Here is a 50,071-nt window from a genome sequence, read left to right on the forward strand (position 1 = left end):
GCCGTCCAGCATTTCGCCGGCGCGCAGATCGCGTTTTGCTACCGCAGCGACGTCGCCGCGAAAATCATGCGGCTGACCGGTCGGCTCGTTGCGTAGCGCGGCCGAGAGGATCGAGATATTCAGCTCAAGTCCGATCAGATGATACGGCTTGTACATCGCCGCATATCGGCCTGATGCATCGGTCTTCAGCCCATATTGCCTGAAGCAATCGGCAGCGTAATCGTTCGGCGCCTCCAGCACGACATAGACGCCCCAGCGCAGATCCCTGAATACAGGACGGCCGTCGCGCTCCAGCGAAGACACGACTTCCGCAAGACCAGCCTTCTCCAGCACGCCGCCCTTATCACTTGGCCGCATCACATGCGGCAGATCGTCGACGCCGCAAGGTGGAAACAGCAACCCATCCGACGGCACGTCCAGTCCGGTCGCGTTGGCGATCGCCGCCATTTCGATCGCGGATTTGGTGCCGTCCAGGAATGAGTTGAACATCTGCGGATTCATGCCGGCCGATTGTGCTTCGCCCGCCGTCAGCCCGTAATGCTGCCAGACGCCGTCCGGCGTCACGTCGTGATAGGCGGGGAGGTATTTGGTGCCCTTGCCGGCGGCGACGACGCGAAAGCCCGTCGCGCGCGCCCAATCCACCATCTCCGCCGTCAGCGCCGGCTGGTCGCCATAGGCCAGCGAATAGACCACGCCAGCCCTGCGCGCTTCCTGCGCCAGTAGCGGCCCGGCCAGCACGTCGGCCTCGACATTGACCATCACGACATGCTTGCCCGCCGCAATGGCCGCGCGGGCATGCCTAATGCCGACGGCCGGGTTACCGGTAGCTTCCACCACGACGTCCACTGCGCTGTCGGCGATCGCGCGCGCGCCGTCGTCGGTGAAGACCGTCCGCGCGATCCTCGCCTGATCCCAGCCGACGGTGCGGCAGGCTTCGCGGGCCCGATCACGATTGATGTCGATGATGACGGGCACTTCGAGTCCCGGCGTATGCGGCACCTGCGACAGGAACATCGAGCCGAATTTTCCGGCGCCGATCAGCGCGACGCGAACCGGCTTGCCGGCCGCCAGGCGGGCGTTGAGAAGGTGGTGGAGGTTCATGGAGAGTTTCCAGTTATCGTGTCCCGGACGCGGTGCAGCCTAGGCGATGCGAAGCATCGTCCGGAAGTGCTGCTCCGCAGAGCCGGGACCCATGAAGGAGATACGACGGGAGTGGGCCCCGGCTCAGCAGCGCACCGCTTCGCGCTGCGCTGCGTCCGGGGCACGAGAGCCTCACTCCGCGGCTTGCCGATGCGCACGCGCGAGCCGCAGCAGCGCGTCATCGTCGACGGTCTGGATCGGCGTGAAGTCGCGATGCGCGATGTAGTCGGGCCTCGTCGGCGTGCGAATGTAGTTCGAGACTGCATTCAGCGTCAGGTAGACGATCTTGCGCGGGTAGGGCGTGATGTTGCCGCTTGATCCGTGCACCAGATTGCCGTGGAACATCAGCATGCCGCCGGCCTTGCCGGTGGGGGCGACGATGCCGCCTTCCTTCACCAGCCGGGTGACAGTCTCCTCATCCAAGGTCCACAGCGGATAGGACGTCGTTTCCAGATCATGCGAGGCCTTGAGGTCGCCGGCGTGCTGGCTCTTCGGCACCAGCATCAACGGGCCGTTGATCGGCATGACCTCGTCCAGGAAGATCGCGATGTTCATCGCGCGCGGCTCCGGCATGCCGTCGTCGCGCTTCCAGGTGCCGTAATCCTGATGCCACTGCCAGACGTCACCGGTGAAGGCGGCTTTGGCGTTGATCTTGAATTGATGCATGTAGACCTTCTCGCCGAAGATCTGCTCGATCGGCTCGATCATGCGTGGATGCGCGCCGAGAGCGCCGAACGCCTCGTTATAGAGATGCGCGGCAAAGGCGGTGCGCGGCGCGCCGCTCTTCTCGCGCCACACCTCCGGGCGGTTGGTGTCGTAGATGCTGACGGCTTCGCGGGCGAGATAATCCACTTCCTCCTGGCTGAATAGCTCGGGCAGGAACAGCCAGCCTTCGCGGTTGAAGAATTCGATCTGCTGTGGCGTCAGTTTCATGGTGTTTCCTCCTTTGGTTTTTGTTTTCTCTCCCCTCATGGTGAGGAGCGCGTCTTCGCGCGTCTCGAACCATGAGGCCCGTGACCCATCCTTCGAGACGCCGCTTCGCGGCTCCTCAGGATGAGGACCTGCACTACGCCGCCCTATCCGTCGCCCTCAGTCTCTCCTCAGTCATCCGCCCGGCCGTCTGCGCATGCGCCAGCGCCGCGGCCTCCGCCGTCCTGGCATTGCCGGCGAAAATCTGCGCCGCAATAGCCTCATGCTCTTCCCAGGCGCGCTCGCGGTAATCGAGCTCCGCCAGCACGGTCGCCATCGAGCGGCGCATATGCGGCCATTGCGGCGCGATCATTTCCTCGATCGCCGGATTGCCCGCGAGGCGATAGACGGCGCTGTGAAAATCGACGTCGAGGGCGATCAGCCGCGAAAGCGGCGTGTCTTTGCCGATGCTCCGCCCGGCCTGCAGCGCGGCCTCGAGTTGCGCGCGCCCGGAAGCGTCGGCTCTCGCCCGCCCAGCCGCGAGCTTGGCTGCCAGCGCGTCGATCGCGCCTCGCACTTCGTAGAGCTGGCGAATGCGTTCGGGATCGAGCCGGATGACCTCAAAGCCGCGGCGGCCGCTTTCGGCGACGAGCCCCTGCCGATGCAGCAGATGCAGCGCATGGGACACCGGCTGGCGCGATACGCCGAGCTTTTCTGCAAGCTCGTTCTGCCGGATGCGATGCCCGGGCGGCAACGAACGATCGGTGATTGCCTCGAGGATCCGGGCATAGACCTGGTCGATCAGGTTGGGGAGTGGATCCAAGGGGATCATGCCGGGCCGTCCTTTTGGAATACGGAATTCCGAATTCGGAAGTTAGCGACCGGCCCTGGCTGCGTCAAGGGGCTGTGGGGAGACTCACAATTGTCGCGCGCCCGGCAGGCTATATTTCGACGGGGCGTGATCGGAGGGTGATCATGGACAACAATGCCGCGAGTTTCACGGGCAGCATCCCGCATTACTACGATCAGGGCCTCGGACCGGTCATTTTTGTCGAATATGCCGCTGACATTGCGCAACGCGTCGCGGCTGGCCGCCCGGCGCGGGTCCTGGAGACAGCGGCCGGCACCGGCATCGTTACGCGCAAGCTACGAGATGCGTTGCCGGCCGATACCCAACTTACGGCGACCGATTTCAATCCGCCGATGCTCGATATTGCCCGCGCCAAGTTTCAGACCGGCGAGCAGGTTGCCTTCCAGCCGGCCGATGCGGTCGCGCTTCCCTTCGCCGATGCAAGCTTCGATGCGATCGTTTGCCAGTTCGGCCTAATGTTCTTTCCGGACCAGGCAAAATCTTTTTCCGAGGCCTATCGTGTGCTCGCGCCCGGCGGCCGCTACGTGCTCAGCGTTTGGGACTCTCACCGCTACAATCCGTTCGGTAGGATCGCGCATGAAGTGGCGGGCCGATTCTTCGCGACCGACCCGCCGCAGTTTTACAACGTGCCGTTTTCCTGCCACCAGATCGATCCGATCAAGGAGATGCTGATCACGGTTGGCTTCGGCGACATCGGCATTGCCGTGATCAGTCAGGTAAGAGAACTCCCTGACGTCGCGACCTTCGCGCGGGCAGCCGTCCATGGCAATCCGCTGATCGATCAGGTCCAGGCGCGCGGCGGCGTCGATCCGGACCAGATCGTCGACGCGATGGCGCAGGCGTTTCGCCGCGAATTCGGCGATCCCGGCCGGATGCCAGTTCAGGCGATCGTGTTCTCCGCAACAAAGATGACGCCGCTTACGTAAGCAGGTTTACGTCGAACTGTTCGATCCGCTCGGCATCGGCCACCGCTTCCACCGCCGATATCCTGTCGCCACTGATCGTCAGCCGCACCACGATGCGCAGTTGTCCGCCGAGAATGACAGCGAGCGCGAATGCACCGTCGACCAGCGCCGGCTTGGCGGCTTGTGCGCGTCCCTTGAAGGCTTCAGCCACCCCAGTAGCGCCACGGATTTCCGCGAACGAGCCCAGTCGCTGCGCGGCGGAATCGGCGCGGAACACCACGTCGGGATCGAGCACCGCGAGCAGCCCTTCGAAGTCGCCCTCGCGGGAGGCCTTGATGAAGGCCTCGACGATGCTTTTCTGCCGGCCGAAGTCGGGATCCGGCGGCGGCGTGCCCTGCACCCGGCGACGGGCGCGGCTGGCCAGTTGCCTTGCCGCGGCCGGCGTGCGGCCGACGATGGGCGCGATCTCCTCGAACGGCACGGCGAACATGTCGTGCAGCACGAAAGCAAGCCGCTCCGCAGGTGCGAGCGTCTCCAGCACCACCAGCAGTGCTGCGCCGACCGAATCGGCCATCTCTGCGTCCCGCCCATGCTGGTCATCGGCGACAGGTTCCGGCACGTGCGGACCCATTGGTTCCTCGCGCCGCGATTTGCGCGAGCGCAGCATGTCAAGGCAGACGCGCGCGACGACCGTGGTCAGCCACCCCCCGAGGTTTTCGACCGCGCTGGTATCGGAGCGGCTCAGCCGCAGCCAGGTTTCCTGCACGGCATCGTCGACCTCGCTGGTCGAGCCCAGCATGCGGTAGGCCACCGCCCGCAGATGGGGCCGGTTGGCCTCGAATTTCTCAGCCAGAAACTTTTTCTCGTCCATCGGTCACATTCCCATGTCGCGTTCCGTCATGGTGATGACGAACGAAAGCGCGCCGATGTGACAGCAAATCGGCGCCGCCGCGTCAAAAACAGAAACAAGCATATGGAGCACCAAATGATGCAACCCAGAATGAATCACCCCGTCATGGTCGTTCCCGACGCCATGAAGGCGCTGCAGGCGCTGGGTGACCTAACCAAGAACAGCCTGCCGGAAAAACTGCTTGAGCTGGTGCACCTGCGGGCCAGCCAGATCAACGGCTGCAGCGTCTGCGTCGACATGCACCCGAAACTCGCCAGGAAGGCCGGCGAAACCGACGACCGCCTGTTCGCGGTGGCGGCCTGGCGCGACACGCCCTATTTCACCGAAGCCGAGCGCGCGGCCCTGGCGTTGACGGAAGCGCTGACCCGGATCAGCGACCGCGCCGATCCGGTGCCGGACGAGGTCTGGAGTGAGGTCGACAAGCGTTTCGACGAGGCGGAGCTCGCGGCGTTGATTCTGGCGATCGCCAATATCAATGTCTGGAACAGGCTTAACGTTGCCGTACGTCAGCCTGTGGGCGTCTGGAAGGTGTAGCGGGAAGGGAATCCCAAAACTATGGCCAATTTTAACGCGCCGGAACGTGCTTAATTCACCGGCGCGCGCTAAAACAACAGGCCCGGCCGGATCGGCCGGGCTTTCGCTTTTCCTGCTTCATCCCGTTTCCCAACATGTCCTTGGCTTTAGAACCTACCTCGATGCTGCGACCGACCATCCGCAAGCGAATCCTTGGCATCGCCATCGGGCTGATCTTCCTGATGGTGATCATCTCGGCGCTGTCGACGGTGATGACGCGAAAAATTGCGCATCAGCTCGATGAGTTGACGACAAAGTATGTTGAAGCATATGGGCATCTGGCGCGGATGAATGTCCGCTCGCTGGAGCAGGCGGTGGTGGCTCGCCGGACGGTATTCCTCAAGATACAGACGCCGCCGGACGAGACTGCCTTTGCCGATCAGCAAACCATCTATGAGGCGAAGGGCAGGGAGATCGACCAGGAGGCGCAGGCTGCCCGCGCCCTGATCATCGCAATCATTGAGGATCCGACCACCGTCTCCGACGACGCCAAGCTCGGACGGATCGAAAACCGGATCGAAACCATAACGAGCGACCTTCGCCGTTATCTGGACGAAGAGAGCAAGCGGATGTGGCCGCTGCTCGAAGCCGGCAACATGCCGGAAGTACGGGCCAGCCTTGTTCGGACCGACGCGCTTCGCGACGAATTCAATCGCAAGATTGAGGAAATCCGGCACGACATGCTGGAGCAGGTCCGCAGCGATGCGGCCGTGACGATGCGGGATCAGCAGCGCGCGATTGTCATCTCTGCGATCGTGACGATGCTTGCGGCCATTCTCGGACTGACGTTCGCGTTCTTTGTCAGCACCGGCATTACTCGCCCGGTGCGGCGGCTGCTGGACGGCACCCGCGCCGTCGAGGCCGGCCGGCTCGACGGATCGATCGACGTCACCACGCGCGATGAAATTGGCCAGCTCACGGCCGCCTTCAACAACATGGTCGAGCAACTGCGCCACAAGGAGCACCTCCGCGAGACTTTCGGCCGCTACGTCGATCCGCGCGTGGTGGAAGGGTTGATCGACCAGCGATCGCTGACCGCCAGCGCCGGCGAGCGGCGGGTGATGACCGTGCTGTTCTGCGACATGCAGGGCTTTACCAGCCTCAGCGAGGGCATGACGCCGCAGGGCCTCGTCAAGGTGATGAACCACTATCTATCGACGATGTCAGGGCCGATCCGCAGCCATCGCGGCATCATCGACAAGTATATCGGCGACGCGATCATGGCCTATTGGGGGCCTCCCTTTACCGAGCATAGCGAGCAGGCGCGCCTGGCCTGCCTCGCCGCAGTCGAGATGGCCGATCGCGGTACGGCGCTGCGCAGGGAGTTGCCTGAATTGCTGGGCATACGCACCGTGCCGAGCGACTGCGACGTTCGCATTGGCGTTGCCACCGGTGAAGTGCTGGTCGGCAGCATCGGCTCGGAATTCATGATGAGCTACACGGTGATGGGGGATGCGGTTAATCTCGCATCGCGACTGGAGAACGCCAACAAGGTCTATGGCAGCCATTCGCTGGTTTCGGAGGTTGCGATCACGGCGGCCGGCGATGCAGTCGAATCCCGCGAGATCGATCGGCTGGTGGTTGCCGGTCAGACCGTTCCCCAGGCCGTGTTCGATATCCTGGGGCGCAAGGGCGAGCTCACCGAGAAGCAATTGGCGTTGCGTGAGCGATATGCCAAAGGGCTTGCCGCCTATCGGGAGCGCCGCTGGGACGACGCGCGTCGGGCCTTTCAGGCGGCGCTCGAGGCAGTCCCCAGCGACGGACCGGCCGCGGCGCTGGCCAGGCGTGTCGAGAATTTTCAGCTCAATCCGCCGGCCGCCGATTGGGATGGTGCGTGGCGGCTCGACCAGAAGTAAGAAGTCGGCGGTGCATCTACCCCGCCAGGAAATCCAGCACGATCTCTGAAAACTCCTGCGGCGCCTGTTCGAACATCCAGTGGCGCGTGCGCGGGATCACCGCCGTCCGCGCGCCCGGAATGTGTTCGGCCAGCACACGCCAGATCACCGCCAGCGCGCCCCTGGTGTCGCCGCCGCCGATCAGCAGCATCGGTGTCCTGATCGCCTCCGCTTCGCTCTTCAGGAATGGCTGGCGGTTTTCGCCGACCTGGCCGAGCAGCGTATGGATATTGTCGCGCAATTGCTGCCGCGCCGCCGCCGGCCATCGCGCCCATGCGCCTTCGCCGTCGATGCCATCGACGAACAGCGCCAGCGCGCCGTCAGTGTCACCGTTTCGCACCATCTCGGCCGCGATCGGAATGCGCGGGCCCAGCGGCACGGGGCCAGGAGGTGGACTGCTCGGCTGCAGCGACGGCTCGAGATCGCCGCCCGGTTCAGCAAGGACGGCCTTGCGCAATAAATCAGCCCGCGCCTGGGCCACCCGGAATCCGATATGGCCGCCGCGGGAATGGCCGATCAGATCGACCGGCCCGGCATTGAGTTTTTCGATGAATCCGATGACGTCTGCGACGTGCTGCGCCACCAGATAGTCGTTGCCGACGCCGTCCCAATGTTCCGGAAAGAACCGCCGCAGGCTCAGCGAGATTACGCGGTGCTGTTTCGATAGCGGCCCCAGCACGGCGTTCCAGGTGCGGAAATCGCCGAGCGTGCCGTGCACGAGAACCAGCGGCGGGTTGTTGGCAGCGCCTTGGCCGACATCGAGATAGGCCAAGTCGTAGCCGTTGACGTTCAAGGTCTGCATCGCGATCAATCCTCCGCGAGATACGACAGCACGATTTCGCAATATTTCTGCGGCGCCTGTTCGAACATCGGATGCGTGGCCCCCGGGATCATCTCGACGCGCGATCCCCTGACGTTGGCGGCCAAGGCATTCAGCACCTTTGGCAGCATACCTTTGGTGTTGGCGCCGCCGATAAACAGCGTCGGCGTCTTGATTGCCTCCGCATCCGCCTTGGAGAAGGGCGGCCGGTGGTCGCGCATCTGCCCGATCAGCGTCGTGGCGTTGTCGCGCAGCAATTGTTTCGGCGTCGCCGGCAGGCGCTTCCAGGCGCCGGGACCTTCCAGCGCATCCATGAAAATCTGCAAGCCGCCGTCGATATCGCCCTTGGCGATCACCTTGGCGGAAGCCGCGATCATTCCGGCCAGCGGCGAGGGGCCGGGCATGTAAGCCGGATCGAGCGTGGCATCGAGTTCGCCGCCGGGCTCGGCCAGGATCAACTTGCGTAGCAGATCAGGCCGGCGCTGCGCGACGCGAAAGCAGATGTGCCCGCCGCGGGAATGGCCCATCAGGTCGACCGGCCTTGCATCCAGCTTTTCGATGAAGCCGATCACGTCGTCGACATGCTGGGCGATCGAATAGGTATCGCCGACGCCGTCCCAATGCTCCGGGAAGAAGTGCCGGAGCGACGGCGCGATCACGCGGTGCTTGCGCGTCAGCGGTCCCAGCACCGACGACCAGATCCGGAAATCGCACAGCGAGCCATGCACGCACACCAGCGGTGGGCCATTGCCGGCGCCGTGGCCGACATCGAGATAGGCCATGTCATAGCCGTTGACGTGAAGGGTTTGCACACGAAGCTCGCGGAATTGGAAGCAGGCGAGGGCCATTGAAGGGCGTCGGCGGGAGCCCCAGATCAGCGGAAGTTGTTCATGCCGTCAAGTTCCCCCGGGATTCGGGTGGATAGCAATAATCTCCAAGCCTAGATTTGAGCTTGAGAGGAAAGCTAGTGGCATTGAACAGGAGAATATGGAGCCAGTCATGACCGGGCACCATTTTGCGATATTCGACACCGCGATCGGCCGTTGCGGCATCGTCTGGGGTGAGCGCGGCATTACCTCGGTGCAATTGCCGATGGGCGACGAGAAGAAGACCCGCACTCGCCTGCAGCAGCGCCATGACGACCTGATCGAGACGTCGCCGCCCGCAAAGGTGCAGGCCGCGATCGACGGCATCGTCGAACTGCTCGAAGGCAAGCCGAAGGATCTCGCCGACGTCGTGCTCGATCTCGACGGCGTCCCCGAATTCAACCGCGGCGTCTACGACATCGCGCGTACGATACCGCCGGGCAAGACCATGACCTATGGCGATATCGCCAGGAAGCTGGGCGGCGTCGAGCTGTCGCGCGACGTCGGTCAGGCGCTCGGGCGCAACCCCTGTCCGATCGTCGTGCCGTGTCATCGCGTGCTCGCGGCGGGCAACAAGCCCGGCGGCTTCTCCGCCAATGGCGGGGTGGTGACGAAGCTCAAGATGCTGGCGATCGAAGGCGCGGCGGTGAACCACACGCCGAGCCTGTTCGACTGAGCGCTCGGAAAGCATGATGAAACTAGATTTGATTGCGAGCACGAAAGCGTCTCGAAAGCGGATGGGTTCGAGTTCATATCGCCTCGCAGGAGAATCCGTTGCCGGCGCGCCGAATCTTCCCAACCGAAGGTGACGGGAAATGCGCGGTGCAGCACAGGGTATCGGTGTCGCAGTAGCGCTCCAGGAAGCCGCGCCGCGTCGCCGCCGCCTGCGCCTGGTCGACGTCGAACTTCACGGATAGTTCCGGATAGCGCGTCTGCAACGGCGAATGCATCAGGTCGCCCGAGAATACGGCGTCATCCTTAGCGCGGCCGAAGGTGAAGGCGACATGGCCGGGCGTATGGCCCGGCGTCGGCAGGATGCGGGTGTGGTCGCCGATCGCAAAATCGCTGCGGACGATTTCGGCCTGTTTGGCCTCGACGACCGGCAGCACGCTATCGCCAAATGGCGGCACCGGCGTCTTCGCGTGCGTCTCGGTCCAGTAGTCGAATTCGGTCTTGTCGAACACGTAGCGCGCTTTCGGGAATGTCGGCACCCAGCGGCCATTGTCGAGCCGCGTGTTCCAGCCGACATGGTCGACATGCAGATGCGTGCACATGACGTAGTCGATGTCTTCGACGGAGAAGCCGGCTGCGGCGAGACCGCGCATATAGGTGTCGTCGGCCTTCATGTTCCATTTCGGCCGCTGCGGCCGCGGCTTGTCGTTGCCGATGCAGCTATCGATCAGGATGGTGTGGTGCGGCGTCTTCACTACGTAAGACTGGAAGCAGAGGATCAGCACGTCCTTGTCGTCGAGCGCGCCGGCGTCTCGCATCCATGACCGGTTCTCCGCAAGGACCTCCGGTGTCAGCCCCCGGCAGCATCTCCAGCGCCGGCAGGAAGGTGGTTTCCTGCTCGATGATGCGGTAAATGGCGAGGTCGCCCACGGTGAATTTCAGGCTCATGGTTTTCCTGCTGAATTGTCGTGCGTTGTTGTCCGGGACGTAAGAAATAATGAAGTTGGCAGGTCGCCGAAATAACCGATCGCCCGAAAACGTGGCGTGACTGATTGCTCGATCAATTTGACCGAAACGATTTGCCGGTCGCCAGCAGTCAGCCAACCGTCGTCAGTCGCGGCTGGGCTGCCGCAGGCGAGATTACGCTGATCCGTCGAGAATTGATGGAGCTGCTGCGCGGCGGCAGCAGACGCCGTGAGCGCGAAGACAGCGGCGAAGCCGAGGCGCTGCGATCCTTTGGCAACCTCGCGCATGCCGCTGTCTCCCCCTCTCGTTGTTACGCCGGCGGCGGCACCGAGATTTTCACCGACGGCCGTTCCATCATCCTCTGATGGAAAGCGTCGAGCTTCGGATAGGCCTTGCGCCAGCCGCAATCGGCAAAGCGGAAGTCGGCATAGCCGAGCACGCAAACCAGGCCGATCTGCGCAATGTTGAACGGACCGGACAGCACTTCGGGCTTGTTCTCGAACCGTGCCATGCCGGCCCACGCACGATTCCAATGGTCGTCGTGCCAGGCGTCCCAGCGCAGCCCTTCCGGCCTCGCCATCTTTTCGTAGCGGCACAGCAGCATGGAATCGAGCATGCCCTGCAGCAGGGAATGGTCGCTCTTCACCTTCCACCGCTCAGGCCCGGATGCGGGGATCAGCTTTCCGCCGCCGGCGAGCTCGTCGAGATATTCGACGATGACATAGGAATCGAGAATGACGTCACCATTGTCGAGGATCAGCACCGGCAGCTTTTTCAGCGGCGTGATCTTCGAGTATTCTTCATTGGGTTGACCCGGAGCAACCGTCGCCGGAGTGAGTTCAATCTTGTCGATCAGGCCGGTCTCGATCGCGGCGATGCGGACTTTTCGGGCGAACGGCGAGGCGGGAGAGAAGGTGAGTTTCATGGAGGGGTTCCTCGGAGGCTTCTTCTTGTTTTGTGCGGCGATGACACTCGATGTCATCATCCGCGAAAGCGGATGATCCAGTACGCCGCGGCGGTTCGGTTTTCTCACCAATGCCGCGGCGTACTGGATACCCCGCAAGAGCCTGTCGCCGGGCTCGCCGAAGGCGAGACCCGGTGGCGGGGTATGACGTCTAGGCCGCAATGATTTCCTGGCGCTGCTCGCCGAGCCCTTCGATGCCGAGCGTGACGACGTCGCCGACGTTGAGGAAGGTCGGCGGCTTCATGCCGAGGCCCACGCCGGGCGGGGTGCCGGTGGTGACGATGTCGCCGGGCAACAGCGTCATGAACTGCGAGACATAGGAAATGCACTTCGCCATCGAGAAGATCATGGTCGAGGTCGATCCGGTCTGGCAGCGCTTGCCGTTGACGTCGAGCCACATCGACAGCTTCTGCACGTCGGGGATTTCGTCCTTGGTGACCAGCCACGGGCCGAGCGGGCCGAACGTGTCGTGCGACTTGCCCTTGGTCCACTGACCGAGCCGCTCGATCTGGAAATTGCGCTCGGAGACGTCGTTGCAGACGCAATAGCCGGCGATGTGGTCGAGCGCGTCGGCCTCCGAGACATATTTGGCGCGGGTGCCGATGATGGCGGCGATCTCGACTTCCCAGTCGAGCTTGGTGGAGCCGCGCGGCTTTTCGACCGCATCGTTCGGGCCCGACAGCGAGGTGTTGGCCTTGATGAAGAAGATCGGCTCGGTCGGGATCGGCGATCCCGTCTCCTTGGCGTGGTCGCTGTAGTTCAGACCGATCGCCACGAATTTCGAGATGCCGGTGACCGGCGCGCCCAGGCGCTGCTTGCCGTCGACGGCGGGAAGCTTGGAGGTATCCAGCGCCGCCAGCTTGGCCAGCGAGGCCGGCGCATAGGCATCCCCGTCGAGATCCCTGACATGGGCGGAAAGATCGCGCAGCTGGCCGGATTTATCGATCAGGCCGGGCTTTTCCGCACCCTTGGCGCCGTAACGAACAAGCTTCATTTTATCGCTCCCTGCGGGGTTATCAGATCTTATTGGTGGTATACCTCGGCACGCTTCTTGGAACAGCGGCGCAGGAAATTCAACTGCCGACCCGACCCCAGCGCTACATACCAGACCCTCATCCTGAGGAGGCCGCAGCGCGGCCATCTCGAAGGATGTGGCCCGACTGGGGCCTACATGGTTCGAGACGGCGCAAGCGCCTTCTCACCATGAGGGGCAAGAAAGACGCCTCAAGGTCACCCCAGCGCCACGAACCGGAAAGCGTCGCCATCGCGCTTGATGTGACCGGCACTGAAGTGCCCGCCTATCACCAGTGTGGGCGTGTCGGCGAAGCGCGAAAATAGTTCGCGGCGGGTTTCGGCCGATTGCCGGGGATCGGAATCGGCAGTCGAGGACCAGTCGAGATGGGCCATCTGGCACGGATGATGGGCGACGTCCCCCGTCAGCAGGGCTTCCTCACCGTCCGACTTGATGTGGACGCTCATATGGCCGGGACTGTGGCCGGAGGTCGGGATCAACGTGATTTCATCCGTCAATCTGGCATCGCTGGCGACGAGCTCGGAGTTGCCGGCGTCGGCGATCGGCTTCACGGAATCGTCGAACACGGCGAGCTTATCCGGCGCATCGCTGTGGTCGCGCCAGTGCTCGTATTCGCCTCTGCCGAATACATAGCGGGCATTGGCGAAGGTCGGCACCCATTTGCCGTCGACGAGTTTCGTGTTCCAGCCGACATGGTCGACATGCAGGTGCGTGCACAGCACGGTATCGATGCTGTCGGGCGGGAAGCCCGCCGCTGTCAGCATGTCGAGGAACGGATGCTTTCGGTTGTTCCAGGTCGGCACATTGCGGCCCTGCTTGTCGTTGCCGAGACCGGTATCGACGATGATCCGGCGCGACGGAGTCTCGACCAGGAACGAATGGATCGACATTTTCAGCCGGCCTTCCTCGGTCGCAAATTGCGGGATCAGCCAAGGCAATTTCCGGATTTCCTCGTTGGTCGCGAGCGGAAGAATGAAACGGGTGCTGCCGACAGTCTCCATTTCGACAATTCTCGTGATCCTGACCCTGCCCACGTTCCAGTGCATCCGGCGCATCCTCTCGTTTCTGATTGTTCGGGCAAGGATGCGGGTTTCCATCTGCCGGCGCAATGGATCATCCGACGGCGTTCAGCGTTATCGCATAGCCCGTATGAGGAACATGCGATGCCAGAACTCCTTATTTCGCCCGAAAAAATCGGCTTTCTGATCGAGAAGGCCCGGCAATTCGACGTCAAGGAAGGCGCATCCGATCCGGATTCAGGATCGAACGCGGGCGATGACGACATGATCGACGTGCTGCAGGACAACGGAAAAGATCCAGTCGTCAGCGAGATCACCGGCTTCATCAACTCGCTTTCCGAGGACGAGAGGGTCGCTCTCGTCGCGCTGATGCGACTGGGGCGCGGCGACGCCACCATCGAGGAATGGGAGGATCTACGTGCGGAAGCGGCGGGCCAGCGGGACCGCGACACCGCGCGCTATCTTCTCGGCGAGCCGATGCTTGGAGATTTGCTGGCGCAGGGGCTCGACGAGTTCGGCCTTAGCTGGAACGAGGAGCGAACGACGGCCGATTCCTCCGGTGTCAGCCAGCGGGAAGAAGACGAGCGCAATCCACGATAACGGTGCCCAGCTTGTCGCCTTTCTCCACCGCAAGGTGCGCCAGCGCGGTGTCCGAGAGTGCGAACTGCGCGGCGACGTTATGGATGCGCCGGCCTGCCGACAGCCATTTCGTGATGTCGGCTTGCGCTGCCGCCAGTAGCGGCGGCGGCAGCGCAAACAGCACGAGTGCGCGGACCGCGATGCATTTCTCCATCAATTCGCGCATTGGCACGACCGGCGTGCGGTTGCCGTTGGTGGCGTAGACCGCAATCGTCGAATTGGTGCACATCAGTTTCAGCGTGGTCGCGATATTGCCGCCGAAATCGACATCGACGACGCGGTCGACGCCGCGCTGCCCGGTGAAGGCCATCGCCTTCGCAACAACGTCCTCCGTCTTGTAGTTGACGACGAGATCGGCGCCGGCGAGACGTGCCTGCTCGGCCTTGGCTGCCGAACTGACGGTCGCGATCACCTTGGCGCCACCCCATTTGGCGAGCTGCACGGCATAGTGCCCGACCGCGCCGGCGCCGCCGGTGACGAGCACCGTCTGCCCCACGATCGGCCCGTCACAATAGAGACAGCACCATGCCGTCATGCCGGGAATGCCCAGCGTAGCGCCTTCGGCAAACGAGAGACTATCCGGCAGCGGCGTCACCAGATGTTCGGCGAGCGCAATATATTCAGCCGCGGTGCCGAACGCGCGGCCATTGCGCTGGCCGTTGAACAGCCAGACGCGCTGGCCGATCTTGAGCCGCGTGACGCCGTCGCCGACCTGATCGATGATGCCGGCGCCATCGCTGTTTGGAATAACGCGCGGATACTCCATCGGCCGGTAGCCGCCGCCGCGGCGGCCGACATCGGCGGGATTGACGCCGGACGTCTCCAGCCGTACCCGGACTTCGCCCGGGCCAGCCACCGGCGCCGGCATCTCGCCATAGGCCAGCACTTCCTGTGCTGGCCCGGTTCGCTCGTACCAGACTGCCTTCATAGCGTGCCGGGGAAAGCGCCGCCGTCGAGCAAAATGTTCTGGCCGGTGATGAAGCCGGCCTTGGCGCCGCACAGGAAGGCGCAGGCATAGCCGAACTCGTCGGGATCGCCGAACCGCCCGGCGGGATTGAGTTTTGCGCGCTCGGCCAGCAACTGATCCACGGTGATGCCGCGCTTTTCGGCGTCGACCTTCGCCACCGGTCCGCGCAGGCGGTCCGTGTCGAACGGTCCTGGCAGTAGCGCATTGATAGTGACGTTGTTGATCACGGTCTTGCGCGCGATCCCGGCGACGAAACCGGTGAGGCCAGCGCGGGCGCCGTTGGAGAGGCCCAGCACTTCGATCGGCGCCTTCACTGCGGCCGAGGTGATATTGACGATGCGGCCAAATTTCCGCGCCATCATGCCGTCCACCGTCGCCTTGATCAGTTCGATCGGCGTCAGCATGTTGGCGTCGATTGCCTTGATCCAGTCATCGCGGGTCCAGTTGCGGAAATCGCCGGGCGGCGGACCGCCGGCATTGTTGATTAGGATGTCCGGTTCGGGACAGGCCTTCAGCACGGCTTCGCGGCCGGCGGGCGTCGTGATGTCGCCGACAATCTCGGTTACCGTGACGCCGGGATTGGCCTTGCGGATATCGTCGGCCGCCTTCTTCAGTGCCTCCGCTCCGCGCGCGGTCAACGTGACGTGCACGCCCTCATTGGCCAGCGCCACGGCGCAGGCGCGCCCCAAGCCCTTGCTCGATGCGCAGACGATGGCACGGCGGCCTTTGATCCCAAGATCCACTTTTTCTCTCCCGTTGCATCAGGTGATATTCTTGTAGTCCGATGCGGCCACTCTAGCCAAATCGGATACTGCTGGTAAGCCGTGGAGTGTGCTGATAATGCATAATTGCGATCTCGGAAATCGGCTCACTCCACGTCATTGCGAGCGAAGCGAAGCAATCCATGCCACGGCATAACGGATAGATGGATTGCTTCGTCGCTTCGCTCCTCGCAATGACGGAGGGGCGCTACAACGAAAATCAACCCGCGCGCATCTCCGCTCTGATCATGTCGGCGGCCTTTTCCCCGATCATGATCGTCGGTGCATTGGTGTTGCCGCCGATCAGGGTCGGCATGATCGACGCATCGACCACGCGCAATCCTTCGACGCCGTACACTTTCAGCTTCGGATCGACCACCGCCATGGGATCGTTGGCGCCCATCTTGGCAGTGCCGACCGGGTGATAGACGGTGTCGACCCGGGCGCGCAACACGTCGCGGATGTCGTCATCGCTATGCACGCCTTCCGTGAACATCTCCTTCTTCTGCAACGCGCGCAGTGCCGGCGTCTCCATCAGCCGGCGCGTGGTCTTGAAGCCGGCGACCATGGCTTCCAGGTCGTCCGCCTCGCCAAAGAAATTCGGATCGATCAGCGGCGGCGCAAACGGACCGGCGCCGAGCAGCGAAACGCTGCCGCGGCTCTTCGGCCGCAGCAGGCAGACGTGGCAGGAGAAGCCGGTGCCGCGATGGCGCTTGCGGCCATGATCGTCGGCCATAGCCATGCCGAAATGAAGCTGGATGTCCGGGATGTCGAGATCGGGCCGGGTTTTCAGGAAGCCGCCGCATTCGGCGAAATTCGATGTCATCGGCCCGGTGCGTTTGCGGCGATACTGTTGGATGGCCCGCAGCAGCCGCGGCAGCGCTTTAAGTGAAATGCCGTTGAAGTGGGGATTGTCGGACATGTAGCCGAACACGAAATCCGGATGATCCTGCAGGTTTTGTCCGACGCCAGGCAGGTGATGCACGGCGGCGACGCCGTGCTTTGCAAGCTCGATACTGTCGCCGATGCCCGACAGCATCAGAACATGCGGCGTCTGGAACGCGCCGGCGGAGAGGATCACCTCGCGCCGGGCGCGAATTTGCTTCAGCTCCTTGCCCTGCCGGTACTCGACGCCGACCGCGCGCTTGCCTTCGAACAGGAGGCGTGTGGCGTGGGCATGGGTCTCGACACGCAAATTCGCGCGGCGTCCCATATGCGGGTGGATATAGGCGCGCGCGGCGCTGCAGCGTTCGCCGTTCCGCTGCGTCAGTTGATAGATGCCGAGGCCTTCGTGCTCGTCGGCGTTGAAATCCTCGCGCAGGCGAAACTGCGCTTCCTGCGCGGCCTGCAGAAAAATCTGCTGCACCGGATTACCGGTGCGCGACTTGTTGACCGCGAGGGGGCCGCCCTTGCCGTGATATTCGCCGTCAAAATCGGCATTGTCTTCGGCGCGCTTGAAGTAGGGCAGCACGTCGGCGAACGACCAGCCGGTATTGCCGAGCGAGGCCCATCGATCATAGTCGGCGCGGTGGCCGCGGATATAAACCATCGCGTTGATGGCCGAGGAGCCGCCGAGCCCCTTGCCGCGCGGTTGATAGCCGATGCGGCCGTTGAGGCCCTTCTGCGGCACCGTGCTGAAGGCCCAGTTGTTGACGTTGCCTGCGACCATCAGCACAAGCGCGAACGGCGTCGTGACCTCCCAATTGTCATTCCTGCCGCCGGCATCGAGTAGCGCCACCGACGTCTTCGAATCCTCCGACAGCCGGCCCGCCACCGTGCAGCCACCGGAGCCGCCACCCACCACCACGAAATCGAAGATATCGGTCACGCCCATCCCCCTCCCGGATTTTTGTTCTGGCGACGACCTGATGAGCCGCGGCTTTGGAGCAAAACTCCGCTTTTGCGGCGTTTATGGCAAGAGCGGTTCCAAAGGCCAATTTTGAGGTCGGTTTTGGCGCTCCAACCCCTCGTTTTTGCTGTCATAAAATCTGCAAAAGCTCGTTCTTGCCCCTTTCCAAAGCAGGGTGACGTTGATACATACCCCTCGCACCCGATGGCCTTGCCCGGGTTGCCTTCTCAGGAAGCCTCCGGACGGGATCGATCGGCGCAAACACGCGTTGGCCGGCTTCGCTTCGGGTCTGGTTTTTCGAAGGCAGTGCAACGGTTTAACGCGGGGTGGAGCAGCCCGGTAGCTCGTCAGGCTCATAACCTGAAGGTCGCAAGTTCAAATCTTGCCCCCGCAACCAAATAACGCCGCCAAGTCAACGACTTGGCGGCGTTCGTTTTGGAAGAGCGGCGTCGGTGCTTTCGCATGCGCTTGTGCGCACGCTCGGAGCTCATTCGCTCCATTGAACGAGGCCACGCTCATGAGCTTCGCGCGTGGCTCCTTTTTGCCCTGTGCCTCGCTTTGGATCGCCAAACCTGAAAGCTTGTGACGAACAGAATGAGCGGCACGAAGCCGGAAGCAAAGACCAGAAGACGGCCGAGTAAGCCGAAGGTCGATCCGTTATGGAGCCAGAGCTGTTCGGTCGTATAGCGGTCGCCCAGTGACATGGAATCGGGCGTGCGGTCGTGTGCGAGTGCCCCCGTCCAGGGATCGAGCCAGATGGCACCGCGGGTGCGAAGGGCTGGATTGGAGCCCGGCGGGCGCAACAGGACACGCCAGGTGTTGCGGCTTTCGCTCGGCGGATTCAATTGCGCTATGTCGTAGCCGGGCTTGGCGGCGCGCGCCGCCAGAATGATCGCATCAGCAGACAATCGCGCGGCTCCGCTTGGCGGTGAAGGCTTGATGGTCGGCGACGGATAAGGAGTGGCCGTCGAGACCAGGCCGACTACCGGGCGGATGACACCGGGAAACACGATACCGATACCCGTAACGGAGATCAGAGCAAGCAACGCCAGGCTCCAAAAGCCTGCGGTGTTGTGCAGATCGAGCATAAAGCGTTGCGGCGACACGTGCCTGCGGATCGAGACCGAGCGCCAGAACCGGCCTCGCTTCGGCCACCACAGATATAGGCCCGAGAAAGCCATCCCGAGCAGCACGAAGCCCATCACCCCGACAAGCTCGTGGCCCCACCAGTCATGGAGCAGCAGATTGTAGTGCACGCGATAGACGGTGAATGCGAAGCAGTTCGTGTAGTCGCGCCGGCCCAGCACCTTCCCGTTCGAGGGATCGATCATGGTGGTCCAGAGGCTCGGGTACCGACCGTTCTCCGTCGGGTGGGAGTGCATGACGACCCAGACCGGCCAAGTCCGGTCAGGTGCAATAATGGATCGGATCGGCGCCGGATCCACCGTGGCCGCAATCCGCATGACCTCGGCGGCCTCGAGACCGTGCTGAGGTCCGGCCGGGGTGTACAGGCTCGGATTCAATGCCGCATCGATCTCGCGATAAAAGACGATGAAGCTGCCCGTGAGCCCGATCGCCACGAGGAGGAGCCCCAGGCTGAGGCCAATCCAACGGTGGAGCCAGACCAGCGCAACGCGCAGCCGGGGCGCCTTTGTGGGCGTCCAGGCGGCTGCTGCTTTGGCTCCTGAAAGGTCGTTCACAACGTCACTGTCTCACGGCGCCTCAAAAGTCGATGCTCGCCGAGAGCCGGTAGGTGCGCGGTGTGCCCGGAGTCAAGAAGCCACGTCCCGTCGTCGCCCAGTAGTCCAGACCAAAGACGTTTTCGACTGCCGCGCGCAACGTCAGTGGCCTGCCGTCAATCTTGGTAACGTAGCGTGCTCCGATGTCGGTCCGAACCCAGTCCGGGATCTGCTGCGTGTTCCCCTGATCGTAATATTGCGGCGAGGTGTAAATGACGCGCGCAGTCAGGGTTGCCACTCCCGATGTCCGCCAGAAGGGCAGATCGTATTCGCCATAGAGGTTGAATTGAATGTCCGGAACGCCGACCGCGGTTTTGCCGTCGAAGCGGCCGCCAGTCGTCTTGGTCTGCACGCCATCGAGGAAGGCCACGCCACCGAGCAGGCGCATTCCCGGGGCGACCTCGCCGAAGGTGTTGAACTCCAATCCACGATTGCGCTGCTCGCCGTCCACCGAGAAGATATTGGTCGTCGGATCGGTGATGCCGTTGGGCTGCGTGATCTCAAACGCCGCCACAGTAACTCCCAAGATCCCGAAGTCGTACTTGGCGCCGACCTCGATCTGCTTGGTTACGATCGCAGGAAAGACTTGACCTCGATTATCGGCACTGGTCGGCGCTGTTCCACCCGACGTCAGGCCTTCGATGTAGTTGCCGTAGAGCGACAGGTTGCTGATTGGCTTCACGACGAGAGCCACGGCAGGGGTGACCGCCTCGTTCTGCGGGCGTGAGGTCACGGCACCCGTGGTCGTGTTGAAGTTGGTGACGTCGATGCCCTGCCAGCGCCCGCCCAAGGTGAGAAGCACGCGATCATCGAGGATCGACATCGTATCCGCGATCGCGACGCTTTGATTGATGCGCCGCGCTGAAAGTGGAGCGTTGTGCGACAAGCCCGCCGCGCTACGCGGAGCCACGTAAACCGGGTTATAGAGGTTCGACGTGATCGATGGTCCGACATTGGTCGTGGCAGTTCCGCTGTCTTGCCACAGCCCGGTTGCCGCAAGCACGGTAGAATGTTTCACCGCGCCCGTGGCGAAACGGCCGCGTAGCCCGATCTCCCCAGTCTCGCGATCGAAATCCTGCACGGTGAGGGCCGGCTGTGACGTGAACCTGCCCAGTGCGTTCGTGATGCGCAGAGTTCCACCGAAGAAGATCTCCTTGGATCGGCTGCGACCGTAAGCTCCATACAGCGTCCAGAAATCGTTGAGGTCATATTCGGCGCGGGCCGCAGCGTATCGATGGTTGGAATTGTAGTATTCCCACGGCTGCTGCTGGTTGATCGTCAGCGAGGGCGAAGCCGGGATGGGAAAGCCCAGGTCCACTTGCCGCACGCGCGTGGGTGCGTTGAGGTCCCGCTGCTGGTAACCGAAATCGACGGTGGCCCGGAACCGCTCGCCACGGTAGTCGAGAGCAACCGCGCCGACGCCGAACCCATCCGTCTGGAAGTCGATCGGCGTCCGGCCATCGCGATATGCGCCATTGACGCGAACGCCCCATTCTTTGTTGGCGCCAAAGCGCCGGCCGAAATCGATCGCCGACCCAACATTTCCGTTGGACACGAAGCCCGTCGTCCATCGCGTGATCGGATCGTCGGTGGCGCGTTTCGGAATGAGGTTGATTGTGCCGCCAATGTTTCCAAACGGCGAAATCCCATACAGCAGGGCGCTTGGTCCCTTGAGGATCTCCACGCGCTCGATGGGTTCAAGGGCAGGGCGGCGCGTATCGGTGATGCCGTAGAGGCCGTCGAACGCGATGTCGCTTGCGAATACCGGAAAGCCGCGGATCAAGAATCCGTCGAGTCCGCTGTAGCGTGGAGAGTTCGTGCGCACCGAGGGATCGTTGTCGGTGACGTCGGTGATGGTGTTGGCTTGCTGGTCGCGGATGAGCTTGTCCGTGTAACCCGTCGTGTTGAACGGCGTATCGAAGACATTGCGATTGCCCAACATGCCGACGCGTGTGGTGGTCCCGACCTGGCCGCCCGCATAGGGAGCCGGCGGCTGACCAATGGTGCCGGTCGAAGGCGTGAGATATGGGACAGCCTCGCGCTGTCTCGCTGGAGCCGCAGCGCGCGGAGCAACGACGCGCGCGCTCCTTGCGCCCTGCTGAGGCTGTAGACGTCGTACGGCTTGACGTTTTGGTGAGTCAATCGTGACGGCAGGTAAGGAGACTGGTTCTCTTGCGTGAACTTCTTGCACTAATTGAAAGGACAGTGCCAGGTAACTCGCTGTGCCACAACAAACGGCACAGTAGAGCTTCTTCGTCGAAAGATTCATCCTCACCCCGATTTGATCGTCATCGTGGCGGCCTCTTACTGAATCGTTTGGCAAGCAGACATGTCTCGGGCGTTAGAAGCCTTCAAAAGAGCATTCGTTTTTGTTGGATGTTGTATTTTTATCGACCAGAGACGGCGATGATTCTCGCTAGGCGTATCCTGAACACGCAGTCACAACGCCGGCGGGATACGCACTGGCGATCCCAGCCCTCAGCGCACGCCAAGCCTCGGCAACAACTTGAGCATAGCGCTGCGCCAGGAGTGCTCGCAGTGGTTTGGATCTTTTGAATGCCGACTCGTCACAACTCGCCAGACGATCTGGGTAGACACGGCTCGATGCCGAGCTTCGAGCGGATCAAGTTCGGTGCAGCAGCGCAGCGCGCCGATCCCTCGCCGCGAAGCCTGACGTTTAGCGGTGAATGTTCCCGCGATGGAACTGAAGGAGAACGTTTCCCGCGTGAGCCCAGAGCGCTGAACAATCCGTTCGATCAGGCTTCGCTCAGCTTTTGTCGCTTTCGACCCGTTGAGCGCTTCGGTCAGAGCTTCCGCCTGCGGGACCATTTCCCGTGGTCGGACGTTAGTTTCTTGAGAGAACGGCCACTGGCAAAGCCGTTTCGTGGGGCGAGGCACCACTAACTGGAGACGATCATGCCAGAGCGAAGAACAGTGCAGAAGGCCAGGCGGGACAAACGCGCGGGCAAATCGCCAACCACCCAGGCGGGCGAGTTTGTGCACGAGGAGATTCGGAAAGTCCGCCGCGGCCAACATGGAGCGAGATCGCCACAGCAGGCGATTGCAATCGGCCTATCCAAGGCACGGCGCGCGGGCGTTCCGCTTCGTCCGCCGGCAAAAGGCAAGGCCAAGGCAAGGACCCGCAAAAGCGCCGAATACGCCTATGAGGCGGGCCAAGGCAAGCGAAAGACCCGACGCCGGCCGCGCGTTTCACGTGCTGTATCGCAGACTCTCAAGCGTGAACCACGCAGCACGGCGTCGCGCGCGGCACTGTCGAAACAAGCACGAAGCGCCGCCTCGCGTCGCTCCGCCTCGGCCCGCGCAGCGGCGGCTCGGAAGGCCGTAAAGACCAAAGGTCCGGCGCAGCGCTCTGCGGCAGCCAAAAAGGCAGCCCGGACCCGAACACGTCGTCGGCGATAGCCTTGCGCAGAAGATCAATTTTACAGCTACCACAATGGCGAGAAGAACACAGTCACGGAAAAGCAAAGTCGTCAGGACCCGCCCCCCGAGGCAGTCTCAGAGCGCACAAAGGAATTACGAGCGCTACGTAGATTTGGCTCGCGCTGAAGCGCTGAAGGGAGATCTGATCGCAGCGGAAAATTATCTTCAGCACGCCGAGCACTATTTGCGGTCGATGCACGAAGAGGCGCACGGTGGGCGGCTCTCGCCGCAGCCGGCAAACTTGCCCAAGCAGCGGCTGGGACACAGCGGATGATGGAGCAATCCTTCTACAATCGCGAAACCTGAGGACGGACGTGTTCTGCTCTCGGCGGGACCGCTCCACTGGCCTTTGCGCTCGGAACTATTGCGGGCCGCCCGGAGTTCTTCATTTTGAAGCGGCCGTTTTGCACGAACGAACTCGCAAGCCCTTTGCCCACAAGGGGGCAGCTCATCATGAGGAGGCTGGCCGTGATTCGGGATATTGTCGTCAACTTGGCGACCGGTAACTCTCGCGATCCTGCAGCAGCGTACGCGATATCCGTCGCCAGGATGTTCGACGCCCAGATTGCAGGGATCGCAATGTGTCACTCCCCAGCGATTGTGGCCGGCGGCATGGAGGCTGTTCCGGCCGACCTAATCGAGTCCCTGCGCGAAGAGAGCGCCAGGGCGGCAAACGGGGCCATCGAAAGATTCAAACAGGCTGCGGCGCAGGCTCATCTTCCTGCCGAAGCGCAGATGGTCGAGACCAGCATTGAAGGAATTCCAAGGACGTTTGGCCGTATTGCTCGGACGTTCGATCTTGCAATCGTTGCGCAGACCGAGCCCGGAGTGACGACCTCCACGGGTCTTGCCGCTGAAGCAGCGATGTTTGAATCCGGACGGCCTATCGTCGTCGTACCCAGTATCCAAAAGGACGGCATCAAGCTCGGCTGCATTCTCGTCTGCTGGGACGGAAGCCGCACTGCCGCGCGGGCGCTCGCGGACTCAATGCCGCTATTGGAGCGCGCGAAGTCGATCGAGGTGATCAACGTAGGCAATAGGCGTCGGGAAGCCGAAGAATCCCTGGCGGCGGTTGGCAGACACTTGGCGCGCCACGACTTGAATACCAGTACCAAAGCGCTCACCGCCGATGGGGCCGATGTCACAAACGTAATCCTGTCGCACGCGGCAGATCTATCAGCCGACCTTATCGTCATGGGCGGGTTCGGCCATTCGCGGCTGCGCGAGTTCTTCCTCGGGGGCGTGACGCGCGGCATTCTCGACACGATGACCGTTCCGGTACTGATGTCGCATTAAAGGCTCCGTTTGGGAACGCCTACGTCGTCACTCGCAAAAAGCAAAATGAAATGGCCGGACGACATTCGCGTTACCAAGCTTTGGCAAGTGCAGGCACCGATGGCCGAGACAAGCGCTGCCAACAAGCGACTCGATCAGCGCCGGGTTGCGCCCGAGGGTCTCTTCCGGCAACCGCGGCTATACTTGGTTGGCGAGGCTCCTGGCGCCGAAGAAGCTGAGCAGGGCAGGCCCTTTGTCGGGCCGGCTGGCTGCGCGTTGCGCAAATTGCTTGAGCAGGCTGGGATCGACCTCAGACAACTGCGTTTGGCCAACGTGATGCCATTTCGGCCTATAGAACACACGAAAAAATCCAAGCCGCGCAATCGCGCTCCAACTATCGAGGAAATCAATCATTACGGCGCCGCGGTGCTGATGGACATCCGGCGCTCCAAGCCGCGCGTAGTCGTTGCGCTCGGCAGCACGGCGGCTCGCCTGTTCAGGGCGTCGCGTTCGATCCAAGCGTCGCGCAAAGCAAAGCTCCAATTTGATGGCCGCCCCCTGCAAATCACTTTTCACCCGGCTTACGTCCGCCGCTTCGGCGGGTCGAGCGGCGACGCTTGGCGCAAGATGGTCGCGGATCTGCGCCGAGCTTGGAAAGTATCGGCAATGTACTCAAATAGCGCTCGAAGCAGGCAGCATTCTCCCGAGGGTTCGAAGGCTGTTTAAGCGGGTTGCGCTTATGGGCCTGAGTTCGATTGCATCTTGGCACCAGGATTGGCTTTCCCGCGCGGCGACGAACAACGACGTGATCGATGGCGGAGCGGGTAACGATCTCATCACGGCCGGTGCCGGCGACGACATCATCGAGGGTGGAGAGGGCGTCGATACCGCGAATTTTTCCGGCAATGTGCGTGACTACGACATCTCGACTGTCGACGACCAACTGGTGGTGAACGACCTGCGTCGCAGGCCGCGACGGTACCGATCATCTCACACGTCTTGTATTCCTGCAGTTCGCCGATGACATCGTCGACGCCAGCGGGCCGTTCGCCAGTCCGGCGCAGAGCTCCGGCTGCGCGCTGAAAATGCAGCGCCGTTCTGAACAGCGCAGGCCGCGATCCGTTCATTTTCAGCGAGGTGGTCAGACATGCTGCGGCAAGGGATTTCAAGGCAGGGAAGTCAATCGGAGACCGCGTGAGCCGGATTGATCCCGGTCATGATGTATCCATGATTCACCTGATATCGGACCACCTGCTCTTCACCTGATCGGGCAGATGCCGTGGTTCGTGGGCTGAGGCCGATCTCGCCAGCCAGGCGACGCGAAACGCGCCGGCTGCAAGGCTTTTCGACAAATCGTAAAATTTATTCGAAACAGCAGGGCGGGTTTGTGCGTTGCGTTCTCGCAAGCCCTCACGGTGGCATCTGGCTGCAGCTTCCTGCGACATCCAATTGCAACCATCCGAATTGTTCCCGGTCCCGCATTGTTGCGCTGTCGTTGCATTCGAAATAGCATCGATTGAGAGTCATGAGCGGGGCAGGGCAGAAGAAATGACATATGAGGTCCTTCTTTGCAGCTTTCTGCCGTCGATCATTCGGTAGCGAATACGGAACCCACGCACTGGAAGAAGCGCCTTCGCTGTCCTCGCTGCTCGTCGCCGCTGCGGAACGTGTGGTCACAGCCAACCTGCTCGAACCGTGCCTGCGATTATAGCAAGGTCGGGTTTCCGATGATCGGCTCGCAGCCGGTGCTGATCGATTTCGCAGCAAGCATTTTTGAACGCAGGATGTACGAGGCCGAGAATGGCTCGGCGCTGCAGCGGGACGTCAGCCGCCGTTCCCTTGGATCGCGGCTGCATCGCCTTACCTTTGGAGGCAATCCGGTTGCGGTCGCCAACAGCGCAACGTTCATCGAGCTGTTGAAGCGGGAGTCGAGGCGGCCGGTTGTACTCGTTGTCGGTGGCGGAACGATCGGTTTGGGCGCAGACGAACTCTACCGGGACGACTCCATCGAGCTTGTCGGCACCGACGTCTACGCTTCGCCGCACACCGTGCTGGTGGCTGACGCCCACAGCCTACCCTTCGAAGACGGCGTGTTCGACGGCGTCTGGGTGCAGGCGGTGCTGGAACATGTGCTGGAGCCAGCAACGGTCGTTGCCGAGCTGCATCGGGTGCTGCGGCTGGAAGGCCTGGTCTATGCGGAGACGCCGTTCATGCAGCAGGTGCACGAGCGGGCCTATGACTTTTCGCGCTTTACGCAGAGCGGTCACCGCTGGCTGTTCAGGCGATTTTCCGAGATCAACGCCGGACCGGTCGGCGGCGCCGGTGTGGCGCTTGAATGGTCAATCCGCTATTTCGCGCGCGCGCTCGGTGCGGGCAACAAGCTGTCACGCTTGATCGTGCTGCCGTTCTTCTGGATCAGATATCTCGATGCGTTCGGTCGCGGCCGGGCCGCAGCAGATGCCGCCAGCGGCTTCTTCTTTCTGGGCCGCAGGGCCGAACAGTCGATGGATCCGCATGACATGCCGGATTACTACAACCGGCAGAAGTGAGTTTCGACCGATGGCGCGCTCTAAGAGACGCCCTTAATCTTCTTGCATGGCGTGGACGAGGTCGACGACATCCGTGCGACGTCGGTCACGGAGCGGATGGAAAGCTTTTCCTTGCTGGTGATGAAGCGGAGCACGCCGCGAGGATAGGCGTCGCAGAACTGAGCCAGCGTGGCTGCCGTTGCTGAAACGCTGTCCTGCTTGGGGACCACGGCGATGCCGCCGTCGCGCAGGATATACGCATCCTTCACGTTGGGCATGGCTGATGCCGCGACGCAGATCTTGAACAGGTCGTTATAGGCCTGCGGCGTCAGGGACAGGTCCCCGCCGGGCGTTCCCAGGAGATACTCGCGGCTCTTGCGGCAATTCTCGCTGTCCGCCTGCGCTGCACCGCTTGCGAGCGTCAGCAGCATCGCGGTCGCGACCAGCAGCTTCATGCCGTTATTCCGATAGCGCGGTCTGCAGATGCCGGCTTGCCGGTGTAGGGCAGGCCATAGGTTGTCGCCGCGCATCGTTCCCATGAAAGGGCGCGGGCATGGGATGATGCGCCTGCCGCGAGAATGGCGCGCAGATTCCGATCGGCGGCCAGCTCTGCAATCGCCTGCGATATGCTCTCGGCCGACGGCGGCACGAGAATTCCAGTCTCGTCGGCGAGCACTGCGTCAGGCACGCCGCCGACGTCGGTCGCGACGCTTGGCAGGCCGGCGGCCCCGGCCTCGAGATAGACCAATCCAAATCCCTCCACCCGGCCGGTCGTGTCGGGAAGACCCGTCAGGCAAAAGAAATCCGATGCCGCGTAGAGATCGCGGATGTCTTCGTTCGATTGCGGGCCGAGGAAACGAATGTCGCAGGCCGCCGCTTCGGCTTCGCGTCGCAGAGCATCGACGTACTCGGCTTCGCCGTCCGGGCCGATCACGAGCCACGTGATGCGCTGGCGCAGATCGTCCGGAAGCTGCGATAGCGCGGCAAGCGTCAGATGATGTCCCTTGCGGCGCGTGATGCGCGCGACCGTGATCATCACCAGCCGGTCTTCCGGTAGACGATGGGCCAGGCGAATCTCCCGGCGCGTCTGTCGGCCGCCGAACCAGAACTCCGATACGCCGAGATTGATCGCGCTGATCTGGCGCGGGTCGACGGCAAACCGCTCGCGGAACAGCGTCTCGGTAAAGCCGCTGTTGGCGACGATCTCCGTCCGCGGTCCGAACACGCCGGCGCCGCGGATCGCCATGCGCTTCAGCGTCGTCTGCGTTTCGTTGATCTCGGTACCATGCACCGTCATCAATACCCGCGCCTGCGTTCGCCATCTCGAAAGCGCAACCGGAATGAAAAACGGCCAGTCGGCGGCATGGACCACGTCATATCGGTCGCCGCGGACACCGCGGCGCGTCAGCATGATCTTGCGCGGCATGTCGCGCATGGAGTGGAGGCCGCCGCTGTAGCGCACGACCTCGAAAGGAAGAGTGCGATCGTCGTCGGCATTCTGCCGTGCGTAGTCCGGCGCCACCACGGTGACCTGGGCGCCGAGCCGGCTGGCGGCTGCCGCAATTTCGCGCGCGTAAGTCCCAATTCCTCCCATCGCGGGGGCGAACTCGCTGGTCAACAGAAGGATGTTCAACTCGGCGCCCTCAGTAAGTTGGCGCCGCGGCGGCAAGTCCGCGGGCATCCTGAATTTCCTGATGATAGCGGAAGACTCGCGCAAGCTGTGTGCCCGGCGTGAACGCCCGAATGGAGTCGGCGATTTGTACCGGGTTCATCGTGCCCGCGTCGATCGCATTCCGGACGTCGACGAACCGCTGCGCGAGCGCATCGGCCATGTCGTCGCGGCTGCCGCTTCGCGCCACTAGATGGCCGCTGACGCCAGAATGGATCACGGGTTCGAGCTGGGGCAGGTGCATGGCGACGACCGGCCGGCCGACCGCAAGGGTCTCGAGCACGCAGCGCGGCATGCCTTCGAATTCCGATGTCAGGATGCCGGCATGGGCGCTTGCCAGCGTCTCCGCCATACCGGCGGCGTCCTTGAAGCCGTGGCGGACGGTGATGTCTTCGATCGCGCCGAACTCTTCGAACCGGTGCGGGTCGCTGGTGCCGATATAGTGAAAGCGTACGTCGCCGTTCAATCGCCGCCGCAGGCGGTCGATTGTGCGAAACATCAGCGGTGGATCCTTGAATTCATCGAGCCGGCCGGCGAACACGATCTGGAACGGCGACGAGTTCAGCGGCCAGAGTTGCGGCTTGAAGATATCCGTGTTGACCCATGTCCAGAGCGTGTCGATCTTGTCCTTGCGGCGCGGATAGGTCCGCTGCAACCGCTCAGTGATGAACGGATTGACGCAGAGAAATTTCTCGCTCATGGCGACGGCAAACCGCTCGCCGGTATTGTGGACGAAGGCGTATTTCCGCAGCAGCGAATCCATCTGCAATTTCGGCGCGCCCTCGCCGTGAAGCATCTGCACGAACGGCAGCCGCAGGATCGCCGGCAACCAGGAGAATTCCACCCGCCGCAGATCGACCGAGCACCGCCTGGCGCGGATCAGCCTTGCGATCGGGCCGAAGTGGCGGAGCAGTGCCATGAAGAACTGCCCGGTCAGCGAGGTGCGGATGCTGCGGGCCGCTTCGCGCGCCTGCTGGTCCGAATAGTGCAGGATCGGCAGGAAGTCGAAGCCGCGACCCCGGAACGTCATCCGGTGAAGCCGTCCGAGCTCCAGCTCGCCCGTCGAGTCGACGCCAATGAAGAGGATGTCGGTGTCGGTCGGATGGAACGTAATGAAATCGCGGATGTATGTTTCGAGGCCGCCAACCTTTTCGCCGCGCGGATCGAACGGGTGGATCAGGCAGATCTGGTAGCGTGGCTTAATCCGGTTGGCATTTCGCGCCCGTAGCGCCAGGGTCAATGTTGAAGTCATGCCGCTTTCCTCATGCGTGCCTGGACGATTTGCGGAATGGTTCGCGCAACGAGGCGCGGAACAACTGTCATGCATTTGATATAGCGGGGGCCGAGCCGGCGCGGCTCGCGCAGCATGCGCCACGCCCATTCCATGCCGGTGCTGCGCGCGATAGCCGGCGCGCGGCTTTGCGTGCCGGCGATGAAATCGAGTGCGGCTCCGATGCACAACACGCCCGTTCCATCGAGTTCGTCGAGGCATCGCGCCGCGAACAGCTCCTGCCTTGGCGCACCCAGCGCGACGAAGCAAAGTCTGGCGCCCGAGGCACGAATGCGCTCGATCGCAGTATCGGCCTCGCTGGAATAGGGATCGAATCCCGGTCCCGGCGCAAAGCATCCCGCGATCTGCAATCCCTTGAATCGTTCCGATAGGCGTCGGGCCGTCATCTTGAGCGTGAGGTCATTCGCCCCTAGCAGAAAGACCGGGAGTCCTTTCTTGCGGGCTTCCGCGCAAACCGGCTCGACGAGATCGGCGCCGGTCGTGCGTTCGATTGTCACGCCCATGAGGCGGCTCAGCACGACAATGGGGAACCCGTCGGCGGTGACAAATCGGGCACGACGATAGGCCGCGCGAAAATTGGCGTGGTGTTGAAGCTGAACAACGTGGTCGAGATTGAGCGTGCAGACGCTGAAGTTGTCGCCATGTTGCGCGGCCGACACGATCGAAGACACGGCTTCCGGAAGCGAGGGAACATTGATCGTTATCCCATCGACAGTGAGGCTGGGCTGCAACTGCGCTGGTGGTTCCAACATGTCGACTCCTGCGGATGATGTAATCGAGAGACGTACTCGTGGGGGACTATCGGCAGACGCGTTGTTGCGCGGCGGGAACTACGTGCCGAAAATTTTCTCGACGGACATTCGTCACGAAATCGAACTAATGCGACGCAACGATGGCGATGCCGCGTTGCGATGGACGAGACATCGCGGCGAATCATTCACATCATGGAGATCAGCTATGCAGGAGTGGTCGAGGCGAGATGCGCTTGCTCTCATCGCAGGAGCAAGCATTGCTTCGTGCGGCAAGGAAGCATTCGCCGCACAGCCTGCGCAGAGTCTCGGCGTCATCGCAGCTCGTAACGGAATCGTGTTCGGCGCGGCTGCAGGTCCGGTGATCGACAAGGATCTTGCGTATCGCGAGCTGTATCAAACGCAGGTGCGCATCGTCACGACGGACATCGCAATGAAAATGGGAACCATCGCGCCGCAGCCGGGGCCGAAGCGATTCGAGAGCGCAGATCGTCTGCTGCAATTTTGTGCGAGTCACAACGTTCCGATGCGCGGTCACTGCCTGATCTGGAACGAATGGGTTCCGCAATGGATCAAGAGCATGAGCAGTGCCGAGCGTGAGAGGTTCTTCGATTCCTATATCGACGAAGTGGCTGCCCGCTACGTAGGCAAATTGCATTCATGGGATGTCGTCAACGAGCCGTTCTGGCCCGGGCACAAGGCGCCCGGCGGCTACCGGCTGGGTCCATGGTACGACACATTCGGTACCGGCTATGTGCGCCGCGCCTTCGAGCGCGTGGCGAGGATCGACCGAAAGACAAAACTGGTTCTCAACGAGGCGCAGAGCGAACGCGACGACGACGTCGGCCTCGCGGTGCGCCGCGGCCTGCTGCAACTGGTCGACGAACTGAAGCATGCCGGCGTGCCGCTGCATGCCGTCGGTTTGCAAAGTCACCTGCAGCCTCGCTATCCGCACGATCCCGGACGGTTTACCGAATTCCTTCATGCGCTCGCCGGACGTGGCGTCGAGATCTATCTGACCGAGTTCGACGTGCGCGACGACACGTTTCCGGACGACATCGCAGCGCGCGACGCCATGATCGCCGAGACGGCGGAGAAGTTCCTGACCAACGCGCTTCGGGTGCCGGCCGTCAAAATGGTGATCGCGTGGGAACTTGCCGATAACTACTCGTTCTATACCGACGCTGCAAAGAAGAAGGATCCGCACGCGCGCCGGCTACCTCGGCCGCTTCCGTTCGATTCGTCGATGCAGAAGAAGCCGCTTTGGTTCGCGATGGCGCGTGCGTTCGAGAATGCCAGAAAGTCGTAGGCGCCGATGGTGTCGAATGCGCTCACGCCCCTGAATGCTGTGGGCGTGGCCGAAGCATCCGCACCAGCGACGGTGCATAGAGCAGGGCAAGCGCTGCGAAATAGGTGGCAGCGCCTGCCGCAATGTGGGCCGCCAGAATCGGGATCGTCCGGGCCTCCGGAAATATCCGCAGCACGGCCGCCATGGCGATGGTGGCCAATACGATGCGCACGAGATGGCCGACCGGAAGGCGCAGGCCAAATCGTGTAAACCCGATTGAAAAACTCACGGTGGCGGCGGCCAGTGCCGCCAGCACCGTGGCGCCGGCGACGCCGGGTAGTCCCCATCGCGGCAGGAACAAGACGCTCAACACCACGGTCATCGTCGCGTCGATTGCGGCAATGGCCATCATCCAGCGCGTGCGGTTTTGCAGGAGAAAGACCTGGTCGCCGAAATGGGCGCGCAGGTTGCGGATTGCGCCGGCGAGCGTGGAAAGCGGCAGGATGGCGAGCGTCACCGTTTGGAACGGCGCTGCGATCAGGAGATGCACGATCTCCGTTCTCAGTATGATGATGCCGGCGAGGCTTGGCGCCAGGATTGCGACAAGGAGCGCGCTGTTGTTGGCGAGCTGGCGCATTCCGGCCTGGTCGCCGTGTTGCTCCATGCTCTTCACCGCCAGCGGGAACGCCGCTGCCGTCACCAGCATAGCTGCGACCGCCGCGGCCCGCTGGCCGAGGCCATAGCCGACGGCGAACAGACCGGCGGCAGCCACTCCGGACATTTCGTTGACGATGAAGCGCGATGCATTGAGGCCGACCCAGCCGAGCGCTCCGCCGATGATCAGCGGGATGCCGTAGCGCAGGGCGTGGACCACGATCTCCCGATCGATCGGCCACAAGCGGTGACCCCAGCCGATCCAGGGCAGGACGATGAGCGCGGCCGTCAGTTGCGCGGCCGCGTAACCCGCAAGTGGCCAATCCGGGGATTGGCCAAGCAGCTTGATCAACACCAGGCCCACGACAAATCCGACGGATGGCCCGAACACCTGCTGGATCGTGTAGACGCGGATCTGCTGCCGCGCGCGGGCGCGTTCACCGATGTAGAGGTTGAGCGACCGGGTTATCACATAGGCGATGGCGGCGAGCAGAAGGCCCGTTCCGGCGCCGGGCGCGATGACCAGATGCAAAATTCCGACGACGGCCGCGCTTTGCAACGCGAGGGACGCCAGCAAGACCGCGTTTTCGGTGCGATAGAAGCGCGGCGCGTCGTTGACGTCCTGGTAGCGTCCGAGGAAGCGCAGCGCAAATTGCGACCACCAGGCAAGAAAGCCGATCTGCAGCAATTCGTGCGTGGCCGTAATCAGCGTGATGACGCCGAGCGTGTGCTCGTCGACGACATGCGTCCACACGATCATCGCCAGAAGCTGGAACAGCGGTCCGACGAATTGCGCGGGCAGATAGAGCAAAGTGTGCTTCAGAAGCATCGCTCAAGCCCCCAGCCAGCGGCAGATTCGGGGCGAGGCGAGTTGCCGCACGGCGAGCAGCGCGGCGGCAGAGACGAGGGCCGTCAAGACGCAGGAAACGGCAAAGCTGGCGACGCCGCCGAGTTGGCGCAGCCCGGCGTGATCGCGCAGCGCCATCACGATGAAGATGTGCCAGAGATAGATGAAGTAGCTGCCCGAGCCGATCCACCCGAGTAGCGGGGAGTTCGGCTGGATGGCGAACAGCGAAACGCAGAACAGGGCCGCATAGAGGAAGAAGGCGGTCGAATCGTAAGTGGCGGCGTCGCCGAGGTTGAAAATGCGCACGCTGGCATAGAACAAATAGGCGGCCAGCACGGCGCCAAGGTGCGCACGGCGCATATCCTGTTCGAGCAGGTCTTTGAACATTGCGGTCAGCGCGCCAAGCGCGGCAAACGAGAACCAGAACGGAATGTCGCGCATGCGGATCTCGTCGAGCAGCGCCTCCGACGCGCCGAGCCTCGACATGGCGGGATCCAAATAACTGCCGGCAAGCAGGCCGCAGCCGATCGAGAGCAGCAGCAGCGTGGTGATTCGTTGCCTTGAAACGGGTTGTTCGTCCCCGCCGGCTGCATAAACGAGCCACAGACCGAGCGTGCAGCAGACATAGACGAAGACGTAATAGTAGACGAACACATATCCCAGCCCGAACCGGGCGAGCCCCGTGCCGATGCGATGGTCCATCGCCGGATTATGCAGGGCCATGTAGATGTAGGCGGCGGCGAACGCGATCGCGTAAGGGACCAGGGCTGCCTTCAACCGCTTTACCAGGGGGACGCGGCCGGAAAGCGCCGTGAGATATCCGGAAGCGAACAGGAACACCGGCACGCAGGGCCGCAGCGCTGCATCAAGTGATTTTGCCCAGATCGCGTCGAGCGGCTGCGGCAGCGAATGGATTCCGATCACCATCAAAATGGCGATGCCGCGCATGGTGTCGACGATGCTATCGCGGCTTTGGGCCGTTGCGCGCGAGACGCTCAGAGATTGCGGGCTTGCTGATACGCGTTCGACGACCGTCATCATGTGCTCTCCTGCCGCGTGATCGCCGGAGACGGCACATGTTTGAGGGCGCGGCGGTCGTAAGCTTCGGTCAGATATCGCCGCAGCGGCGTTTCGAACGTGCGCAGCGAGACGACGCTCGCAAATGCAAGAACGGTGATCGCCACTGGCGCCAGAATCAGCCGTTCATGCTCCGACAAGGAAAGCAGGCGCGATCCAAAGGTGATGACGACGGTCGCGACGGGAATATGCAGCATGTAACAGGAATACGTCAGCGCCGACCAGCGATCGAAGCCGAGCCGCGACAGCAGCGTCTCACGTCCGGCGCAGTCGGCCTGAATCGCAAGCATTGCGATGGCGTAGATCGCAAGCAGCGCGGTCGTCGTTGGCAGCAGGGAGCCGAGTACAATAAAACCCGCCAGCGACGTCGCCAGCGCGCCGGGCATCGCGGGCCAACGCGCGATCCGGTCGCGAAACAGATAGCCGGCCATACCGAGATTGAAGGCAGGCAGCGCCCTGAAGGCGCCGCCTTGGTTGATCCAGTCGGCCCAGGGTGCCGTTTCGGCAGCCGACGCCCAAAGGGAATTGGCAAGAGCGGCAAGGACCACGAGCGCAATAACCGCCTTCTTGCGACGTTGCGCAATCAACGCGACCAGCGGAAAAAGCAGATAGCAAAACATCTCCGCCGAGAGCGACCAACTCGGGAAGTTGAACGTCAGGCGCTCGCCAATGAACGCGTGAAGCAGCAGGAACTGCGCAGGCAGATCGGAAAGCGGATAACGGGCCGGGTTGTCCGTTCGGGCGGCGCCGAAATGGAGTGCGCCGGCAAGCGCCACATAGAAGGCGAGCGTGGCGAGATGCAGCGGATAGATGCGGGCGAGGCGGCGCCACAGGAAGCGGCCGATCGATGCGGCATCGTCGACGCGGCCAAAGTATTGACGGGCAATGACAAAGCCGGAGACCACAAAGAACAGGTCCACGAACAGATTGAAATGCCAGGTGTGCGCGACCATGAAACGGCCGACGGGCAAGTCCTTGAAGTAATCGGAATAGTGAAGGATCACCACGGCGCCGGCCGCGATGATCCGCAATCCATCCTGGTGCCTTGTGGCGCTGGTGTCATGCAAGGCGGCGGTACTCCGGAGTAGCGCTACCCTGGAGGTGGGCAAGGCGGGCAATCAGGCTGATGACGTTCTCGCGATCGCCGCGGGCCAGATCGTTCCAGCGCGTCAGATTTCGTAGTGCCTGCGCCACGTATCGGGCGCGCCAATCCTCGTTGGAGAGCGCAGCCGCAATCCGCGCGGCCGCCGCAGCAGGATCCGCGGTATCGATGTAGATGCCGGACTCGCCGAGCACCTCGCGAAAGATGGAGGCATCGGGGGCGATGATCGGCAGGCCGGCGTATTGCGCCTCCAGCAGCGGCAATCCCAGGCCTTCGTCATGGGAGGTGCAGATGAACAGATCGGCGGCGTCAAGCAGTTGATTGACACGGTCGGCGGACTGATATCCGTGCAGCGTAACGCCCGGCTGCTTCTCGAGGGCTTGCCAGTCGTTACCCCATCCCGGCCTTCCGACGATATCCAGCGTAGCGTCGGGAAATCCCTGCATGCGCAGAGCGTCGAGGACTTTCGCCGCCGCTCCAAAATTCTTGCGCGGCTCGACCGTGCCCAGCGTGATCAGCCGCAGCGGTTGGGGCCGCGCGCTCCGTTCGCCGCGCTGTCCGGGGTCGAGGCCGAACACGTTGCGCACCGCGGGACGATAAAGCGTCACTTCGGCATCGGGCCGGCAATGCGCGGCAAGTTTGCGCCTGGTATCGCCGGAGTTGGCCAGAAAGCGCGGATAGTGTCGCAGCGCGAGCCTGAAGGGACCGGCCATGTAAAGTCGCGCCCGCATGTTGAGCTCGGCGCGCCGCGTGATCAGGAAATCATCGTGGATATAGGGCAGCACCCGCGATGCGAACGGCCGCAGCAGCGGGCTCGGCGGAAAGCCGGGACAGAGCAGGATCGACGACGAAGCGGCGAGCCGCATCGGCAGGCCCAGGGTCTGCGTCGTCAGCATCTGGCGAAGACCCTTCGCCGTCACCGGCACGACATCGAGCGGCGCAAGCGCTGCGGCGGAGAACAGCTCCAGCGTAATGCGTTCGAGACCGGTGACGTGACGTCCGAGGTGGGTGTTGTCGACGTAGATGGCCATACGAAAGGGAATCCTAAAGTTTATGCCAGAACGGACCGATAGGTGACAGGCGCGCGGACTTGCGGGGGCACGGCGATGCGCCGCTGCTCGCGCGGCAGCAGGACCGAAATGAGGATGACGAACTGCGCAAGCTGAATGTTCTTCGACGAGAAGCTTACCGAACTCGCGGCGATGACGATGATCAGCAGCACGATCGCCCATGCAGCGGCGCTCGAACGGCGCAGCAATTCGACGAAGAAGCAGATCAATCCGATCGTCAGAACGACGGTGTGGATGAGGCCGAACTGGACGATGGCGGAAATCCAGAAGTTCTCGATGCCGTAGTTGAGGCCGAGCTGCGACTGCAACGCATTCACCCGGACCGGGTTGGGACCGAGGATCAGTTCGTTCCAATCGAAATGCGAGAGCAGGTTGAAGGTGGCGAAGCGCGCCAGCGCGCTGCCCTTATCAGAAGAGAAGCGCAGCAGCATCTTGTCGAAAATGCCGAGGTCGAGCGCGGCGAAGACGATGGCGCCTGCAGCGAACAGCACGCAGATGGCGAGAATGGCCGCGGGAAGCTGCGTTCGCTTTCCCTGTATCAGGCGCACCATCTCGAAGGCCCCGATCAGCCCGAGGACTCCCAGTACCGTGACCAGCGCCGTTCGGCCGCCGAACGCCATCAGCGATCCCAGGCAGAACGCGATCAAGGGCAGCCGCAGCAGGATCGGCGGACAAATCGCTGGGCGAAGCGCCAGCGCCAGCACGTAGCCGCCGACGATACCGGATGCCGTGAGCGGGTGACCCAGCAGCGCCGCCGAGCGCCATTCGCCCATCACCACGACGTCGCCGAGCGTCAGCGGGATCAGCCGATGGCCGGAGAAATATTCATAATATCCGAGCACGACATTCAGCAGGATCGTCAGGTGAATGGCCCAGGCTAGCGGGCGCCTTTGCGCCGGCGACAACTGCCACATCACCATCGCGATCAGGATCGGCAGCAGGAACGTGTCGATGATGACCGTGAACGGGCGTGCGAGCACGATGACCTGGACCAGCAGAAACAGCCAGCAGAGCAGATACGCCAGCAGCAGCTTCGACTCGGAAAACATCCGGTTGATCTCGCCGACCGGTCCGCGGCTGCGCATCAGCAGCAGGGAGAATGCCAGCAACGTGAAGTAAGTCACCGGGTGCAGCTTTTCTAAAAAATTTCCGCCCGACGTCAAATAGTGGATCTTCCAGTTGGTCAGCACGGAGGACGAGAGCGTGAAGGTCGCCATGACGGCCAGCAGCATCAAGCCGGTCGCGATCCGTTCGATGAACGCGTCGGCATTCGCGACGCGCCCACCCATAGGGGAAGCTGCCCGCACTGCCGGTGAAGCAGGGTGGCGCGGATGCACCCGTGCGACACCGGCCGATCCGTTCAACGGTCCGCGCGCTCTCACCGCGCCGCTCCGGCATGCAGGCCCGCGGTACCGTATGGCTTCAGGTAGGCCGAGCTGCGGTAATAGTCATAGAATTGCAGCCGGCTGAGATCGACGCGGGTGAGCACCGTTCCCATGATCCGGTCACTGACGGGGGACAGCAGGTCCATGGCATGGGACAGCACTTCGCGGGGGGTCTGGTCCCACGCGAGTGCCAGGATGATGCGATCGGACAGTTCGGCGAGCGCGCGGCCATCGACCAGGGGCACCAGCGGCGGCGAGTCGATCACGATCAATTCGTAGCGGTGGCGGAAATAATCGAGCACGTCGACGATCCGGTCGGAGAACATCAATTCGGTGATGAACTCGACCTGCTTGATCCTGGTCGACGGCAACACAGAGAGCCCGGTGCTTTGATCCACGAGGACGGCGTGTTCCGGGGCGACGTGTCCGATCGCGACTTCCAGCAGTCCGGCTTCGGTGCGCGGACACAGGGAACGGGTCACTTGTGGATTGCGGAGGTCCCCATCGATGAGCAGCGTTCGGATGCCAAGAGTCGCCAGCGACTGCGCCAGGTTGATGGCAAGCGTTGTTTTGCCCTCGCTGTCGAGCGCCGAGGTGACCTGCACGACCTTCACCGGCTGCGCCCGCATCGTCCGTTGCAGCGACAGGCGGACCGCGCGGATGGCCTCCGCGAAGAACGTGCCAGGCTCGTCGATCGCGTAACGCGTCAAAGGCGGCTGCAACGCCGGCGGCAGCAGTTTGGTGGTCTTCGGATCGTAGTTGTCCAGTTCGCTGCGTCCGCGCCGCGCGAGACGGGCCAGCTCTCGCGTGCCGATCAACGGAACCGCGGCAAGGGCCGGGACACCCGCAATGGATTCGGCCTGTTCGAGTGTCTTGATGCGGCCGTCGAGATAGTCGGTGAGGAAAGCCAGCACGCTGCCCGCCCCGAGCCCGAGCATCAGGGCAAGCCCCAGGATCAGCATCGTCTTGGGTGACGACGGCCTGATCGGGATGCTGGCCTTGGTCACGATCCGGGAATCCGGCATCTCCAGGCTCTCTTGCGCGGTGGTCTCCTTGGAACGCGCCAGATAGGATTCGTAGAGTGTGCGGCTGGCTTCGGCCTCGCGCTGCAGTTCGCGTAAGCGTACCTGCGCCTGGCCGGAGGAAGTGGACACGCCCTGGAGCTTGTCCAGGTTCTGCTGCAGGGATGTCTCGCGGGAACGCGCGACGTCGTAGTCGTGCTTGGTGCTGTCCAGTATCCGCCGGATTTCGTCGTTGATCAGCTTCTGCGTGTCGCGCCGCTGCGCCCGCACATTGGCGACGAGGGGATGACGCGCGCCGTATTTGCTCGACAGATCCGCCTCGTTCTTGGCGATGTCGGCATATTGCGTGCGCAGCTTGGTGATCATTTCCGAGGAAATGGCCGCGTTGATGCCGCCGGGATCGCCGCCTGATTTCGCGATGTCCTGGACCTGCTCGTATTTTGCCCGCGCCTCTGCCGTTTGCACGCGTGCGGCGATCAGCTTGTTGTTGAGGTCGGTGAGCTGCTGGTCGTTGAGGGTTACGCCCTGCGAGACCATCAGGTTGTTGGCGGAGCGATAATCCTCGACCGCTTTCTCGGACGCAACGACTCGCGACTTCAACTCCTCGATCTGGCCGTTGAGCCAGTTCGCGGCAATGCGCGTGGCGTCGTGTTTGGCGCGGACCTGCTCGTCGAAATAAGCGTCCGCAACCGCGTTGGCGATGGTTGCGGCCTTCTGCGGCGATTCCGAGTTGACGGCGATGTCGACGAGGAAAGTGGTGCCCTGCCTTGTTACCTTCATCCGTCTCTGAAGGATCTCGACCGACCGCGCCCTGGCGGCATCTTCGGCGCTTGCACCGTCGCCTGGCCCGCTGCTGCTGAACATGCTGAACAGCCGTCTGATCGGATCAAGCAGGCCCGGTTTGGGTTTGAATTCCGCATCCTCCGTCAGCTTCAGCTTGCCGACGACGCGCACCAGGATCGCAACCGACTGAATCAGCAGCGTCTGGCTTTCGATGGTTGCATCGTCGGTGCCGAAATTCGACAGCACGGACTGGTTGGTCTCGACGACATTGGCGCGGCGCGGATCGACCAGCACGGTCGACGTCGCCGTATATAAAGTAGTCGTGAGCATCAGATAGGTCAGCGCCAGCCCGAGCAGGACGGCGACCGGTAGTACCACCAGCCTGTAGCGACGGCGCAGGATGCGGCCCATCTCGCGCAGATCGACGGTCGGATACTGCCAGCTTTCCGCGGGACGAACCGGAGGCTCGTCGGGGACCACATAGGGCAGGTCAGAATTGCGCTGTAACATTCATTCCTACCAGGTGTTTGTCGAAGCTGAAGACGGGAACGTCGCTGTCGCGCTTGGTGTAGCGGTAGTAGGCGGAAACGGCGCCGAAGCGGTTGATGAGATATTTGACCCGCGTGTCTGATGTCAGCACGTTGTCCTTGCGGACCTGGCCGAAGAACCGGTCGTTCTCGTAACCGCCCGCCAGCGATACGATCACGTTGCGCCGCAGTTCGTAGTCGACGCCGAGTTGAACCGCATTCGCAAGCACGCCGGTGGCGCTGGTGTCGGAGGTCTGCGTGACGAGCTGTTCGGCATTGAAATGCACGTCGAGCAGGCGGGTGGGTCGCCATGTCAGCCGCGCACGATAGGAAGGACCTTCGACCATGCCGATCGACGGATCGTCGAAACGCTGTTGGACGTAACCGGCGCCGAATTCGCCGGTGACAAGGTTGCTCAGCCCGACGGTGATGCCGGACAGCGCGCGATAGCCCTGCGAATCCAGAGTATGGCCCGGCGTTCCCCTGATATCGCGCTGATTGCCTTCCACGCCGCCGAACCAGCCGAGGGTGGAAGAGATCGCATAATCGATCCGGCTGTGCAGTGCATAGATCTGCCCGTCGCGGGCATCCTGGTTGATGATGGTGCCGTCCTGCGCGCGCGTCGATTGGAAGTCGTAGGAGTCGGTTCGGAAGCCGATCGAGGTCGTCAGCCGGTTGAACTCCCTGCGCAACGTGACGTCGCCGGACATCAGGTTATACGGCGTTGGCGATATGGCGTTGCTGGGCGAACCGAGCGTGCCGACGCCTTCGTTCAGATGTGCGACCTGAAAGCTGCCCAGCAGCATCGTGTCTTTCGTAATGTCGAGCCAGCCGTTGCCCTTCAGGCTGCCATTGGTCTGGTTCAGGCTCGAATTCTGGCTGTAGAGCGTCTGCTGCGCATTCAGCTTCAGATCAACGCCATGCCGTCCCCATAATGAGTGCGCGCGAAGGGTGGGCTCGATCACCGCCGCGATGTCGGAACGCTTGGTGGTGTTCGAGGCAAAGACGTTGCTGTCGTAAAAAGTGCCGGCGGTCAGCGACGGGTTGAACATCCAGGAGCCGGCGCGAATGCCGACGGGTTCATAGCCAGGCTGTTGTCGCTTTTTCACCGGCATGTCCTCGGGCGGTATCTCTTCGCGGTTGTCCGGATCGGTCCTGTCCGGCAGCGATGACGGCTCAAAGATTTTCTGCGCGTTCCAGGGTGAAGCGAACTCTCCGCTGGTCCACGGAATGGCTTGTGCATTCGCGGACGATCCGAGACCGAGCAGGATGACTGCCGCCGGAGCGGGCAACAGGTTGAAGCTGAAGCGGCCGGGCACGCCTATGGAATGCGATCGCTCTCCGCGTCGCTCAGATGTATTCTGCGATGCAGACTCGAATCCCATCACCCATCCCTTGCGGGAACGCGAAGGCGGCGAACACTTATCGGGCGAGGCCCATCGCTCAAATAATGATCGTCGACTGCGCATAAGAACGGCAGGCCTCATACTCGGTACGCTGGCGCAAGGTTTTTGAGTTGTGAGATTGAAGTGATGCGCTCGCTTGCAACGCGCCTTGCCGGAAAAAGTTTTCCTCGCGTCGCAAAATATTTCGCATCTGCAAAATGCGAACTGTGACAACAGCGCAACATGCGCCATCATCCACTCATGAGCGGCATCACCTCACCTGCAATTCCGAAACGCTAGAAGTAGCGCTCCGGAACCCTAATATTGTCGCCGGGATAGACCGGAACGGGAGCATCGAGAGGGTGAGTCTCTTCCACACCTGCACCTGCACGGCGGAGATAGACCTTGCTTTCGTTGGCGCGGTACGTGAATCCGCCGGCGCTTGCGATCGCGTCCATGACCGTCAACCCATTGCGGTATGGATATTCGCCGCTCTTCTTCACCTCGCCGAGGATGTAGTACGGGCGATACTGCGCGATCTCGACGTTGACGCGCGGATCGCGCACGATTCCCTTTGCAAGCGCGGATGCTATCGCTTTTTCAAGCTGCCGCGTCGTGGCGCCTGCAGCTTTGATGTGACCGGCGAGCGGAATCGAAACTTGACCGCCGTTGTCGATTTCATACTCGCCGGTGATGTCAGGTTCGCCGTAGACTTTCAGCCTGATTCGATCGTTCGGGCCGAGAACGTAACGGTCCGCAGACGCTGCGGATGGTGGCGTTTGTGCTGAAGCACGAATTGAAAATCCGGCACTGATGCCGGCAACTACAAGGACGAAGAGAAGAGAGGGAAGCGTCGGGCCGGCGCTGAACGACCGTTGCTGCATGGCTGCATCTCCATGAATGCACGTAACAGCCGCGGATCATATGGAAGCAAAAACGGCGAAAGAATGTGATGACGAAGTTCCATGTGCCCAATATGCGCGCACGCGTTAACGAAACGTTGCATGCGAGTCACAGGAAGAGAATCGCTGATCCTTCAATCGCAATGCAGGTCAACGTTCCCGTCCGCCACGCAGCAGTATCGATGTTGATTCGGTTATGTCTGATATCCGGATGCGGCACGGGCGTATGGCCGTGCACGATGAATTGTTCGTGATCCCGCGTACAGTCCAGGAATGCATCGCGAATCCACATCAGGTCGTTGGGATCCTGATGCTCGATCGGGACATCCGGACGAATGCCGGCGTGCACGAACAGGAAATCGCCGCACCTGAATTGATTGCGCAAGCACTGCATGAACAGTTGGTGCGTACGCGGAAACGCGTCGAGAAAGCGGCGATGCACGTCGTTCGCCGTCGCGGTTTCGTCATGCAGTTCAACGCCATACGATGCAAGCGTCTGCATGCCGCCCAGCTGCAGCCAATATTGCAAGATGGCCGGATCCTGAAGGAACCCTTCCATAACGGCCTCGTGGTTGCCGCGCAGACATACCGCGTGGTGGTTAACGAGTCTGACTGCGAGCAGGTCGATCACCGTCTTGGAGTGTGGTCCGCGATCAACATAATCGCCGAGATAGACTTCGATTGCGCGCGCGATCGGTCTCCGCCTTATGTCATCGTCGATGCGTGCAATGATCTCGCTCAACAGGTCGGCACGCCCATGAATGTCGCCGACTGCATAGATGCGTGTATCGGCAGGTGTTGAAGCGTTAACGGAGCGTGAAGGTCCCGCAGACGTTCGGTGCATGGTGTGCGATGTCGATCATGGAACCGCGCGGCGGTCAATCCATGACACCATACACCGAGACGCAGCCACAAGTAATAGATTAGAAAACGAGCAGGCCGATCAGGGTCACGATCGCAATCCACGCAGCTGCGTTCGCGATGATGATGCGGTTCCTCAGCCTGCGATCGGGCGACAATGTACCGTGCGGCACCAGCGCACGGCTGTGCAGACGTTCGGCCATCATGGGCGCCTCCCTGGAAGCGTTCCGCAAGGTGGACGGCTCGCGAATCGCTGCCGTCTCTGTTTTCTTTCCAAACGTTGCGATCACCGCACCAGCCGTGCGCCTCAATCACCACCAGTCGTCAGGCTGCAGAGGATCGCTTGGCTTTCGACTTAACAAAACAACGACGAGACAGGCATTTGTTGCCCGTGCAGCGACGCTACATTCACCGAGAAACGAACAATGGATTTTGTTCCGCGCTTTTCGATTATGCATGGCAGCCTCGAGTCACGCGCAGCTCATTAACCAGGCAAATCGAGACTAAGCATCTCCGAACAAATCGGAATATCGCGTCGCACAAATCTCGTTAACGATTCAGTTCCGCCGTGATGCGGCACCGCTTTCGCATTTGCGCCAAACTTCGCTCAAAATTCTGGAAAGTCTTAGCGGCCGCGAAGTGCGGACGTTCGCTGCTGCGAAATCGTCGCGCTCGCTGTCGAGTAACGCCACGCGTTCGATTCACAGCCCGGTTCCCGCAGAGAGGAGAGTCATGGCCTCCATCGTGACAGCCAACTTCGATCGGAGCGACGTTGCGCCGAGGAGCAACGTTACGCCGATTCGAAGAGAGCGAACTGAGATATCAGTCCGTCCTGTCGAATTTGCCGGCGGCGGTACGCATGGCGCGCATCGAGCCCGCCGGCGCTCGCGCCGAAGGGCGCGAAACGAACCATCCTCGTCGATTGCAAAGCGTGTGTTCGATATTGCTGCGGCAAGCGGCGCATTGCTGTTCTTCGCGCCGCTCCTGATCGTCATCGCAGTTGCGATAAAGCTGACGTCACCGGGCCCGGTGTTGTTCTTCCAGTATCGATACGGCTATCGCAACCGCCGCTTCAAGATCTACAAGTTCCGCACCATGCGCGCGGATGCGGGCGATGTACGCGGCGTAAAGCAGACGGTTCAGGGCGATGCGCGCGTGACGCCGGTGGGGCGAATTCTGCGCAAGACCAGCCTCGACGAAATTCCGCAATTGATCAACGTGATCAAAGGCGATATGTCGCTGGTTGGACCGCGGCCGCATGTGCCGGGAATGCTGGCGGCGGATCTGCCCTACGAACACCTCGTGCCTTATTATTTTCAGCGGCATACGGCGCGGCCGGGCATTACCGGGCTCGCGCAGGTCAGCGGCTGCAGGGGAAGCACGGCCGAGTTCGGTCCTGCGGTTTCGCGGATCGATTACGATCTCGTTTATATCGAGAGGTGGTCGCTGCGCATGGACATCATGATCATCATCCGCACGATCCGCAAAGAGTTCCTGTCCGGAAGCGGATTCTGACCGACCACCGTCGCAATATCGAAGGACCATGCAATGTCGATGATCGCGCCGCGCGGCCGTATCGTACCCGTTCTCCTGTCCGGTGGCGCCGGCTCGCGGCTGTGGCCGCTTTCGCGCGAGACCTATCCCAAGCAACTGCTCTCGCTGCTCGGCGAGAACACCCTGCTGCAGCAAACGGCGCTACGGGTCGACGATCGCTCGCTGTTTACCGACCCGATGGTGATCGCAAACGCCGAGCATCGGTTTGCGATCGGCGAGCAGTTGCGCGCGGTCGGCGTCGATCGTCCGACCATCGTGCTCGAGCCGTTCGGAAGAAACACCGCTCCTGCGGTTGCGGTTGCGGCCCTGCTCGCCAGCGAAGCGGATCCCGACGCGGTGATACTGGCGATGCCGGTCGATCACTGGGTGCGGGATCACGCCGCGTTTCGCGCCGCCATATCGACGGGCATCGCGGCCGCGCGCTACGGCCGATTCGTTCTGTTCGGCGTGCGGCCTTCGTCGGCAGCGACCGGATTCGGCTATATTCGGATGGGCGATGAGCTGGAAGCCGCTTCTCCGATTCGTAACGTCGCCAGCTTCGTCGAGAAGCCGGATCTGGTCACGGTCGAGCGCCTGCTGGCCTGCGACGAGCATGTCTGGAACAGCGGGATATTTCTGCTGCCGGCACGTCAGTTCATCGACGAATTGGCGCACCGGGCACCCGAGGTCCTGGCCGCCTGTCGCAAGGCGCTGACGGGCGCAACCCGCGACCTTGATTTTCTCCGGCTTGATGAGCGCGCTTTCGAGGCCTGTCCGAGCATCTCGATGGACTACGCGATCATGGAGAAGACCGACAACGCGGTGGTGGTTCCCGCCACGTTCGACTGGAGCGATGTCGGAAGCTGGTCGGCCCTGTGGTCGATGGCGGAGAAGGATACGTCTGGCAATGTCGTGATCGGCGATGCGGTAGTGGAAGATGCTTCGGGTTGTTACGTGCGGGGCGACGGGCAACTGGTCGCGGCGCTCGGCGTCGAGGATCTCGTCATCGCCACGTCGCCGGACGTGGTGCTGGTGACCAGCCGGAAACGCGACCAAGACGTCGGAAAACTGGTCGAGCGCCTGAAAGCAAGAGGCCATCGCTCGGCCACGCAGACCCACAGCGTCCATCGCCCCTGGGGATACTATCAATCGATCCATGCCGGGGAGCGGTTTCAGGTCAAGCGCATCACCGTCAATCCCGGCGCCAAGCTGTCGCTGCAGAAACATTATCATCGCGCCGAACATTGGGTGGTGGTGAACGGCACCGCGATCGTTACGCGCGACGACGAGGAAATCCTGCTGCGCGAGAACGAGTCGATCTTCGTACCCTTGGGATGCATGCATCGTCTGGAGAACCCCGGAAAGGTTCCCCTCAACCTGATCGAGGTCCAGTCGGGCACGTATCTCGGGGAGGACGACATCGTCCGCGTGCAGGATATCTATGACCGCGTTTGAGGTGTGGTGGGTTGGGAGGCAGCATCCGCATCGAGGGCGAGGCACGCCGCAACGAGGCGTGCGCGCGCTACGTCAAGGGAGGCAGCAATGAACACAAAACAACACGTCAAAGAGCTGGTGAAGGATGCGTTTCCCTCGATATGGCTGCAATGGCACTTCATGAAGCGCCCCAAATCGGCGGAGCGGGAACTGTCCTATCTCGACAAGGTCATTCCCGACGACGCGGTGACGGTCGACGTCGGCGCAAACTGCGGCCTCTACACGCGGCGGCTGGCGCGCCTTTCCCGGCAGGTCCACGCCTTCGAGCCTTCGCAGCAGATGGCGAGGTTGTTGCGCCGAACCTCGGCGCGCAATGTGAGCGTCCACGAGATCGCGCTGTCGGATCATGACGGCGATGCCGAGCTGTTCATCCCGCAAGGCGAAGATGGCTTAGTGTACGGCCTTGCCTCGCTGGAGGCGCGAGCCGATTCTTCGGCGAAGCTCGTTTCCGCCCATGTGCCGATCGCGCGGCTCGACGCTGTCATCGACCAGGACGTGGCGTTCGTAAAGATCGACGTCGAAGGCCACGAGTTGAATGTGCTGAACGGTGCCGTCGAGCTTCTGGAGCGCTGCCAGCCGGTATTCCTGGTCGAGGCCGAGGACCGCCACCGCGCCGAGGCGACCCGCTCGGTGTTCGAATTCTTCCGGAACAAATCCTATCGGGGGTTCTTCCTGAAGGACAACGACGTGATTGGAGTGGAACAGTTCGATTCCCGAAGGCTTCAGGATGCCGATGCGCTGCGGCCGGACGGCGGCCGCAAGAACGGACAGTTCTACGTCAACAACTTCTTCTTCTTTCCCCGTCATCTCGACGGCGAATCGATATTGAGCAGCTAGCTCGCTGCTTCACCGCCTTCCCGCCGGCGCGGCCTTGGGCCGCGCTGCTTTTCAGACAGGAACCGTAATGCATATAGCGATGATTGGCGCCGGCTATGTCGGGCTGGTGTCAGGGGCGTGCTTTTCCGATTTTGGCCATCAGGTCGTCTGTATCGACAGCAATGCGGAGAAGGTTGCGAGCCTCGACAACGGGGAGATGCCGATCCACGAACCTGGACTGGCCGAACTGGTGGCGCGAAACGTCGGCCAAGGCCGCCTTTCATTTTCGAGCGATCTGAAATCGGCCGTCAGCGGTGCGGAAGTGGTGTTCATCGCGGTAGGCACGCCGTCCCGCCGCGGCGACGGCCATGCTGATCTTTCCTATGTCTATGCGGCGGCGCGCGAGATCGCCGGCGTGCTTCCCGACCAGGCGGTGGTGGTCACCAAGTCGACGGTCCCGGTCGGGACCGGCGACGAGGTCGAGCGCATCATCCGCGAAGAAAATCCCGACGCCAAAGTTGCTGTCGTTTCCAATCCCGAATTCCTGCGCGAAGGGGCGGCGATCCGCGACTTCAAGCATCCCGACCGGATCGTGATCGGAACGGACGACGCGCGCGCCCGCAGCGTGATGGCCGAGGTGTACCGGCCGCTCCACCTCAACGCGTCCCCGATCCTCTATACCGATCGCCGCACCGCCGAATTGACGAAATACGCCGCCAACTCCTTTCTCGCCACCAAGATCGCCTTCATCAACGAGATCGCCGATCTCGCCGAGAAGGTCGGCGCCAATGTGCAGGAAGTGGCGCGCGGGATCGGGCTCGATAACCGGATCGGGCAGAAATTCCTGCATGCGGGGCCGGGCTTCGGCGGCTCCTGCTTTCCAAAGGACGCGATGGCGCTGATCAAGACCGGTCAGGACAACGAAGCGCCGGTGCGCATCGTCGAAACGGTGGTCGCCGTCAACGACCAGCGCAAGCGGGCGATGGCGCGCAAGGTCGCGAATGCGTTCGGCGGCAACATCAGGGGCAAATCCATTGCGGTGCTCGGCGTAACGTTCAAGCCGGATACCGACGACATGCGCGACGCGCCGTCGATTCCGCTGATCACCGCGCTGCAGGACATGGGAGCCGACGTGCGCGTTTTCGATCCCGTCGGCATGGAGCAGGCGAAGAAGGTGTTCGAGAACGTTACTTTCTGCGATAGCGCCTATCGTTGCGCGAAAGGATGCCACGCGCTCGTCATCGTCACGGAATGGGAGCAGTTCCGGGCGCTGGATCTCAAGGAATTGTCCACCATCATGGCCTGTCCCGTGATTGTCGATCTGCGCAACATCTACTCTCCGGAGGAGGTGAGGCGAAACGGTTTTCTGTACTGCGGCGTGGGGCGGCCGAAATCGGTGGCGTACTGACAAGCATGAGCCGTCATGACATCGGCTGGTGGAGGATGCACGCATGATGCCGGATCAAGCAATTCTGGTAACGGGAGCCGCGGGCTTCATCGGATTTCACGTGGCGCAACGGTTGCTGCAGTCGGGCCATCGCGTGGTCGGGCTCGACAACCTCAATTCATACTACGATCCGCAACTGAAGGCAGCCCGGCTCGCGATCCTGCGCAACGATTCGCGTTTTCAGTTTGAAGAGCTGGACGTGGCGGATCGCGTCGCGATACCGGCGCTGTTTGCGCGCCATCGGTTTCCCGTCGTCATCCATCTGGCCGCGCAGGCCGGCGTGCGGTATTCGCTGCAGGATCCGCACGCTTATGTCGACGCCAATCTGGTCGGCTTCACCAATGTCCTGGAAGGATGCCGGCACCATGGCTGCCGTCATTTGTTGTTCGCATCCTCGTCGTCCGTTTACGGGGCCAACAGGAAGTTGCCCTTCTCGGTGCATGACAATGTCGATCATCCGATCAGCCTTTATGCCGCGAGCAAGAAGGCCAACGAACTGATGGCCCATTCGTACAGCCATCTTTACGGAATTCCGTGCACTGGCTTGCGCTTCTTCACGGTGTACGGCCCGTGGTATCGGCCCGATATGGCGCTGTTCGTGTTTGCGGACGCGATCGTTCGCGGCGATCCGGTCAAGTTGTTCAATGGCGGCCGGATGCTTCGCGACTTCACCTATATCGATGACGTGACGGAGGCTCTGGTCCGCCTGATCGATCGCGCGCCGCAGGTCGGGCAGCCCGGGCCCGGGCTGGATGGAATTCAGGACCCGGGGTCGAGCATCGCCCCTTGGCGCATCTACAATGTCGGCAACAACAAGCCGCAGGAATTGATGCTCGTGCTCGATATCCTCGAGCGGGAGTTGGGCCGCAAGGCCAACAAGGAACTGCTGCCCATGCAGCCGGGCGACGTGCCGACCACCTATGCCGATGTCGATGACCTCGTGCGCGACGTTGGCTTTCGCCCGGCAACCCCGATCGAGGACGGCATCCAGAGGTTCGCGGCCTGGTATCGCAGCTATTACGAAGCAAACCAGGCGTTGGCCGCATCCTAGAGCCATTTCGGTTCTGATTGAATCAGAACCGGGCTCTAGGTTTTCGTTTTGACGCGCGAACCGGTGTCCACTTCGCTGGAAAACGCTCTAGATGTGGAGCCTCAACAGGTTGTTCCCGGTTAGACCGAGTCTGCTGATGGGTGGCTTTGATCCGATACTGCCATGAGGTCTGTGCCAATTGTAGCGGTAAAGCCAGCGTGGCAGTTCGGCGGCGCGTTCGTCTGAGGTGTCGTAAGCGCGGGCATAAGCCCACTCGCGCAGGCTTGTCTGGATGAAGCGCTCAGCCTTGCGGTTGGTCTTGGGTGTGTAGGGCTTGGTACGGATATGCTTGAGGCCGAGACGCTTGCAGGCTGTTCGGAACGCAAAGGATTGGTAG

47 protein-coding genes, 1 tRNA gene and 1 pseudogene (1 of these 49 running past the window's edge) are annotated in these 50,071 nt (G+C 62.2%); 17 read left to right on the top strand and 32 right to left on the bottom strand.

The genetic code is table 11. From position 1 onward, the window contains the following. From YUO_RS0116235 to YUO_RS0116245, 3 genes are all read right to left on the bottom strand, one after another. On the bottom strand, positions 1-1,101 hold the 5' portion of the coding sequence (locus YUO_RS0116235; RefSeq protein WP_028348224.1) for an NAD(P)H-dependent oxidoreductase. Its footprint begins 207 nt before the window's first position; only the first 1,101 of its 1,308 coding nucleotides appear in the window; the start codon lies at positions 1,099-1,101; the stop codon falls past the left edge of the window. 171 nt (positions 1,102-1,272) lie between these two features. Beyond that, positions 1,273-2,073 carry a phytanoyl-CoA dioxygenase family protein gene (locus YUO_RS0116240; RefSeq protein ID WP_028348225.1) on the bottom strand — a complete coding sequence of 267 codons (801 nt, stop codon included), beginning with the start codon at positions 2,071-2,073 and terminating at the stop codon, positions 1,273-1,275. 133 nt (positions 2,074-2,206) lie between these two features. Next, positions 2,207-2,881 carry a GntR family transcriptional regulator gene (locus YUO_RS0116245; RefSeq protein WP_028348226.1) on the bottom strand — a complete coding sequence of 225 codons (675 nt, stop codon included), beginning with the start codon at positions 2,879-2,881 and terminating at the stop codon, positions 2,207-2,209. 143 nt (positions 2,882-3,024) lie between these two features. Here YUO_RS0116245 and YUO_RS0116250 point away from each other — a divergent pair, with 143 nt between their 5' ends. Then, complete coding sequence (locus YUO_RS0116250) at positions 3,025-3,846, top strand: class I SAM-dependent methyltransferase (RefSeq protein WP_035726800.1); 822 nt, start codon at positions 3,025-3,027, stop codon at positions 3,844-3,846. Here the strand turns inward: YUO_RS0116250 and YUO_RS0116255 are convergent. Next, positions 3,839-4,696, bottom strand: a complete 858-nt coding sequence (locus tag YUO_RS0116255) for a sigma-70 family RNA polymerase sigma factor (RefSeq protein ID WP_028348228.1) — start codon at positions 4,694-4,696, stop codon at positions 3,839-3,841. The genes YUO_RS0116250 and YUO_RS0116255 overlap by 8 nt on opposite strands. A gap of 117 nt (positions 4,697-4,813) precedes the next feature. Between YUO_RS0116255 and YUO_RS0116265 the strand changes: the two genes are divergently transcribed. Next, entirely contained in the window at positions 4,814-5,269 is a 456-nt protein-coding gene (locus tag YUO_RS0116265; protein ID WP_028348229.1) for a carboxymuconolactone decarboxylase family protein, read from the top strand. A 161-nt stretch (positions 5,270-5,430) separates the two neighbouring features. Further along, positions 5,431-7,164 carry an adenylate/guanylate cyclase domain-containing protein gene (locus YUO_RS0116270; RefSeq protein ID WP_028348230.1) on the top strand — a complete coding sequence of 578 codons (1,734 nt, stop codon included), beginning with the start codon at positions 5,431-5,433 and terminating at the stop codon, positions 7,162-7,164. 16 nt (positions 7,165-7,180) lie between these two features. On the opposite strand, the gene YUO_RS0116275 is transcribed toward YUO_RS0116270, so the two are convergent. Continuing rightward, positions 7,181-8,005 carry an alpha/beta fold hydrolase gene (locus YUO_RS0116275; RefSeq protein WP_028348231.1) on the bottom strand — a complete coding sequence of 275 codons (825 nt, stop codon included), beginning with the start codon at positions 8,003-8,005 and terminating at the stop codon, positions 7,181-7,183. 5 nt (positions 8,006-8,010) lie between these two features. Beyond that, positions 8,011-8,835 (bottom strand): alpha/beta fold hydrolase, encoded by an 825-nt coding sequence (locus YUO_RS0116280; protein ID WP_028348232.1) that lies wholly within the window; start codon positions 8,833-8,835, stop codon positions 8,011-8,013. 187 nt (positions 8,836-9,022) lie between these two features. Here YUO_RS0116280 and YUO_RS0116285 point away from each other — a divergent pair, with 187 nt between their 5' ends. Beyond that, on the top strand, positions 9,023-9,565 hold the full coding sequence (locus tag YUO_RS0116285; protein WP_028348233.1) for a methylated-DNA--[protein]-cysteine S-methyltransferase: 543 nt from the start codon (positions 9,023-9,025) through the stop codon (positions 9,563-9,565). A 73-nt stretch (positions 9,566-9,638) separates the two neighbouring features. Here the strand turns inward: YUO_RS0116285 and YUO_RS40885 are convergent. From YUO_RS40885 to YUO_RS0116310, 5 genes and pseudogenes are all read right to left on the bottom strand, one after another. Further along, positions 9,639-10,509: pseudogene (locus tag YUO_RS40885) on the bottom strand (MBL fold metallo-hydrolase). Next, complete coding sequence (locus YUO_RS46235) at positions 10,506-10,814, bottom strand: hypothetical protein (protein WP_156908640.1); 309 nt, start codon at positions 10,812-10,814, stop codon at positions 10,506-10,508. Before YUO_RS46235 ends, YUO_RS40885 begins: the two are co-directional and overlap by 4 nt. 23 nt (positions 10,815-10,837) lie before the next feature. Beyond that, positions 10,838-11,452, bottom strand: a complete 615-nt coding sequence (locus YUO_RS0116300; protein WP_028348235.1) for a glutathione S-transferase family protein — start codon at positions 11,450-11,452, stop codon at positions 10,838-10,840. 190 nt (positions 11,453-11,642) lie between these two features. Continuing rightward, positions 11,643-12,485 (bottom strand): fumarylacetoacetate hydrolase family protein, encoded by an 843-nt coding sequence (locus tag YUO_RS0116305; RefSeq protein ID WP_028348236.1) that lies wholly within the window; start codon positions 12,483-12,485, stop codon positions 11,643-11,645. Between the two features lie 236 nt (positions 12,486-12,721). After that, positions 12,722-13,570, bottom strand: a complete 849-nt coding sequence (locus tag YUO_RS0116310) for an MBL fold metallo-hydrolase (protein WP_028348237.1) — start codon at positions 13,568-13,570, stop codon at positions 12,722-12,724. Positions 13,571-13,687: 117 nt separating this feature from the next. Here YUO_RS0116310 and YUO_RS0116315 point away from each other — a divergent pair, with 117 nt between their 5' ends. Further along, on the top strand, positions 13,688-14,143 hold the full coding sequence (locus tag YUO_RS0116315) for a DUF3775 domain-containing protein (RefSeq protein ID WP_028348238.1): 456 nt from the start codon (positions 13,688-13,690) through the stop codon (positions 14,141-14,143). On the opposite strand, the gene YUO_RS0116320 is transcribed toward YUO_RS0116315, so the two are convergent. The 3 genes from YUO_RS0116320 to YUO_RS0116330 all read right to left on the bottom strand — a co-directional run bounded on the left by YUO_RS0116320 (position 14,106) and on the right by YUO_RS0116330 (position 17,738). Continuing rightward, a complete protein-coding gene (locus YUO_RS0116320) occupies positions 14,106-15,110 on the bottom strand; it encodes an NADPH:quinone reductase (protein ID WP_028348239.1) in 1,005 nt (334 codons plus the stop codon). The two genes, YUO_RS0116315 and YUO_RS0116320, sit on opposite strands and share 38 nt — an antisense overlap. Then, on the bottom strand, positions 15,107-15,892 hold the full coding sequence (locus tag YUO_RS0116325) for an SDR family oxidoreductase (RefSeq protein WP_028348240.1): 786 nt from the start codon (positions 15,890-15,892) through the stop codon (positions 15,107-15,109). The genes YUO_RS0116320 and YUO_RS0116325 overlap by 4 nt, the downstream gene beginning before the upstream one ends. A 238-nt stretch (positions 15,893-16,130) precedes the next feature. Next, the gene (locus YUO_RS0116330) at positions 16,131-17,738 is read right to left on the bottom strand and encodes a GMC family oxidoreductase (protein ID WP_028348241.1); all 1,608 of its coding nucleotides are present in this window, start codon (positions 17,736-17,738) and stop codon (positions 16,131-16,133) included. A gap of 341 nt (positions 17,739-18,079) precedes the next feature. Between YUO_RS0116330 and YUO_RS0116335 the strand changes: the two genes are divergently transcribed. After that, positions 18,080-18,156: transfer RNA gene (locus YUO_RS0116335), tRNA-Met, on the top strand. 118 nt (positions 18,157-18,274) lie between these two features. On the opposite strand, the gene YUO_RS40890 is transcribed toward YUO_RS0116335, so the two are convergent. From YUO_RS40890 to YUO_RS46240, 3 genes are all read right to left on the bottom strand, one after another. Next, positions 18,275-19,459 carry a PepSY-associated TM helix domain-containing protein gene (locus YUO_RS40890; protein ID WP_235782725.1) on the bottom strand — a complete coding sequence of 395 codons (1,185 nt, stop codon included), beginning with the start codon at positions 19,457-19,459 and terminating at the stop codon, positions 18,275-18,277. 22 nt (positions 19,460-19,481) lie between these two features. Further along, positions 19,482-21,767, bottom strand: coding sequence for a TonB-dependent receptor (locus YUO_RS0116345; RefSeq protein WP_083754599.1), 2,286 nt, complete (start codon positions 21,765-21,767; stop codon positions 19,482-19,484). 209 nt (positions 21,768-21,976) lie between these two features. Further along, positions 21,977-22,327 carry a hypothetical protein gene (locus YUO_RS46240; protein ID WP_156908643.1) on the bottom strand — a complete coding sequence of 117 codons (351 nt, stop codon included), beginning with the start codon at positions 22,325-22,327 and terminating at the stop codon, positions 21,977-21,979. Positions 22,328-22,952: 625 nt separating this feature from the next. Between YUO_RS46240 and YUO_RS48475 the strand changes: the two genes are divergently transcribed. The 5 genes from YUO_RS48475 (at position 22,953) to YUO_RS40905 (ending at position 26,763) form a co-directional block, all read left to right on the top strand. Beyond that, positions 22,953-23,213 (top strand): DUF4167 domain-containing protein, encoded by a 261-nt coding sequence (locus tag YUO_RS48475; RefSeq protein ID WP_083754600.1) that lies wholly within the window; start codon positions 22,953-22,955, stop codon positions 23,211-23,213. A gap of 194 nt (positions 23,214-23,407) precedes the next feature. Then, entirely contained in the window at positions 23,408-24,235 is an 828-nt protein-coding gene (locus YUO_RS0116355) for a universal stress protein (RefSeq protein ID WP_028348243.1), read from the top strand. A 45-nt stretch (positions 24,236-24,280) separates the two neighbouring features. Further along, a complete protein-coding gene (locus YUO_RS47750; RefSeq protein ID WP_051379466.1) occupies positions 24,281-24,940 on the top strand; it encodes a uracil-DNA glycosylase in 660 nt (219 codons plus the stop codon). A 13-nt stretch (positions 24,941-24,953) separates the two neighbouring features. Next, positions 24,954-25,238 carry a hypothetical protein gene (locus YUO_RS47755; RefSeq protein ID WP_028348244.1) on the top strand — a complete coding sequence of 95 codons (285 nt, stop codon included), beginning with the start codon at positions 24,954-24,956 and terminating at the stop codon, positions 25,236-25,238. Positions 25,239-25,941: 703 nt separating this feature from the next. Further along, positions 25,942-26,763 carry a class I SAM-dependent methyltransferase gene (locus YUO_RS40905; RefSeq protein WP_035726803.1) on the top strand — a complete coding sequence of 274 codons (822 nt, stop codon included), beginning with the start codon at positions 25,942-25,944 and terminating at the stop codon, positions 26,761-26,763. Between the two features lie 20 nt (positions 26,764-26,783). Here YUO_RS40905 and YUO_RS40910 read toward each other — a convergent pair whose 3' ends face one another. The 4 genes from YUO_RS40910 to YUO_RS0116390 are packed head-to-tail and all read right to left on the bottom strand — an operon-like array spanning position 26,784 to position 30,454. After that, positions 26,784-27,197, bottom strand: coding sequence for a hypothetical protein (locus YUO_RS40910; RefSeq protein WP_028348245.1), 414 nt, complete (start codon positions 27,195-27,197; stop codon positions 26,784-26,786). Then, positions 27,194-28,423: a glycosyltransferase family 4 protein gene (locus tag YUO_RS40915; RefSeq protein ID WP_235782726.1), complete on the bottom strand. Its 1,230-nt coding sequence runs from the start codon at positions 28,421-28,423 to the stop codon at positions 27,194-27,196. Before YUO_RS40915 ends, YUO_RS40910 begins: the two co-directional genes overlap by 4 nt. After that, positions 28,386-29,663 carry a glycosyltransferase family 4 protein gene (locus YUO_RS0116385; RefSeq protein ID WP_028348246.1) on the bottom strand — a complete coding sequence of 426 codons (1,278 nt, stop codon included), beginning with the start codon at positions 29,661-29,663 and terminating at the stop codon, positions 28,386-28,388. The genes YUO_RS40915 and YUO_RS0116385 overlap by 38 nt, the downstream gene beginning before the upstream one ends. Then, entirely contained in the window at positions 29,660-30,454 is a 795-nt protein-coding gene (locus YUO_RS0116390; protein ID WP_028348247.1) for a WecB/TagA/CpsF family glycosyltransferase, read from the bottom strand. Before YUO_RS0116390 ends, YUO_RS0116385 begins: the two co-directional genes overlap by 4 nt. A 205-nt stretch (positions 30,455-30,659) precedes the next feature. Here YUO_RS0116390 and YUO_RS0116395 point away from each other — a divergent pair, with 205 nt between their 5' ends. Continuing rightward, a complete protein-coding gene (locus YUO_RS0116395) occupies positions 30,660-31,760 on the top strand; it encodes an endo-1,4-beta-xylanase (protein ID WP_028348248.1) in 1,101 nt (366 codons plus the stop codon). Positions 31,761-31,782: 22 nt separating this feature from the next. Here the strand turns inward: YUO_RS0116395 and YUO_RS0116400 are convergent, their stop codons facing one another. From YUO_RS0116400 to YUO_RS46245, 10 genes are all read right to left on the bottom strand, one after another. Further along, the gene (locus tag YUO_RS0116400) at positions 31,783-33,222 is read right to left on the bottom strand and encodes a lipopolysaccharide biosynthesis protein (RefSeq protein ID WP_028348249.1); all 1,440 of its coding nucleotides are present in this window, start codon (positions 33,220-33,222) and stop codon (positions 31,783-31,785) included. 3 nt (positions 33,223-33,225) lie between these two features. After that, positions 33,226-34,281 (bottom strand): acyltransferase family protein, encoded by a 1,056-nt coding sequence (locus tag YUO_RS0116405; protein ID WP_235782727.1) that lies wholly within the window; start codon positions 34,279-34,281, stop codon positions 33,226-33,228. Next, a complete protein-coding gene (locus tag YUO_RS43810; protein WP_198028040.1) occupies positions 34,278-35,384 on the bottom strand; it encodes an acyltransferase family protein in 1,107 nt (368 codons plus the stop codon). Before YUO_RS43810 ends, YUO_RS0116405 begins: the two co-directional genes overlap by 4 nt. Continuing rightward, positions 35,377-36,450: a glycosyltransferase gene (locus tag YUO_RS0116415; RefSeq protein ID WP_028348252.1), complete on the bottom strand. Its 1,074-nt coding sequence runs from the start codon at positions 36,448-36,450 to the stop codon at positions 35,377-35,379. The genes YUO_RS43810 and YUO_RS0116415 overlap by 8 nt, the downstream gene beginning before the upstream one ends. 20 nt (positions 36,451-36,470) lie before the next feature. Continuing rightward, positions 36,471-37,778: a VpsF family polysaccharide biosynthesis protein gene (locus YUO_RS40925; protein WP_051379468.1), complete on the bottom strand. Its 1,308-nt coding sequence runs from the start codon at positions 37,776-37,778 to the stop codon at positions 36,471-36,473. Positions 37,779-37,867: 89 nt separating this feature from the next. Continuing rightward, positions 37,868-40,189 (bottom strand): AAA family ATPase, encoded by a 2,322-nt coding sequence (locus YUO_RS0116425; RefSeq protein WP_028348253.1) that lies wholly within the window; start codon positions 40,187-40,189, stop codon positions 37,868-37,870. Next, positions 40,170-41,525 carry an outer membrane beta-barrel protein gene (locus YUO_RS40930; protein ID WP_235782728.1) on the bottom strand — a complete coding sequence of 452 codons (1,356 nt, stop codon included), beginning with the start codon at positions 41,523-41,525 and terminating at the stop codon, positions 40,170-40,172. The genes YUO_RS0116425 and YUO_RS40930 overlap by 20 nt, the downstream gene beginning before the upstream one ends. A 362-nt stretch (positions 41,526-41,887) precedes the next feature. Then, positions 41,888-42,475, bottom strand: coding sequence for a polysaccharide biosynthesis/export family protein (locus YUO_RS0116435; protein ID WP_028348254.1), 588 nt, complete (start codon positions 42,473-42,475; stop codon positions 41,888-41,890). Positions 42,476-42,602: 127 nt separating this feature from the next. Further along, positions 42,603-43,337, bottom strand: a complete 735-nt coding sequence (locus YUO_RS0116440; RefSeq protein ID WP_028348255.1) for a metallophosphoesterase family protein — start codon at positions 43,335-43,337, stop codon at positions 42,603-42,605. A gap of 79 nt (positions 43,338-43,416) precedes the next feature. Next, positions 43,417-43,560, bottom strand: a complete 144-nt coding sequence (locus tag YUO_RS46245; RefSeq protein ID WP_198028041.1) for a hypothetical protein — start codon at positions 43,558-43,560, stop codon at positions 43,417-43,419. Positions 43,561-44,275: 715 nt separating this feature from the next. Between YUO_RS46245 and YUO_RS0116450 the strand changes: the two genes are divergently transcribed. The 5 genes from YUO_RS0116450 to YUO_RS0116470 all read left to right on the top strand — a co-directional run bounded on the left by YUO_RS0116450 (position 44,276) and on the right by YUO_RS0116470 (position 49,695). Continuing rightward, on the top strand, positions 44,276-44,869 hold the full coding sequence (locus YUO_RS0116450) for a sugar transferase (protein ID WP_488226346.1): 594 nt from the start codon (positions 44,276-44,278) through the stop codon (positions 44,867-44,869). A 39-nt stretch (positions 44,870-44,908) separates the two neighbouring features. After that, on the top strand, positions 44,909-46,342 hold the full coding sequence (locus tag YUO_RS0116455; protein ID WP_028348258.1) for a mannose-1-phosphate guanylyltransferase/mannose-6-phosphate isomerase: 1,434 nt from the start codon (positions 44,909-44,911) through the stop codon (positions 46,340-46,342). An 87-nt stretch (positions 46,343-46,429) separates the two neighbouring features. After that, the gene (locus YUO_RS0116460) at positions 46,430-47,218 is read left to right on the top strand and encodes an FkbM family methyltransferase (protein ID WP_028348259.1); all 789 of its coding nucleotides are present in this window, start codon (positions 46,430-46,432) and stop codon (positions 47,216-47,218) included. 67 nt (positions 47,219-47,285) lie between these two features. Further along, positions 47,286-48,605 (top strand): UDP-glucose dehydrogenase family protein, encoded by a 1,320-nt coding sequence (locus tag YUO_RS0116465; RefSeq protein WP_028348260.1) that lies wholly within the window; start codon positions 47,286-47,288, stop codon positions 48,603-48,605. Between the two features lie 46 nt (positions 48,606-48,651). Further along, positions 48,652-49,695, top strand: a complete 1,044-nt coding sequence (locus tag YUO_RS0116470) for an NAD-dependent epimerase (protein ID WP_028348261.1) — start codon at positions 48,652-48,654, stop codon at positions 49,693-49,695. An 87-nt stretch (positions 49,696-49,782) separates the two neighbouring features. Here the strand turns inward: YUO_RS0116470 and YUO_RS44770 are convergent. After that, a partial coding sequence (locus tag YUO_RS44770) for an IS481 family transposase (protein WP_028348262.1) occupies positions 49,783-50,071 on the bottom strand: 289 nt, incomplete at its 5' end.

Origin of the sequence: Bradyrhizobium murdochi (genome assembly GCF_000472965.1) — a bacterium.
Classification (GTDB): domain Bacteria; phylum Pseudomonadota; class Alphaproteobacteria; order Rhizobiales; family Xanthobacteraceae; genus Bradyrhizobium; species Bradyrhizobium murdochi.

What these genes read in the sequence shown, in the direction of transcription:
- YUO_RS0116240 (WP_028348225.1), bottom strand. Translation starts at nt 2,073, where the DNA reads ATGAAACTGACGCCACAGCAGATCGAATTCTTCAACCGCGAAGGCTGG.
- YUO_RS46245 (WP_198028041.1), bottom strand. Translation starts at nt 43,560, where the DNA reads ATGATGGCCGAACGTCTGCACAGCCGTGCGCTGGTGCCGCACGGTACA.
- YUO_RS46235 (WP_156908640.1), bottom strand. Translation starts at nt 10,814, where the DNA reads ATGCGCGAGGTTGCCAAAGGATCGCAGCGCCTCGGCTTCGCCGCTGTC.
- YUO_RS46240 (WP_156908643.1), bottom strand. Translation starts at nt 22,327, where the DNA reads ATGGTCCCGCAGGCGGAAGCTCTGACCGAAGCGCTCAACGGGTCGAAA.
- YUO_RS40915 (WP_235782726.1), bottom strand. Translation starts at nt 28,423, where the DNA reads ATGCCCGCGGACTTGCCGCCGCGGCGCCAACTTACTGAGGGCGCCGAG.
- YUO_RS0116440 (WP_028348255.1), bottom strand. Translation starts at nt 43,337, where the DNA reads ATGCACCGAACGTCTGCGGGACCTTCACGCTCCGTTAACGCTTCAACA.
- YUO_RS0116255 (WP_028348228.1), bottom strand. Translation starts at nt 4,696, where the DNA reads ATGGACGAGAAAAAGTTTCTGGCTGAGAAATTCGAGGCCAACCGGCCC.
- YUO_RS0116455 (WP_028348258.1), top strand. Translation starts at nt 44,909, where the DNA reads ATGATCGCGCCGCGCGGCCGTATCGTACCCGTTCTCCTGTCCGGTGGC.
- YUO_RS0116385 (WP_028348246.1), bottom strand. Translation starts at nt 29,663, where the DNA reads ATGACTTCAACATTGACCCTGGCGCTACGGGCGCGAAATGCCAACCGG.
- YUO_RS0116395 (WP_028348248.1), top strand. Translation starts at nt 30,660, where the DNA reads ATGCAGGAGTGGTCGAGGCGAGATGCGCTTGCTCTCATCGCAGGAGCA.
- YUO_RS40910 (WP_028348245.1), bottom strand. Translation starts at nt 27,197, where the DNA reads ATGAAGCTGCTGGTCGCGACCGCGATGCTGCTGACGCTCGCAAGCGGT.
- YUO_RS0116345 (WP_083754599.1), bottom strand. Translation starts at nt 21,767, where the DNA reads ATGAATCTTTCGACGAAGAAGCTCTACTGTGCCGTTTGTTGTGGCACA.
- YUO_RS0116425 (WP_028348253.1), bottom strand. Translation starts at nt 40,189, where the DNA reads ATGTTACAGCGCAATTCTGACCTGCCCTATGTGGTCCCCGACGAGCCT.
- YUO_RS0116245 (WP_028348226.1), bottom strand. Translation starts at nt 2,881, where the DNA reads ATGATCCCCTTGGATCCACTCCCCAACCTGATCGACCAGGTCTATGCC.
- YUO_RS0116435 (WP_028348254.1), bottom strand. Translation starts at nt 42,475, where the DNA reads ATGCAGCAACGGTCGTTCAGCGCCGGCCCGACGCTTCCCTCTCTTCTC.
- YUO_RS0116275 (WP_028348231.1), bottom strand. Translation starts at nt 8,005, where the DNA reads ATGCAGACCTTGAACGTCAACGGCTACGACTTGGCCTATCTCGATGTC.
- YUO_RS0116460 (WP_028348259.1), top strand. Translation starts at nt 46,430, where the DNA reads ATGAACACAAAACAACACGTCAAAGAGCTGGTGAAGGATGCGTTTCCC.
- YUO_RS0116470 (WP_028348261.1), top strand. Translation starts at nt 48,652, where the DNA reads ATGCCGGATCAAGCAATTCTGGTAACGGGAGCCGCGGGCTTCATCGGA.
- YUO_RS0116315 (WP_028348238.1), top strand. Translation starts at nt 13,688, where the DNA reads ATGCCAGAACTCCTTATTTCGCCCGAAAAAATCGGCTTTCTGATCGAG.
- YUO_RS40925 (WP_051379468.1), bottom strand. Translation starts at nt 37,778, where the DNA reads ATGGGTGGGCGCGTCGCGAATGCCGACGCGTTCATCGAACGGATCGCG.
- YUO_RS0116300 (WP_028348235.1), bottom strand. Translation starts at nt 11,452, where the DNA reads ATGAAACTCACCTTCTCTCCCGCCTCGCCGTTCGCCCGAAAAGTCCGC.
- YUO_RS0116310 (WP_028348237.1), bottom strand. Translation starts at nt 13,570, where the DNA reads ATGCACTGGAACGTGGGCAGGGTCAGGATCACGAGAATTGTCGAAATG.
- YUO_RS0116305 (WP_028348236.1), bottom strand. Translation starts at nt 12,485, where the DNA reads ATGAAGCTTGTTCGTTACGGCGCCAAGGGTGCGGAAAAGCCCGGCCTG.
- YUO_RS0116250 (WP_035726800.1), top strand. Translation starts at nt 3,025, where the DNA reads ATGGACAACAATGCCGCGAGTTTCACGGGCAGCATCCCGCATTACTAC.
- YUO_RS47750 (WP_051379466.1), top strand. Translation starts at nt 24,281, where the DNA reads ATGAAATGGCCGGACGACATTCGCGTTACCAAGCTTTGGCAAGTGCAG.
- YUO_RS0116320 (WP_028348239.1), bottom strand. Translation starts at nt 15,110, where the DNA reads ATGAAGGCAGTCTGGTACGAGCGAACCGGGCCAGCACAGGAAGTGCTG.
- YUO_RS48475 (WP_083754600.1), top strand. Translation starts at nt 22,953, where the DNA reads ATGGCGAGAAGAACACAGTCACGGAAAAGCAAAGTCGTCAGGACCCGC.
- YUO_RS40905 (WP_035726803.1), top strand. Translation starts at nt 25,942, where the DNA reads ATGATCGGCTCGCAGCCGGTGCTGATCGATTTCGCAGCAAGCATTTTT.
- YUO_RS47755 (WP_028348244.1), top strand. Translation starts at nt 24,954, where the DNA reads ATGGGCCTGAGTTCGATTGCATCTTGGCACCAGGATTGGCTTTCCCGC.
- YUO_RS0116390 (WP_028348247.1), bottom strand. Translation starts at nt 30,454, where the DNA reads ATGTTGGAACCACCAGCGCAGTTGCAGCCCAGCCTCACTGTCGATGGG.
- YUO_RS0116270 (WP_028348230.1), top strand. Translation starts at nt 5,431, where the DNA reads ATGCTGCGACCGACCATCCGCAAGCGAATCCTTGGCATCGCCATCGGG.
- YUO_RS0116405 (WP_235782727.1), bottom strand. Translation starts at nt 34,281, where the DNA reads ATGATGACGGTCGTCGAACGCGTATCAGCAAGCCCGCAATCTCTGAGC.
- YUO_RS0116285 (WP_028348233.1), top strand. Translation starts at nt 9,023, where the DNA reads ATGACCGGGCACCATTTTGCGATATTCGACACCGCGATCGGCCGTTGC.
- YUO_RS0116265 (WP_028348229.1), top strand. Translation starts at nt 4,814, where the DNA reads ATGCAACCCAGAATGAATCACCCCGTCATGGTCGTTCCCGACGCCATG.
- YUO_RS0116400 (WP_028348249.1), bottom strand. Translation starts at nt 33,222, where the DNA reads ATGCTTCTGAAGCACACTTTGCTCTATCTGCCCGCGCAATTCGTCGGA.
- YUO_RS0116465 (WP_028348260.1), top strand. Translation starts at nt 47,286, where the DNA reads ATGCATATAGCGATGATTGGCGCCGGCTATGTCGGGCTGGTGTCAGGG.
- YUO_RS0116415 (WP_028348252.1), bottom strand. Translation starts at nt 36,450, where the DNA reads ATGGCCATCTACGTCGACAACACCCACCTCGGACGTCACGTCACCGGT.